The organism is Mucilaginibacter panaciglaebae (assembly GCF_039539265.1).
Lineage (GTDB): Bacteria > Bacteroidota > Bacteroidia > Sphingobacteriales > Sphingobacteriaceae > Mucilaginibacter > Mucilaginibacter panaciglaebae.
In genome coordinates, this window is sequence record NZ_BAABCV010000006.1 from 171,106 (window position 1) to 228,776 (window position 57,671).

General features: G+C 42.6%; 58 protein-coding genes and 4 tRNA genes (2 of these 62 only partly in view). 40 read left to right on the forward strand and 22 right to left on the reverse strand.

Features of this window, described 5'->3' with window-relative positions:
- Window positions 1-406: the final stretch of a DUF6259 domain-containing protein gene (locus ABD772_RS09985; protein WP_345103449.1), read on the forward strand. 1,733 nt of this gene lie to the left of the window's left edge; only the last 406 of its 2,139 coding nucleotides appear in the window; its start codon lies beyond the left edge, outside the window; its stop codon occupies window positions 404-406.
- 153 nt (window positions 407-559) lie between these two features.
- Here the strand turns inward: ABD772_RS09985 and ABD772_RS09990 are convergent, their stop codons facing one another.
- Window positions 560-928 (reverse strand): response regulator, encoded by a 369-nt coding sequence (locus ABD772_RS09990; protein WP_345103451.1) that lies wholly within the window; start codon window positions 926-928, stop codon window positions 560-562.
- A gap of 248 nt (window positions 929-1,176) precedes the next feature.
- A complete protein-coding gene (locus ABD772_RS09995) occupies window positions 1,177-1,758 on the reverse strand; it encodes a thymidine kinase (RefSeq protein WP_345103453.1) in 582 nt (193 codons plus the stop codon).
- A 73-nt stretch (window positions 1,759-1,831) separates the two neighbouring features.
- Here ABD772_RS09995 and ABD772_RS10000 point away from each other — a divergent pair, with 73 nt between their 5' ends.
- Window positions 1,832-2,932, forward strand: coding sequence for a hypothetical protein (locus ABD772_RS10000; RefSeq protein ID WP_345103455.1), 1,101 nt, complete (start codon window positions 1,832-1,834; stop codon window positions 2,930-2,932).
- A gap of 100 nt (window positions 2,933-3,032) precedes the next feature.
- On the opposite strand, the gene rodA is transcribed toward ABD772_RS10000, so the two are convergent.
- The 9 genes from rodA to ABD772_RS10045 form a co-directional block, all read right to left on the reverse strand.
- Window positions 3,033-4,310, reverse strand: coding sequence for a rod shape-determining protein RodA (gene rodA / locus ABD772_RS10005; RefSeq protein WP_345103457.1), 1,278 nt, complete (start codon window positions 4,308-4,310; stop codon window positions 3,033-3,035).
- Complete coding sequence (gene mrdA / locus ABD772_RS10010) at window positions 4,300-6,300, reverse strand: penicillin-binding protein 2 (RefSeq protein WP_345103459.1); 2,001 nt, start codon at window positions 6,298-6,300, stop codon at window positions 4,300-4,302. Before mrdA ends, rodA begins: the two co-directional genes overlap by 11 nt.
- Window positions 6,297-6,815: a rod shape-determining protein MreD gene (locus tag ABD772_RS10015; RefSeq protein ID WP_345103461.1), complete on the reverse strand. Its 519-nt coding sequence runs from the start codon at window positions 6,813-6,815 to the stop codon at window positions 6,297-6,299. The genes mrdA and ABD772_RS10015 overlap by 4 nt, the downstream gene beginning before the upstream one ends.
- The gene (mreC, locus tag ABD772_RS10020; protein ID WP_345103463.1) at window positions 6,808-7,644 is read right to left on the reverse strand and encodes a rod shape-determining protein MreC; all 837 of its coding nucleotides are present in this window, start codon (window positions 7,642-7,644) and stop codon (window positions 6,808-6,810) included. Before mreC ends, ABD772_RS10015 begins: the two co-directional genes overlap by 8 nt.
- Window positions 7,645-7,727: 83 nt before the next feature.
- Window positions 7,728-8,750, reverse strand: coding sequence for a rod shape-determining protein (locus tag ABD772_RS10025; RefSeq protein ID WP_345103465.1), 1,023 nt, complete (start codon window positions 8,748-8,750; stop codon window positions 7,728-7,730).
- Window positions 8,751-8,961: 211 nt separating this feature from the next.
- Window positions 8,962-10,488 (reverse strand): bifunctional phosphoribosylaminoimidazolecarboxamide formyltransferase/IMP cyclohydrolase, encoded by a 1,527-nt coding sequence (purH, locus tag ABD772_RS10030; protein WP_345103467.1) that lies wholly within the window; start codon window positions 10,486-10,488, stop codon window positions 8,962-8,964.
- A gap of 509 nt (window positions 10,489-10,997) precedes the next feature.
- The gene (locus ABD772_RS10035; protein WP_345103469.1) at window positions 10,998-12,221 is read right to left on the reverse strand and encodes an MFS transporter; all 1,224 of its coding nucleotides are present in this window, start codon (window positions 12,219-12,221) and stop codon (window positions 10,998-11,000) included.
- 93 nt (window positions 12,222-12,314) lie between these two features.
- Window positions 12,315-12,893, reverse strand: coding sequence for a phosphoribosylglycinamide formyltransferase (purN, locus tag ABD772_RS10040; protein WP_345103471.1), 579 nt, complete (start codon window positions 12,891-12,893; stop codon window positions 12,315-12,317).
- Between the two features lie 53 nt (window positions 12,894-12,946).
- Window positions 12,947-13,444 (reverse strand): DUF5004 domain-containing protein, encoded by a 498-nt coding sequence (locus tag ABD772_RS10045; RefSeq protein WP_345103473.1) that lies wholly within the window; start codon window positions 13,442-13,444, stop codon window positions 12,947-12,949.
- A gap of 87 nt (window positions 13,445-13,531) precedes the next feature.
- On the opposite strand from ABD772_RS10045, the gene yiaK reads away from it, so the two are divergent.
- Window positions 13,532-14,521 (forward strand): 3-dehydro-L-gulonate 2-dehydrogenase, encoded by a 990-nt coding sequence (gene yiaK, locus ABD772_RS10050; RefSeq protein ID WP_345103475.1) that lies wholly within the window; start codon window positions 13,532-13,534, stop codon window positions 14,519-14,521.
- Window positions 14,522-14,541: 20 nt separating this feature from the next.
- Here yiaK and ABD772_RS10055 read toward each other — a convergent pair whose 3' ends face one another.
- From ABD772_RS10055 to panB, 3 genes are all read right to left on the reverse strand, one after another.
- Window positions 14,542-14,946 carry a VOC family protein gene (locus ABD772_RS10055; protein ID WP_345103477.1) on the reverse strand — a complete coding sequence of 135 codons (405 nt, stop codon included), beginning with the start codon at window positions 14,944-14,946 and terminating at the stop codon, window positions 14,542-14,544.
- 127 nt (window positions 14,947-15,073) lie between these two features.
- A complete protein-coding gene (locus ABD772_RS10060) occupies window positions 15,074-15,796 on the reverse strand; it encodes an RluA family pseudouridine synthase (RefSeq protein ID WP_345103479.1) in 723 nt (240 codons plus the stop codon).
- An 85-nt stretch (window positions 15,797-15,881) separates the two neighbouring features.
- Window positions 15,882-16,697, reverse strand: a complete 816-nt coding sequence (panB, locus tag ABD772_RS10065; protein WP_345103481.1) for a 3-methyl-2-oxobutanoate hydroxymethyltransferase — start codon at window positions 16,695-16,697, stop codon at window positions 15,882-15,884.
- 426 nt (window positions 16,698-17,123) lie between these two features.
- On the opposite strand from panB, the gene carA reads away from it, so the two are divergent.
- The 7 genes from carA (at window position 17,124) to eno (ending at window position 24,367) form a co-directional block, all read left to right on the forward strand.
- Window positions 17,124-18,224, forward strand: coding sequence for a glutamine-hydrolyzing carbamoyl-phosphate synthase small subunit (carA, locus tag ABD772_RS10070; protein WP_345103483.1), 1,101 nt, complete (start codon window positions 17,124-17,126; stop codon window positions 18,222-18,224).
- A 148-nt stretch (window positions 18,225-18,372) separates the two neighbouring features.
- Window positions 18,373-18,945 (forward strand): hypothetical protein, encoded by a 573-nt coding sequence (locus ABD772_RS10075; protein ID WP_345103485.1) that lies wholly within the window; start codon window positions 18,373-18,375, stop codon window positions 18,943-18,945.
- Between the two features lie 527 nt (window positions 18,946-19,472).
- Window positions 19,473-20,237, forward strand: a complete 765-nt coding sequence (locus ABD772_RS10080; RefSeq protein ID WP_345103487.1) for an ABC transporter ATP-binding protein — start codon at window positions 19,473-19,475, stop codon at window positions 20,235-20,237.
- Between the two features lie 72 nt (window positions 20,238-20,309).
- Window positions 20,310-21,407: an ABC transporter permease gene (locus tag ABD772_RS10085; RefSeq protein ID WP_345103489.1), complete on the forward strand. Its 1,098-nt coding sequence runs from the start codon at window positions 20,310-20,312 to the stop codon at window positions 21,405-21,407.
- A gap of 134 nt (window positions 21,408-21,541) precedes the next feature.
- Entirely contained in the window at window positions 21,542-22,267 is a 726-nt protein-coding gene (locus tag ABD772_RS10090; protein WP_345103492.1) for a DUF2490 domain-containing protein, read from the forward strand.
- Window positions 22,268-22,351: 84 nt separating this feature from the next.
- Window positions 22,352-22,921 carry a PAS domain S-box protein gene (locus ABD772_RS10095; protein WP_345103495.1) on the forward strand — a complete coding sequence of 190 codons (570 nt, stop codon included), beginning with the start codon at window positions 22,352-22,354 and terminating at the stop codon, window positions 22,919-22,921.
- Window positions 22,922-23,068: 147 nt separating this feature from the next.
- Entirely contained in the window at window positions 23,069-24,367 is a 1,299-nt protein-coding gene (eno, locus tag ABD772_RS10100; RefSeq protein WP_345103498.1) for a phosphopyruvate hydratase, read from the forward strand.
- A gap of 177 nt (window positions 24,368-24,544) precedes the next feature.
- Here eno and ABD772_RS10105 read toward each other — a convergent pair whose 3' ends face one another.
- Complete coding sequence (locus ABD772_RS10105; protein ID WP_345103500.1) at window positions 24,545-25,318, reverse strand: DNA-formamidopyrimidine glycosylase family protein; 774 nt, start codon at window positions 25,316-25,318, stop codon at window positions 24,545-24,547.
- 148 nt (window positions 25,319-25,466) lie between these two features.
- On the opposite strand from ABD772_RS10105, the gene ABD772_RS10110 reads away from it, so the two are divergent.
- The 9 genes from ABD772_RS10110 to ABD772_RS10150 all read left to right on the forward strand — a co-directional run bounded on the left by ABD772_RS10110 (window position 25,467) and on the right by ABD772_RS10150 (window position 34,560).
- A complete protein-coding gene (locus ABD772_RS10110; protein WP_345103502.1) occupies window positions 25,467-26,807 on the forward strand; it encodes a DEAD/DEAH box helicase in 1,341 nt (446 codons plus the stop codon).
- A 178-nt stretch (window positions 26,808-26,985) separates the two neighbouring features.
- Window positions 26,986-27,279 (forward strand): FtsB family cell division protein, encoded by a 294-nt coding sequence (locus ABD772_RS10115; protein WP_345103505.1) that lies wholly within the window; start codon window positions 26,986-26,988, stop codon window positions 27,277-27,279.
- Between the two features lie 109 nt (window positions 27,280-27,388).
- Window positions 27,389-28,099 (forward strand): ATP-binding cassette domain-containing protein, encoded by a 711-nt coding sequence (locus ABD772_RS10120; protein ID WP_345103508.1) that lies wholly within the window; start codon window positions 27,389-27,391, stop codon window positions 28,097-28,099.
- 77 nt (window positions 28,100-28,176) lie between these two features.
- Window positions 28,177-28,695: an outer membrane beta-barrel protein gene (locus ABD772_RS10125; RefSeq protein WP_345103511.1), complete on the forward strand. Its 519-nt coding sequence runs from the start codon at window positions 28,177-28,179 to the stop codon at window positions 28,693-28,695.
- Window positions 28,696-28,799: 104 nt separating this feature from the next.
- Window positions 28,800-31,196: a gliding motility-associated ABC transporter substrate-binding protein GldG gene (gene gldG, locus ABD772_RS10130; protein WP_345103514.1), complete on the forward strand. Its 2,397-nt coding sequence runs from the start codon at window positions 28,800-28,802 to the stop codon at window positions 31,194-31,196.
- Window positions 31,197-31,233: 37 nt separating this feature from the next.
- Window positions 31,234-32,358, forward strand: coding sequence for a DNA polymerase III subunit beta (gene dnaN, locus ABD772_RS10135; protein ID WP_345103517.1), 1,125 nt, complete (start codon window positions 31,234-31,236; stop codon window positions 32,356-32,358).
- A 119-nt stretch (window positions 32,359-32,477) separates the two neighbouring features.
- The gene (locus tag ABD772_RS10140) at window positions 32,478-33,143 is read left to right on the forward strand and encodes a DUF4397 domain-containing protein (RefSeq protein WP_345103520.1); all 666 of its coding nucleotides are present in this window, start codon (window positions 32,478-32,480) and stop codon (window positions 33,141-33,143) included.
- A 60-nt stretch (window positions 33,144-33,203) separates the two neighbouring features.
- On the forward strand, window positions 33,204-33,869 hold the full coding sequence (locus ABD772_RS10145) for a DUF4397 domain-containing protein (protein ID WP_345103523.1): 666 nt from the start codon (window positions 33,204-33,206) through the stop codon (window positions 33,867-33,869).
- A 43-nt stretch (window positions 33,870-33,912) separates the two neighbouring features.
- Window positions 33,913-34,560, forward strand: a complete 648-nt coding sequence (locus ABD772_RS10150) for a DedA family protein (protein WP_345103729.1) — start codon at window positions 33,913-33,915, stop codon at window positions 34,558-34,560.
- A gap of 69 nt (window positions 34,561-34,629) precedes the next feature.
- Here ABD772_RS10150 and ABD772_RS10155 read toward each other — a convergent pair whose 3' ends face one another.
- Window positions 34,630-35,604, reverse strand: a complete 975-nt coding sequence (locus tag ABD772_RS10155; protein WP_345103526.1) for a zinc dependent phospholipase C family protein — start codon at window positions 35,602-35,604, stop codon at window positions 34,630-34,632.
- A complete protein-coding gene (locus ABD772_RS10160; RefSeq protein WP_345103529.1) occupies window positions 35,604-35,927 on the reverse strand; it encodes a phosphoribosylpyrophosphate synthetase in 324 nt (107 codons plus the stop codon). The genes ABD772_RS10155 and ABD772_RS10160 overlap by 1 nt, the downstream gene beginning before the upstream one ends.
- 233 nt (window positions 35,928-36,160) lie before the next feature.
- Between ABD772_RS10160 and rpsT the strand changes: the two genes are divergently transcribed.
- The 8 genes from rpsT (at window position 36,161) to ABD772_RS10200 (ending at window position 43,445) form a co-directional block, all read left to right on the forward strand.
- A complete protein-coding gene (gene rpsT, locus ABD772_RS10165; protein ID WP_345103532.1) occupies window positions 36,161-36,415 on the forward strand; it encodes a 30S ribosomal protein S20 in 255 nt (84 codons plus the stop codon).
- 151 nt (window positions 36,416-36,566) lie between these two features.
- Window positions 36,567-37,262: a RadC family protein gene (gene radC / locus ABD772_RS10170; protein WP_345103535.1), complete on the forward strand. Its 696-nt coding sequence runs from the start codon at window positions 36,567-36,569 to the stop codon at window positions 37,260-37,262.
- Window positions 37,263-37,495: 233 nt separating this feature from the next.
- Window positions 37,496-37,738 carry a hypothetical protein gene (locus ABD772_RS10175; protein ID WP_345103538.1) on the forward strand — a complete coding sequence of 81 codons (243 nt, stop codon included), beginning with the start codon at window positions 37,496-37,498 and terminating at the stop codon, window positions 37,736-37,738.
- Window positions 37,739-37,861: 123 nt separating this feature from the next.
- Window positions 37,862-40,261 (forward strand): phenylalanine--tRNA ligase subunit beta, encoded by a 2,400-nt coding sequence (gene pheT, locus ABD772_RS10180; protein WP_345103541.1) that lies wholly within the window; start codon window positions 37,862-37,864, stop codon window positions 40,259-40,261.
- Between the two features lie 82 nt (window positions 40,262-40,343).
- Window positions 40,344-40,631, forward strand: a complete 288-nt coding sequence (locus ABD772_RS10185) for a hypothetical protein (protein ID WP_345103544.1) — start codon at window positions 40,344-40,346, stop codon at window positions 40,629-40,631.
- A gap of 22 nt (window positions 40,632-40,653) precedes the next feature.
- A complete protein-coding gene (locus ABD772_RS10190; RefSeq protein ID WP_214071493.1) occupies window positions 40,654-40,947 on the forward strand; it encodes a cell division protein ZapA in 294 nt (97 codons plus the stop codon).
- Window positions 40,948-41,265: 318 nt separating this feature from the next.
- Window positions 41,266-42,828, forward strand: a complete 1,563-nt coding sequence (gene rny / locus ABD772_RS10195; protein ID WP_345103549.1) for a ribonuclease Y — start codon at window positions 41,266-41,268, stop codon at window positions 42,826-42,828.
- Window positions 42,829-42,938: 110 nt separating this feature from the next.
- Window positions 42,939-43,445, forward strand: coding sequence for an Mpo1 family 2-hydroxy fatty acid dioxygenase (locus ABD772_RS10200; RefSeq protein ID WP_345103553.1), 507 nt, complete (start codon window positions 42,939-42,941; stop codon window positions 43,443-43,445).
- Between the two features lie 174 nt (window positions 43,446-43,619).
- On the opposite strand, the gene ABD772_RS10205 is transcribed toward ABD772_RS10200, so the two are convergent.
- A complete protein-coding gene (locus tag ABD772_RS10205) occupies window positions 43,620-45,374 on the reverse strand; it encodes a bifunctional lysophospholipid acyltransferase family protein/GNAT family N-acetyltransferase (RefSeq protein WP_345103556.1) in 1,755 nt (584 codons plus the stop codon).
- 70 nt (window positions 45,375-45,444) lie between these two features.
- On the opposite strand from ABD772_RS10205, the gene ABD772_RS10210 reads away from it, so the two are divergent.
- The 4 genes from ABD772_RS10210 (at window position 45,445) to ABD772_RS10225 (ending at window position 48,918) form a co-directional block, all read left to right on the forward strand.
- Window positions 45,445-46,314 (forward strand): helix-hairpin-helix domain-containing protein, encoded by an 870-nt coding sequence (locus ABD772_RS10210; protein WP_345103559.1) that lies wholly within the window; start codon window positions 45,445-45,447, stop codon window positions 46,312-46,314.
- The gene (locus tag ABD772_RS10215) at window positions 46,311-46,838 is read left to right on the forward strand and encodes an adenine phosphoribosyltransferase (RefSeq protein ID WP_345103562.1); all 528 of its coding nucleotides are present in this window, start codon (window positions 46,311-46,313) and stop codon (window positions 46,836-46,838) included. The genes ABD772_RS10210 and ABD772_RS10215 overlap by 4 nt, the downstream gene beginning before the upstream one ends.
- A gap of 12 nt (window positions 46,839-46,850) precedes the next feature.
- Window positions 46,851-48,113, forward strand: coding sequence for a glycoside hydrolase family 99 protein (locus ABD772_RS10220; protein WP_345103565.1), 1,263 nt, complete (start codon window positions 46,851-46,853; stop codon window positions 48,111-48,113).
- A 355-nt stretch (window positions 48,114-48,468) separates the two neighbouring features.
- Window positions 48,469-48,918: a hypothetical protein gene (locus ABD772_RS10225; protein WP_345103567.1), complete on the forward strand. Its 450-nt coding sequence runs from the start codon at window positions 48,469-48,471 to the stop codon at window positions 48,916-48,918.
- 694 nt (window positions 48,919-49,612) lie between these two features.
- Here the strand turns inward: ABD772_RS10225 and ABD772_RS10230 are convergent.
- Entirely contained in the window at window positions 49,613-50,827 is a 1,215-nt protein-coding gene (locus ABD772_RS10230) for a glycoside hydrolase family 76 protein (RefSeq protein ID WP_345103570.1), read from the reverse strand.
- Between the two features lie 354 nt (window positions 50,828-51,181).
- On the opposite strand from ABD772_RS10230, the gene ABD772_RS10235 reads away from it, so the two are divergent.
- Window positions 51,182-52,354: an acyl-CoA dehydrogenase gene (locus ABD772_RS10235; protein WP_425562825.1), complete on the forward strand. Its 1,173-nt coding sequence runs from the start codon at window positions 51,182-51,184 to the stop codon at window positions 52,352-52,354.
- On the opposite strand, the gene ABD772_RS10240 is transcribed toward ABD772_RS10235, so the two are convergent.
- The 3 genes from ABD772_RS10240 to ABD772_RS10250 are packed head-to-tail and all read right to left on the reverse strand — an operon-like array spanning window position 52,332 to window position 54,089.
- Complete coding sequence (locus ABD772_RS10240) at window positions 52,332-52,985, reverse strand: alpha-ketoglutarate-dependent dioxygenase AlkB family protein (protein ID WP_345103572.1); 654 nt, start codon at window positions 52,983-52,985, stop codon at window positions 52,332-52,334. The genes ABD772_RS10235 and ABD772_RS10240 overlap by 23 nt on opposite strands.
- Window positions 52,975-53,241 (reverse strand): Ada metal-binding domain-containing protein, encoded by a 267-nt coding sequence (locus ABD772_RS10245; protein WP_345103575.1) that lies wholly within the window; start codon window positions 53,239-53,241, stop codon window positions 52,975-52,977. The genes ABD772_RS10240 and ABD772_RS10245 overlap by 11 nt, the downstream gene beginning before the upstream one ends.
- A complete protein-coding gene (locus ABD772_RS10250; protein ID WP_345103578.1) occupies window positions 53,238-54,089 on the reverse strand; it encodes a bifunctional helix-turn-helix domain-containing protein/methylated-DNA--[protein]-cysteine S-methyltransferase in 852 nt (283 codons plus the stop codon). Before ABD772_RS10250 ends, ABD772_RS10245 begins: the two co-directional genes overlap by 4 nt.
- A 447-nt stretch (window positions 54,090-54,536) precedes the next feature.
- On the opposite strand from ABD772_RS10250, the gene rpsU reads away from it, so the two are divergent.
- The 8 genes from rpsU to tuf all read left to right on the forward strand — a co-directional run.
- Window positions 54,537-54,731 carry a 30S ribosomal protein S21 gene (gene rpsU / locus ABD772_RS10255; RefSeq protein WP_345103581.1) on the forward strand — a complete coding sequence of 65 codons (195 nt, stop codon included), beginning with the start codon at window positions 54,537-54,539 and terminating at the stop codon, window positions 54,729-54,731.
- Between the two features lie 85 nt (window positions 54,732-54,816).
- Entirely contained in the window at window positions 54,817-55,707 is an 891-nt protein-coding gene (locus ABD772_RS10260; protein ID WP_345103735.1) for a tyrosine-type recombinase/integrase, read from the forward strand.
- 12 nt (window positions 55,708-55,719) lie between these two features.
- Window positions 55,720-56,067 carry a ribosome hibernation-promoting factor, HPF/YfiA family gene (hpf, locus tag ABD772_RS10265; protein ID WP_345103584.1) on the forward strand — a complete coding sequence of 116 codons (348 nt, stop codon included), beginning with the start codon at window positions 55,720-55,722 and terminating at the stop codon, window positions 56,065-56,067.
- Between the two features lie 251 nt (window positions 56,068-56,318).
- Window positions 56,319-56,391 (forward strand) — tRNA-Thr (locus tag ABD772_RS10270).
- A gap of 68 nt (window positions 56,392-56,459) precedes the next feature.
- Window positions 56,460-56,540 (forward strand) — tRNA-Tyr (locus ABD772_RS10275).
- Window positions 56,541-56,635: 95 nt separating this feature from the next.
- Window positions 56,636-56,708, forward strand: a tRNA-Gly gene (locus ABD772_RS10280).
- Window positions 56,709-56,802: 94 nt separating this feature from the next.
- Window positions 56,803-56,874, forward strand: a tRNA-Thr gene (locus ABD772_RS10285).
- Between the two features lie 61 nt (window positions 56,875-56,935).
- Window positions 56,936-57,671, forward strand: the 5' portion of a protein-coding gene (tuf, locus tag ABD772_RS10290) for an elongation factor Tu (protein ID WP_345103587.1). It continues 452 nt past the right edge of the window; the window shows 736 of its 1,188 coding nt (coding positions 1-736); its start codon is at window positions 56,936-56,938; the stop codon falls past the right edge of the window.

The following is a 57,671-nucleotide window of genomic DNA, read 5'->3' on the forward strand; positions in this document are numbered from 1 at the left end:
CCGTGAGATGCTCAATCTGATCCTGATGGACAGATACATTATCAGTTATGAGCCTTATAACTTTAAGGGCCATATTACTGATTTTAAAATGACGCTTGATTACGGTAAAAAGATAGACGCCCTGCGTAAACGCTACAGAGCTTATTTATGGGACGGCGACTTCCACGATACCCTGGGCGCTTCAGTAGTTGCTAATGGCGACTGTAAGTATTCGGTATTCACTACTTCAACAGGCAAAAGAGCTGTTGTGCTGGTAAACCCGGTGCGCAAAGCGGTTAACTGCAAAGTCAATATTCCTAACCAAGGTAAACTGGTCATGGCATCGCCGGAGAATCAAGATGCCAGGGCAACGGATGGCAGCGTTGAAGTACCGCCAAGATCGGCAGTAGTAGTTATGGAGCAGTAAATACTGGTTTTGCTGCTGAGTATAGCTAAGAGGCCTATACAAAAAACACGCTTGTCATATCGAACGTCAGTGAGATATCTATATAGATGTTAAATCAGTTATGATTTGCAGGCATATAGATCTCTCCTTGCGTCGCGATGACAAGATAGATATTTACTTCAGGTGCTTTTTGACAATGTTGGTCAGATCTGACAAATCGAAAGGTTTTTTAAGGTATGCGTCCGCTAAGCCCGCGGCGGCTATCTCTTTGATATTACTCACTGCCGAGATGATAACAACGGGTATATGGCTTGTTGTTGGATCGCTTTTTAGCTGTCGGCTTAGTTGTTCGCCATTGGCGTCGCTTTTCCACTCGGTAAGCCAGTTGTCCAGTAATATTATATCAGGCTTGATATCATGAATTGATTTCAGAATTTTGGAGTCCTCTGAGGATATGACTTCATAGTTCTCTTCTTCTAAAACGTAGACAATAGATTCTCTAATATCTTTATCATCCTCAATTACTAGTATCTTTTTTGCCATTGTTGTAATAGGTTGTGTATACTATAACAATCAATCATAGCCATTTTGTTTTACGAGGTAATAAATTTCATGGTATCTATGATAGAAACAGGCTAGAAATATTTCAATTACTTGTTTCGTCAGCTCATCAGAGCAGCATGTTATACTGTCTCATGATACGGTTCATAACACCTGATAGTGTGATACTAAGTAGCCCACAGCTTATAAAATTGCTTTAAATATATCGTGCTAAGTTGTAGCTCAAGATATCAGAATGTCTTACTATTGTAACAAACCCGGCAGCGGGGTTCATAGCTATCCTTCTCGCCCAAAAGTACTTTTTCCTTACTTGGCACCAGGCGATATGAGTATAATGCAGGCGTACCGCAACGGACGCATACTGCATGTACTTTTGTTACTGATTCTGCAATAGCCATAAGTGTAGGCATCGGGCCAAAGGGACGGCCTTTAAAATCCATATCTAAGCCGGCTATAATTACACGTATGCCCTTATTAGCAAGGGTGGTGCAAACATCGGGTAATTTATTGTCAAAAAACTGCGCCTCATCAATTCCGACAACCTGGGCATGGCCTGCCAGCAATAATATTTCTGATGATTTATTTACCGGTGTAGATTTGGCAGCTGTCGAGTTGTGCGATATAACATCGTTTTCGTCATACCTCACATCCATTCTTGGTTTAAAAACTATTACACTCAACTTTGCATAACGGGCGCGGTTAATTCTTCTTATCAACTCTTCTGTTTTTCCAGAAAACATCGACCCGCAAATAACCTCGATACCGCCACCGTTTTCACTCTTGCGCTTAAAAATCTCCTCGGTGAGCTGCATGGTAAACTTTTTGTAAAGTCCTAATATCAGAATTTAATGCTTAATTTTGATAAGCATTTTGTAAAGTATTGTAATGAAGCAACTGGAAGTATTTAATAAAATAGGCGGCATCCTGAAGGAGCTTAATGAGCAATATCAATATATTAAAGCTGACCCTGAAAACATTAACGACCTGGAAATGGAGCTGTTCGTCGCCAACGCGCATTTTCTGACAGACCATGCTGAGATTTTAAATAAGCTCAATCAACGTACTAAAGCTGAGAAAGCCGAAGAAACCCGCGCAGACAAGGTGGGCACAAAAGCAGACAGCAAATTACTGCCGGCGCCCGACCTGATTGGGACACCCGAACGGCAATTTGATTTGCCGGTAAGAAATATTGAGCCGCCAATGCCTGTGGAATCGCCCAAACCAGAACTGATAAATTTCACGGAACCTGAAAGATCTGCAGAACCGGCCCAAACCAGTGAAGAGGAGAAACTGGTTGAAAGTGCTAAACCTGCTGTTAACTCAGAAAAATTCTTTGAGCCGTTGGTGCAACAACCAAAACTAAAACGTTCTGAGGCGGTAGAATCTGAGCAAGCGCCGGCGCAGATTGATCTATCGTCAGACGTTCCTAAGGATAGTTATTCATTTATGATGGAACCGCCTGAAGTGATTCGCCATGAACTGGAAATTGATCCGGATGATATTTTTGATGACAATGACGAAGAAACAGCCGCTTTACCTGTTGAGGAAGAAGTTACTCCAGAACCTGTTAAAGTCAAAATTTCAAAGCCTGATTTAAAAGGAGAACCGAAACCTGAGATTAAGGTCGAGCCGGAAGCAGTTGAAAAGAAAGAAGAGATTGCTAAGGCAAAAGACGAGGTTTTAACAATTAACGAGCGTATGTCGACACAACGAAGCGGCGCATCTCATTATACAGAACCAGCCGCGCAACCGGTAACTAACTTAAAAGCAGCCATTACTTTAAATGATAAATTGATCTTTATCAAAGACCTGTTCAATGGTTATAGTTTGGCATACAGCGAAGCAATCGAAATACTGAACCGTTTCAATACTTTTGAGGAGGCCAATCGTTTCCTGACAAAAAATTATACCGTAAAAAACAAGTGGGATAGCAAGCCCGAAACGGCGGAGAAGTTTTATTCGCTGTTGAAAAGAAGGTATGCTTAACCCGGCCAGCGCCCCGAAGGGGAGTGTATTAGAATAGCGGTATTTAATTTATCCCCACCGGGTTACTATAGCTCTCTTCATGGCGAGGGCTAGGCGGGTATTACGCATAGATCATACCCATCCTGTTTGAATCCAGTTTGATCAGGATAAACAGCATGACAGTAAAGCTCAATAAAGAGGATCCTCCATAGCTAATCAATGGCAGAGGGATACCTATTGAGGGCACAATGCCAATCGTCATGCCGATATTGATCACTACGTGGAAGAAGATTATTGAAGCCACGCCATAAGCATAGATACGTGAGAATGGCGATCGCTGTCGCTCAGCTATATAAATAATGCGCAGCACTAACAACAGGTACAAACTCAGCACCGCTACCGACCCCGCAAACCCAAATTCTTCGCCCACTGTACAGAAAATAAAGTCGGTGCTCTGTTCGGGTACAAATGAGTATTTGGTTTGTGTACCATGCATGTAGCCTTTGCCCCACAACTTCCCTGACCCAATTGCAATCTTTGACTGATTGACATTGTATCCTTTTCCGCGCGGATCTTTGGTTATCCCTAATACAATGTCTATACGTACCTTTTGGTGTGGTTTTAAAACTTTGGTATATAGAAACTGTACACTTAACACGAAGGCAATCAGTATGCTGGCGCCGGCAGCCATGGTTAACACCAACTTGCGGTTGCGTCTGAAAATTAGCACAATGGCTACGGTAAGAATAATGATACTACCTATGATAACAGGCAGATTGCCAACCTTTATAGTAATAACAAACAGTGCAATAAACAAACCTTCCAATATCAGGAAATAGGGGGACAAGCCCTCCCGATACAATACAAACAGCAATGAACTAAATACAAGGGTCGAGCCTGCATCAGGCTGAAGCAGGATAAGTACCATTGGCAAAAGAATGATAGCTGCTGCAACGGCAAATGATTTGAGTTCGGTTATTTTAACATTAGTGCCGCTTAAGTATCGCGCCAGCAATAGGCAGGTGGCAAATTTAGCAAATTCTGAAGGTTGTAGTCTGAAACCGCCCGGCAGGGATATCCAGGCCTGGTTACCACCTACGTTACGACCAATGACCAGCACGACAATTAGGAGCAACGTTGTAACTACATACATAGCCGGGGCCAACGCAGAGAGAAACCGGCTTTCCAATAGCAAAATGAACACCCCCATCACCACACCTATGAGTACAAATACAAATTGCTTGCCATAGTTGGTATCAAGATCTACAAGTGATGGGTTCTTAGGATCGTAGACAGCAGAGTGAATACAGAGTACACCAATGCTACATAGCACCAGATACATAATAACGGTTAGCCAGTCGACATTGAAAAAGAAACTGCGTTGTTGGTTACTCATCATCTTTACGTTTTATGGCTGACAAATAATTTGAAACCGCAGGTTTTTTGTTTTTGTATGCTGCCGATTGAATAGCGGCGGCTTTTTTCAATGAATCGACCCTTGCTTTTTTAATGCTATCCAATTGCGCGCGTCTTTTTTGTTGACTAATGTATCTCGACATATCGGGCAACAGATTAGCGTTCATATATCTTTCCGGATCTATACCTGACGGCCTTCGCGTGATAGAGTCGCGTAAATATTTTTCTACGATGAAACTGGCAATCGGCGCGGCCCAACTGGAACCCTGGCCTGCGTTCTCTACCACTACCGCTATAGCTATCTTAGGGTTTTCGCGTGGCGCAAAAGCTACGAATACCGAGTGGTCTTCACCATGACTGTTTTGCGCTGTTCCGGTCTTTCCGCACATAATTATACCCGGTATTTTTGAGCCTGCTGCCGTACCATGGTCAACCACGGCTTGCATGCCATCAATAACGGGTTCGAAGTACTGTGGGTCAATACCTACATAATTTTTTATGGTATATTCTTTTTTAATGATCTCTCTATTGCCGATGGATTTAATAAGGTGCGGCTTGTAATAGAAGCCATGATTGGCAATGGTGGCTTCTATGTTGGCCAATTGTAAAGGGGTAGCTGATAATTCACCCTGACCGATACCTAATGAAATAACCGTACTTGAACGCCAGCCGCCGCGATGGTACATCTTGTCATAACGCGATGCCTTGGGTAATAGCCCGGTACCTTCGCTTGGCAAATCGAGACCAAGCCTTCCACCCAAGCCAAACTTAGCCACATTATTTCGCCACAAAGTAAAGGTAGTATCAGTTTGTTTTGGGCCGTTACGATTAATCAGTTTTTCAAACACCATATCAAAGTAGCCGTTGCACGATTCGGCCACAGCACTGCTCAAGGTAACTAATCCATGCCGCTCGCCATGAAAACAAGCTATTCTACGATTGCCTGCTGTATAATATCCGGGGCAATAGTAAGTAGTTTGTGGTGTGATCATCCCCTCCTGCATTGCAATTAGTGCGCTCAGGGGTTTAAATGATGACCCTGGCGGGTAATTTGCTTGTATAGGCCGTACTAAAAACGGTTTATACGGATTGTCGTTTAGTCTGTTATAATTGGTGCTGCGATTATGCCCCACTACTAACAGATTAGGATCGTAGCCCGGGCTGCTCACAAATGCTAATATCTCGCCGGATGATGGTTCGATAGCCACAATACTGCCAACTTTATTCTTCATCAGTTTTTCACCAAGTTTCTGTAATCTGATATCTAAGGATGAAGTTAGCTTTTCGCCGGCGACGGCAAGGGTGTCATACTCACCATTGGCGTAAGAGCCTTTCTGCACACCTTTCGAGTCGACCATCATATTTTTTACGCCGCGCTGGCCGCGCAAAACTGTTTCATAAGCTTTCTCTACGCCAGAAATACCAATATAGTCGCCTAAACGATAATAACCGCCAGATTTAGCAATAACGTTATCGTTAACCTCGCCTATATATCCCAGAAACTGCGCGGCTACGGAATCCGGATAATTGCGGATAGGGTGAGGGCCGACCCTAAAGCCCGGAAATTCAGACAGGCGCTCCTGGAAAGAAGCATACAACTGTGGCGATAGTTGTTTCTCAAAAGGCGACTGCAGGTTAGGCGAATATTTTATGGCTTTAGCCAAACGCTTATTAAACTCCGTCCGGTCAATGCCCAGTAGTTTGCAAAACTCCAGCGTATCAAAAGATTTGATCTCTTTTGGAGTAACAAAGACATCGTATACTAATTCATTCGTGACCAGGATTTTTCCGTTACGATCAAGTATTGGTCCTCGGGCAGGGTATTGGATGTATTGGCGAATGACGTTCTTACTGGCAGAAAGCGCGTACCTGTCGTCAATGATCTGGATATAAAAGAGGCGGCCAAGAAGTATTAAAATAAGGGTAATAAATATGCCGCCAATAATGTATCTCCGCTCAAAATATTGATTCATTTACGCTCTTTACTTTTATAAAACAACAGACCCGAAACCAGCACCAAAAATACAGTAAATACTGAGCTTAGTACGGCCCGGCCCAGCGTATATTGTATCTCTGAGAATCTAAACACTTCAAGTATAAACAAGAAGAAGTGATGAAACAAAGTAAGGATAAGCGCATAGGTAAAAAACCATCTGAAACCCATGATACTTAAAGTAGGTTCAGGCTCATTATCAAAACCTTCCTTTTGTACGGTAATGCTGATAAATAAGATACGCACAAAAGCAAGCAGTACACAAGCAGTGGTATGTAATCCCGGGGTATCGTAAAAGGCATCAATGGTTAAACCCAATATAAACGACAGGGCAAATAACAATATATTAGGTGTTTCGAAAGGTAACAGCAGAATGAAAAGTATATACAGGTAAGGTGTAGACAAATCATACAGGCTTACATTTTTTAATAAAAACACCTGTATAAAAACCAGGGCGATAAAGCGAAGTATATTAACAATAATAGTTCTACTCATCTTTTTTCTCCTGGGCCTCCAGTCCCAATTGCTCAGCAGCGAGCTTGTTGTTTACTACGTAAACATATTGCAATTTGCTGAAGTCCACCGAAATAGTTACATCCATATTCAGGAAGGAGCCTTTGGCGTTTTTTGAATGCAGGTTTGATATTTTACCTATAGGTATGCCCGTAGGCCATAATGACAGGTCGGAGGTTACTACCAATTCGCCCAATTTTGGCGATGCACTATTGGATACATCATATAATAACCCTGTACGCGGATTCAAGTCATCACCCCATACAAATGATCCCAGGTCTTTGGTGCCTGCGAGGGCAGCACTAATAATGGTTTCTTTATGCAACAGAGATTGGACTACCGAGAAATGATCGCCCACAAAAACAACTTTGCCTACCACACCCTGCGGACAGATAACGCCCATCCCTTTGCTTACACCTGCAAGGCTGCCTTTGTTTATAGTGAGATAATTGTTGCGACGATTAATAGAATTATTAATAACAGCAGCATCGATATATTCATACTGTTGTTTGTAAACGGTATCAACCACCTTATGCTTAGCCGCTGAATCAACATAAAAAGATGTTTTAAGCTGATTGCGTAGGCGGGCATTCTCTAGTGCCAGGCTGTCGTTCACGCTCTGCAGCGATAAATAACTTTTTAGCTTACCAACCTGTTCATACAAATTACCGGTAACCTGGTTGGTACTGTTAATGAAAGTTGCTTTTTGGAAAGAATTGTATTTGATGTAAATAATCAGCGCACTAACCTCAAATATAATGAACAGAAAAAACGCGTTGTACTTGGTGATGAAGATTAGCAAATTGCGCATTGCTGTCGAAGATTAAAGATTGAAGATTAGTTATTAAAGATTAAAATGATTATCGCCAATCTTTAATAACCAATCTTTAAAATCTATTGCATTAAAAACTTAAAATTACCAATATTCTTAAGCGCAGTGCCGGTTCCGCGTACTACGGCGCGAAGCGGATCTTCAGCAACGTGTACTGGTAGTTTGGTTTTGGCAGATATACGTCTGTCTAAGCCGCGCAATAATGCACCACCACCGGTTAAATAGATGCCGGTTTGGTAAATATCTGCCGAAAGCTCGGGCGGAGTGATCTCCAGCGCTTTTAATATCGCCTCTTCAATTTTTGAAATAGATTTATCCAGGCAGTGCGCAATCTCCGTGTATGATACCATGATCTGTTTAGGTACACCGGTCATCAGGTCGCGGCCCTGTACGGCAAAATCAGTTGGCGGGTCGCTCAGTTCCGGCAATGCAGCGCCCACTTCAATTTTAATTTTCTCGGCAGTACGGTCGCCAATCATGATGTTATGTTGGCGGCGGATATATTGAACAATATCAGAGTCAAAATTGTCGCCTGCAACGCGTATTGACTGATCGCAAACTATACCCGACAGGGCAATAACGGCAATCTCGGTAGTACCACCACCAATATCAATGATCATATTACCCATCGGTTCTTCAACGTCGATGCCAATACCTACGGCAGCAGCCATAGGCTCGTGGATCAGGTAAACCTCTTTAGCGCCCGCTATCTCGGCCGAGTCACGCACAGCACGTTTCTCAACCTCTGTAATACCCGACGGGATACAGATAACCATACGTAATGACGGAAAAAACCAGCCTTTACCCTGGTTTATCATTTTGATCATGCCGCGTATCATGTGCTCGGCAGCGTTAAAATCGGCAATTACACCGTCCTTAAGCGGGCGTACCGTGCGGATATTATCATGGGTTTTACCTTCCATTTGCATGGCCTGGCGCCCAATTGCTATCACTTTATTGGTAGTGCGGTCAAAAGCTACTATCGACGGTTCGTCAACAACAACTTTGTCATTATGTATGATGAGGGTATTTGCGGTACCTAAATCTATCGCTATTTCTTGTGTGAAAAAATTAAATAAGCCCATTTTTTGTTCGCTTCAAATAATTTGCAAAGTTGTTAAATATAGTTGATTAAGTTGCATTAGTTGATTAAGTGAGTGGTTTATTTTGAAATATTTAAAAAATTATCAATTTAACAATTACACCCCTTTAACGAGTATTAGGTAGAAAATAGTTTATTTTTGTTGATATTTTATAACCGCCCAGTTAATCAACTACTTACTAACCAATGAAAAATTAGTGTTTAAAGTGGCGCACACCGGTGGTTACCATCGAAATGTTTTTTTCATTACACATTTCAATAGATAGCTTATCGTTGATAGATCCACCTGGTTGTAGTACGGCCGATATTCCGGCCTCTGCAGCCAGCTCGACACAATCCGGGAAGGGGAAAAAAGCGTCCGAAGCCATCACCGCACCGTTCAGATCAAAGCCAAAACTTTCAGCTTTTATCACTGCTTGTTTTAAGGCATCAACTCTTGAAGTTTGACCTACACCACTTGACAGCAATTGGTTATTTTTAACAAATACAATGGTGTTTGATTTGGTATGCTTAACCACTTTATTGGCAAAGTAAAGGTCTTTCAACTCCTGTTCTGTTGGTTGGCGATTAGTAACAGGGCTCATTTGGTCAGGCCCTTCTACGGTATTATCTTTATCTTGTTCAATAACGCCGTTCAGTAATGTTTTGAATTGCTTAGTTGGTAATTCAACCGGCTGGCGGAACAGGATGATACGGTTCTTTTTCTCTTGAAGGACTTGCAATGCCTCATCAGTAAATGCGGGAGCTATTAATACCTCATAAAATATTTTGCTGATCTCGGTAGCAGTTTCTGCGTTGATTTCTGCATTAGCGATAATTACGCCGCCAAAGGCAGAAACAGGGTCGCATGCTAAAGCGTCAATCCAGGCTTCTTTGATGAACGAACGGGTAGCCACACCACAAGCATTGGTGTGCTTCAAAATGGCTATTGTAGGTTCGGTAAACTCGTCAATCAGGGCAACGGCTGCGTCAACGTCCACCAGGTTATTGTATGATAATTCTTTACCATGCAGCTTGGTGAACATCGCGTCCAGATTGCCATAGAACACACCTTTTTGGTGCGGGTTTTCACCATAACGCAGCGTCTGGCTGGTATGTATGCTCTGCTTGAATACTGGTAGCGGGTTTTCCTGGTTGAAGTACTGGAAGATAGCAGTATCGTAGTTTGAGGTAATATTAAATGCTTTTTGAGCAAAGCGCTGACGTTGGTCAATAGTCGTGGTGCCGTTTTGCGAACTCAATATTTCATACAACTCGGTATAATCATCTTTCGAAGCAAGGATAACCACATCTTTAAAGTTCTTGGCCGCCGCACGGATAAGTGATATACCGCCGATGTCAATTTTCTCAATCACATCATCATGGCCTGCGCCAGATTCAACGGTTTCTTCAAATGGATAAAGGTCGACGATTACCAGGTCAATCTCAGGGATTTCATATTGTGTTAGTTGCTCTTTGTCGCTGTCATTGCTTCTGCGAGCCAAAATACCGCCAAATACTTTTGGGTGTAAAGTTTTAACGCGGCCGCCTAAAATTGATGGGTAAGAGGTAAGGTCCTCAACAGCAATCACATCAACGCCAAGGCTGCGGATAAATGTCTCTGTGCCGCCGGTGCTGTAAATGTTGGCACCAAGACGATTTAACTCATGAATAATAGGTTCCAGATTATCTTTATAGTAAACTGAAATAAGGGCATTTTTAATGGCAACGGGTTGACTCATTTGAAGGTATTTTTTTGAGCCGCAAAGCTAAGGATTAGTGTTGAGAGATTGGCGATTAACGGTTAGTTTTTTTGAAAAAAATACAGGTGGGTACAAATGGTTAAATTGGTTACCGCGGTGGGCGAAGTTTGTTATATTAGCAAAGATCACTGCCCAAAAAATGTCAGCCAATCCCGATCAGATAAGAGCCGCCTGGAAAATATCAGCACTTGTGGAAGCATGAGGACGAACTTTGAGCAAATTTAAATTATCTGTTAACATGAAACTAAGCGTACGGATGTATGGTTGGCTATGGTAGCAGAGAAAGTGGCTCGATCCGGTGAACCATGGATCAGCCATTTCGATTTTGACTCGCTTGAAAACCAGTTGAAACAAATCAGGTTCAGTGAGGTGATATTCTTATCGCCGGACGAGGCCAACAAGCGATATTTTACGGGCACTAAATTAAGCCTCCCGCCGCCACAGCGGTGTAGTTTGATAAGATCAGTTGTATAAACCTAACCTCTGAACTAGAGCTCTGTAAAATCCAGATCCTTACCGTAAGTTTCATCTAATAACCAGGCCGCTGCAATGCCGATAGCGAAAATGATCAAACCTGTTACCCAGCCTCCGGTTAGGTAGTCGCCGAAAAACATGCGCAGAAACTTAAACAATAAAATCATCAAAGGCAACGTACCGCGCACCATATTCGGAATGCTGATACCCGCCGAAGCTCGAAGGTTGGTACCAAATTGCTCCACGCTACTGGTGATGTAGACAACATTCAGCCCGGCTCCGTAGCCTAATCCTGCACAAATAAAATAGAACCAGCCAGCGCTGCCGCCATGTTGAAAAAAGTAAAGAATGGTGAACAGGACGGCGATTGAATAGAAAATAAACAGTGTCTTCTTGCGGCTTTGCAGGCGCTGGCTTAACCAGCCGACGCTAAAATCGCCGGCGGCGATGGCCATGTACAGAAACATAATAGCAGTACCAGGATCAACTCCGCTAATACCCATCGACTTAGCAAATTGATCAGAAAAAGTTACCAGAATTCCGATGATATACCACACCGGCAGACCTATCAAAATACATTGCATATATTTTGCAAAACGGCGCCGATCATTAAAAAACATCATGAAGTTGCCTTTGCTGATATTAGTCTCTTGCACATGTTTAAATATATTGCTCTCTTGTACCTGTATGCGCATCAGCAACAAAACAATACCTAATATACCGCCAATGTAGTAACACATCCGCCAGTCGACCATTTTGCTGATCATTGATGCGGCAACCACACCAAACAAGCCAAAACCCGCAATGAAACCTGCTGCAGTGCTGCGCTTTTCTTTAGGCAGCAGCTCGCTCACCAGCGTAATACCAGCGCCTAACTCGCCCGCCAGACCAATGCCGGCAATAAATCTTAGAAGAATGTATTGATTAATATCGGTCACCATCCCGTTAAGGATATTGGCGATGGAGTAAAGTAATATCGACCCAAATAAAACTTTTAAACGCCCTTTTCTGTCACCCAATATGCCGAAGATAATCCCGCCGATAACCATGCCGACCATCTGTATACTGATCAACAGTTCGCCTTGTGAAACAATATCGGTTGCGTTTAGTCCAAGTGATGCCAAACTAGGTTTACGGATAATGGCAAAAAGCAGTAAATCATAAGTATCCACAAAAAAGCCAAGTGCGCTGACAATAACAGCAAGCTGGAAAATACTGGTTGAGTGTTTATTAGACATGAAGATTGAGGAACAAAGATTAAAGATTGGTTTTGATTTGGTTGCGATAAAAATACACCTAATCTTTAATCTTCAATATCTAATCTTTAAAAATCAACTTTTCATTTTCTTTAACAAGTTCTCGATTACCTTGGGGAAATGCTGATGTTCGAGTTGCTGGCCTTTAAATTTGATCATCTCGAGGCTGTCGCCAGGTTCAATCTTGAATTTAGATTGGTGGATAATCTCGCCCTCGTCAAATAACTCGTTAGCGAAATGTATGGTAATGCCCGATTCTTCTTCGCCAGCCTCTAATACAGCTTTGTGGACATGATCGCCATACATGCCTTTGCCGCCAAATTTGGGTAACAGGGCGGGGTGCAGGTTGATAATTTTATTGGGAAATGCCGCTAATAACGTTTTAGGAACCAGCCAAAGGAAGCCTGCCAGTACAATCAGATCTACCTGCAGGTTTTTAAGCATCCTGATAATGTCATCAGTTTCATAAAGCTCATGGCGGGTAAATATATGCGACGGGATTTCAAAGTTATCAGCGCGTTGTAATACATAAGCCTGCGGGTTGTTGGTTAATATCAATACAACCTCGGCTTCCGGGCTGCGTTTAAAATGCTCCATAATTTTTTGAGCATTTGATCCTGATCCTGAAGCAAAAATGGCTATTCGTTTTTTCAAAATGGCAGTAATATTAGTTGTTAGTCCAAATATAAACTTTTACGTATTATTTACTATTTGGCTGTATCTTTTTGTCGTACAAAACCATATCGTACAACACGCCGGAGTGCCGAATTGTTGTAATTAATAAAGTCGCCGGTTAAAAGTACCATGGAATAGTTACCGAGGGTACTAATTGAACAGTAAGCAAATGGCTTAGAACTGCCCGCCGCTGTAGTGTCCTGGCATACAATATCTGTTTGCAGGAACAGGCGGTTGCCAACTAACTGCCAGTGCCCCCTGGCAACCGGTTGGTCCTTGCAATCAAAATTGGTGTAGGTGCAGGTTTTGTCTGGATAAAAAGTAAATCGTTGATCGCAGCCGATATTAAAAGTGGTATCCAGCTTTGTAGTATCGCCGCGCTGAATAGTTAGCCTTGCCGACGATAGTTGCCAGCTACCTTTAATCAGCAAGTCAGGTATGTCAGAATCTAAGGTCTTTTTGCATGAATTGATAACCAAGCTCAACAGTATAAGTGCCGGTATTAGTATATATGAATGCTTTTTTTTCATCTACAGAATGCTACAAAAGTAAAAATTATAACTGTTTAATGACGGTATTATTTTATGAGCCGGGGTTTAAGGCCCTATATTTGCCGCATGCGCATACCTTTTGAACAACTAAAAGCTGAGTTTAAGCGGGTACTTATAAACCTGGATTTCCCGGAACCTCAAGCCGACCTCTGCGCCAGAATATTTGCTGAAAACAGTCGGGATGGCGTTTATACCCATGGCCTTAACCGTTTCCCCAAATTTGTAAAACATATTAAGCAAGGCGTTATCAAGCCCGATGCAGAACCATGTTTGATTAATGCTTTTGGCGCTCTTGAGCAATGGGATGGCAATTTAGGTCCGGGTATTCTGAATGCGCTTTTTTGTATGGACCGTGCTATCAAATTGGCCGGTGCAAATGGGATAGGCTGCGTTGCTGTTAGAAATACTAACCACTGGATGCGTGGTGGCACTTACGGTTGGCAAGCTGCCAATGCGGGATTTATTGGCATCAACTTTACCAATACCACTGCCAATGTAGCCCCGTGGGGCGGCACAACGCCAACTTTAGGCAATAATCCTTTAGTGATATCGGTGCCGCGCAAAGAAGGACACGTGGTGCTGGATATGGCCGTTTCGCAGTTTTCCATAGGGAAGTTACATCAGTATGAGAGCTATGACGAGCAGTTACCTGTGCCTGGTGGATACGATAAAGACGGAAATTTAAGTACAGACCCCACAGCTATCCTGGCATCTAAAAGAGTATTACCTGTTGGTTTTTGGAAAGGGTCGGGCTTGTCGTTGGTGCTTGATCTGCTGGCATCGGTTTTGAGTCAGGGTAAATCAACTAAAAAAATTACTGACCAGGGTATCGAGTCGTGCGTGTCGCAGATATTTATTGCTATAAAACCACAAAGCACCCGACAGACGGGTGAATTAATTGAAGAGATACTAAACTTCACCAAAAGCAGCCAGCAAGCCGACCCTGATGTACCGGTATCTTATCCCGGCGAAAGCACCTTAAAAACCCGTGTTAAAAACACGGCTGAAGGCGTGTTGGTTGATGAAAAGATCTGGGCGGAAGTGCAGACGTTATAAATAATGGGGTAAACTGTAGTTTATCCCGCAACGTTATCCTGATCCGAATCATCTTTTGGTTCCCAAAGCTCAATAATGTTTCCTTCCGGGTCGAGCACATGGACAAATTTGCCGTAGTCATATTCCGCAATTTCATCAACGATAGTGACGTTGTTCTTTTTCAATTCATCTACTAATACGACGATATTTTCCACCGTATAATTAATCATAAATGGTTTGGCCGACGGATCGAAATATTTGGTATCCTGCGGAAATGTGCACCAGGCTGTGGTCCCTTTTTTTGAGGGGTCATCGGCCTGACGCCACTCAAACATTGCTCCATATTCACTGGTAGCTAAGCCCAGGTTTTTGGCATACCATTCGTTCATATCTTGCGGATTGTCGCATTTAAAAAATATACCCCCAAGGCCGGTTACTTTTTTCATATTTCAAAAGTTTATATAATTAAGTTATACAAAAGATAGGCATAAAAATAAGTATACGATTTAGGCCCATCGTAGTAATTGGTGTGATCTAAAATAACAATAAATAAATGCGCGAAGAAATTTGATATTATCCCATCATTCCTTCAAACTTTTCCCAAAAGCCGTCTTTAGGTACGGGGGCGGTAATCAGTATAGGTTCTTTTTTTATGGGATGTATAAATTGAAGGCGGCGCGCATGCAGGCAGATGCTTTTGCGCAGGCTGCCACGAGGATAGCCATATTTATTATCGCCTACTATTGGCGTGCCCAGCGTGGAAAGCTGCACACGGATTTGGTGCGGACGGCCGGTTATGGGGTCTACCTCAATTAAATAGTAGCCTTCCAGTTCGCTAACCAGTTTATAGTGCAGTTCAGAGCGCTGGCTGTTGGCTACCTCGTGGTCGAACGCTTTGGTAACGTTTTTCTGTGGATTTTTGATCAGGTAATGTACCAAAGTGCCGGCGATAGGATCGGGGCGTTTGCGCGTTACCGCATAATACGTTTTATGCATTTCGCGGGCTTTAAACATTTTGTTAATGCGCTCTAAAGCCTTGCTGGTTTTAGCAAACAATATTACGCCGCTAACCGGCCGATCCAAACGATGCACCACGCCCAAAAAAGCACCATTAGGTTTGTTGTATTTTTTGGCGATGTATTTTTTAACCTTTTCGTCCAATGGCTCGTCGCCGGTATCGTCAACTTGTACAATATCGCCGGCGCGTTTATTTATCGCAATAAGGTGGTTGTCCTCATAAAGAACATCCTTATCGGTAATTTCATGATCTTCGTAACGAAATTCAGGTCGGGCCATTGTGAGTCGATAGTCTATAGTTTATAGTTCATAGCCATAGGTTTGTATAGGTTCTATGATTTATGAACTATGAACTAATAACCAATTAATATTGTTCTTTTTCGTTGGGAAATTCCTTTGCTTTTACGTCGCTCACATAGTTCTGTATGGCTGTGTTCATGGTGTCGTACAGGTTAGCATATTGGCGCAGAAAGCGAGGCTTAAAGCCCTTGTTAATGCCCAGCATATCGTGTATTACCAGCACCTGGCCATCGCAATATTGACCGGCGCCGATGCCTATGGTTGGTATGTCCAGGCTTTCAGAAACTTCTTTGGCCAGTTGTGCCGGAATCTTTTCCAACACCACGCCAAAGCAACCTAATTCCTGTAATTTCATAGCATCCTCACGTAACTTGGCGGCTTCAGCATCCTCTTTAGCCCTGACGGTGTAGGTGCCAAATTTATAAATGGATTGCGGCGTCAAACCCAGATGGCCCATCACCGGTATCCCCGCGGTAAGGATACGGCTTACCGATTCGGCAATTTCGATACCGCCCTCAATCTTCACCCCGTGAGCGCCTGACTCTTTCATAATGCGGATAGCCGAGTTCAAAGCCTCTTTTGAGTTGCCCTGATAGGTACCAAAAGGTAAGTCGACGATAACCAAAGCACGTTTTGCTGCACGTACAACTGCAGATGCATGATAAATCATTTGGTCTAAAGTAATAGGCAGTGTGGTTTCGTGTCCTGCCATTACGTTCGAGGCCGAGTCGCCCACCAATATGATGTCCACACCGGCAGCGTCAACAATAGATGCCATGGAAAAGTCGTAAGATGTTAACATGGCAATTTTCTCGCCGCGGTTCTTCATCTCCTGTACGGTATGGGTGGTTATTCTCTTTACTTCTTTATGAACAGACATCGTTATGCTGATTTAAGATTAAGCAAAGGTAGGATTATTTCGGATTTGGCAGATAGCCAATGTATGATGAGTGATCCACGTGTGAATGTGTATCACTTTGGATCAGTTGGATCACCTGAAAAATGTAATTTGCTGAAAATGAGCTATGTACGTATTTTTCATCTTTAAAGTGGATCAATTTGGATCAACTTTTCTAACTTATAAGTCATTTTTGGATCAGCAAGTCAAAAAATCCGAATCTCACTTGGGAAACGACGCAGCCTTCATGAACACCAAAAAATAAAAAACCCGTGAAAAATCCGAAATAAAACAGTACTTTTGCATCGTGAATCAAGAGGTATTTTACTTCGTTTCTACGATCCAGTTTAACGGCGCATCGCACCAGACAAGCCGCAATTTTCACCATTCAATTTATTTAGTAATCAGATGACTTATTTCACCAAATTACCTGCGGTATTATTATTAGAAGACGGAACTGTTTTTCATGGCAAAGCTGCCGGAAAGATAGGCACCACAGCCGGCGAAATATGTTTTAATACAGGCATGACCGGCTACCAGGAAATTTTTACTGACCCCTCTTACTTTGGTCAGATAATGGTTGCTACCAACGCGCATATTGGTAACTACGGTATCGCCGACAAAGAAGTTGAATCGGGTAATATCCAGATTGCCGGTTTGGTTTGTAAAAACTATAACATCCCTTACAGCCGTAAACAGGCAGACGAGTCTATCCAGGATTATTTCCAGCAGCAAAATATAGTTGGCATATCTGATGTAGATACCCGCCAGCTGGTGCGCCACATCCGCGACAAGGGAGCGATGAATGCTATCATTTCATCAGAGATCACAGATATCGACGAATTGAAAGCTAAATTAGCCGAAGTGCCGTCAATGGACGGTCTTGAACTGTCATCAAAAGTATCAACCACCGAAACGTATACTTTCGGCGAAGAGAATGCTCCATATCGTGTTGCGGTGCTTGACCTGGGCGTAAAGAAAAACATCCTGCGCAATTTTGATGACCGCGGTGTTTATGCTAAAGTTTACCCGGCTAAAACCACCTTTGCCGAAATAGAAAAAGATTTTGCGCCAACCGGCTACTTTATCTCAAACGGCCCCGGCGACCCGGCTGCAATGCCCTATGCTGTTGAAACCGTAAAAGAAATTTTAGCTGCAGATAAGCCGATGTTCGGTATTTGTTTAGGCCACCAGTTACTGGCTTTGGCTAATGATATTCCAACCCGTAAAATGTTTAACGGACACCGCGGCCTGAATCACCCGGTAAAAAATATCATCATTAACCATTGCGAGGTTACTTCGCAAAACCACGGTTTTGGTGTAGTGCCCGAGGCGGTAAGGGCATCAGACAAAGTAGAGATCACCCACGTTAACCTGAATGACGACTCGATTGAAGGTATCCGTGTAAAAGGCAAAAAAGCATTCTCAGTACAATATCACCCTGAGTCATCTCCCGGCCCGCATGATAGCCGCTATTTGTTTGATGATTTTATTAATTTGATGAAGTAAATAAGCGATAAAAGATAAATGAAAGAGACGCTCAAGTGGGCGTCTCTTTTTATTTTCGAAATATGTCAGCATAGACGGGAGGCATCGCGTCTCTATGGTATTATTCTTTTCATAATCTTTCTTACTTTTAGTAACCTGATTCCTTGTTATGAAACGTTGGCTTTTTCTGTTGATTTTTATTCTTATTTACTCTGCATCTTTTGCGCAAACACATGCTGAAAAGAAGTTTATCAGGATGGTTATTGGCGAAGAAAATATCCTTTATAACGACAAGATAAATTTTTATTGGATCAAAGAAATTAAAGAAGCGTTAAACAAAGACACGCTTTATGATTGGAAACATGGATTGCGTTATGAAAAACACGTTTTACCAGATAGTTTAACGTTTGTTTTAACAGCGTCAGAAAGATCATTTATAAATCAAGAGTTAGACAAAATGAATACTTTGGCGTGGAAAGATAACTTATTAAAGCACTCCATCTTGATAACTAAACAAAAGTTACAACAGTACAGAGATTTGCACGGTGGGCAGTCTTATTATGAATCGCAAGAGTACAAAAAATTTCATAAATCTTACACATTTACTAAACCCATTTTTATAAGAAATAATACCGTCTGTTTTTTTTATTTAGCCGAAACTTATGGCGGCAATTTGATGATTTATATCAAAGACGGTAAAAAGTGGAAGCTTAAATATATCCCTTATTTTTGGACAAGTTAATGCTGGCAATCCCTTTGCATGTCCCGATGTAGAGACGCGATGCTTCGCGTCTTTTACCATTAAAGATGCCAAAGTGCTTAAATCTGAAGCGAATTGAAGAAGAGTAAGAAATAAAAAGGTGTCATGCTGAGGCTCGCGAAACATGCTGAAAAGGCCCACGCTCATCCTTCGGTGCTTCATGGTGGCAGCCCCCTTTTGAATGATTAGGTTCCTTATAATCCCCTGTTCATCCATCGGTCAACTCCATTCACCGACAATTTGCCGAAGCTTACCTAATAACCGTGTGCGGTTTTCGATATACGTGCAACATTTGTACCGTAAATCGCAACACAATGACACACTTATTCACCATACCAACATTAGTCGTCGCCAGTAAATTTTTGGCGCATGTAGTTTCAGCTATACATTTAATTGGGCATCTGGTAAAATAATTAACATCTACCTATGTTATTTCTGCCTATTGTAATAATCGTATCGCTGCGTTGAAAAATTGTTGATATTCCGCTTTTCTATGCCAACTTTGCGACATGGTAAAACAATCCATAATTACAGTTAAAGATCTGGTTAAAAACTATGGCGATTTTAACGCCGTAAAAGGCATCAGCTTTGAGGTTTATGAGAGCGAGATTTTTGGCTTGCTTGGTCCGAACGGCGCAGGTAAAACTACCACGTTAGAGATCATTGAAACGCTACGCGAAAAAACATCAGGCGAGATCATCGTTGACGGGTTTAATATTGACACTGATGCCGCCAGCATCAAAAAGCGCATAGGCGTTCAACTGCAAGCTGCAGGCTACTATCCCAACCTTAATCTTTCCGAACTGATAGAACTGTTTTCGGGGCTGTATGGTATTGACCGCAGCCCGCTGGAAATGCTGGAAAAGGTGGCACTGACCGATAAAGCAAAAGCCAAATACAAAGACCTATCCGGCGGACAAAAGCAACGATTTTCTATTGCCACTACCTTGATTAATAATCCTCGTATTGTATTCCTGGACGAGCCAACAACCGGCCTTGACCCGCAAGCGCGCCGCAACCTTTGGGACCTGATCCGCGAGATACGCGACCAGGGAACCACTGTAGTGCTAACCACCCACTACATGGACGAAGCCGAGGTATTGTGCGACCGTGTAGCTTTTGTGGACGGCGGTAATATAATAGGCGTCGATACACCTGATGCTTTTATTGACAAACTGGTAGCATCAGGATTTGAACGGCCAAAACAAGTAAAGCTGGCTAACCTTGAAGATGTATTTATTAATATGACCGGCAAGGAGTGGAGAGCTGAGTAAGCACCCCAACCACTCGAAGAGGGAGTATTAATGAGGCTGAAAAGCCTAATGAACAAATGAACTAGTAAACCAATGAACCAAAAATACAGTAATTTAAAAGCAACCCTGGCTATAGCCAAGGCAAGTTTCCGTTCCATAGTGCGCAGCCCATCATCGGTGGTGTTTACATTACTTTTTCCATTGATATTTATTTTGGTATTTGGTTTTATAAGCGGCGGCGGAGTGATTTCTGTTGATGTCGGTGTGGCTAAAACCAATGATACGATAAACCCGGTTTATCAGGCATTAAAAAAGGTAAGCGTGGTACGGCTGATACATAACCAGACACCGCAGGAAATGGAAGCGAATCTGAAAAAAGGTAGTATCGACGCTATACTGAACATTCAGAAAAATGCTCAACCACCTTACTTTACTGTGAATGTACAGTCAAGCAAAGCGTCGGGCGAAAAGATGGCTATCCTTAAATCGGCCCTGAATAATATCTTTTTTGAGATCAACTCACGTATACCCAACGCACCGCCGCCTGTGGCCGAACTTAAAGAAACCACAGTGGTAGGCCGCGAGTATAAAACCATCGACTTTATTTTGCCCGGCCAACTGGGTTTCGCATTGCTAAGTACCGGCGTATTCGGCACTGCGTTTGTATTTTTATCGCTCCGGATAACGCTGGTGATAAAACGTTTTTTTGCGACGCCGGTAAAACGTTACAGCATTGTGATAGGAGAGGCCATTGCCCGTATATCATTCGCGCTGATTGGTGCTTTGTTTATCATTACTATCGGTCGCTTTGCATTTGGTTTTACGCTGGTTCACGGCTTTGTCACCGTGCTTGATATGCTTTTGCTCTCGCTCATTGGGGTGGTTGTTTTTATGGGTTTTGGATTTGTGGTGTCAGGTATCGCCAAAAATGAAAGTACGGTACCACCTATTGCCAACATGATTACACTGCCGCAGTTCTTACTCTCAGGTACGTTTTTTTCGATTAATGTTTTCCCGGCCTGGTTGCAGCCCATTAGCAGGGCGCTGCCTTTAACCTATCTGAATGATGCCTTGCGCAAAGTAGCGTTTGAGGGTGCAAGCCTGATGGATGTATCGCATCAGATATTGATAATGCTGATTTGGGGCGTAGTGGTGTACATAGCCGCCACCAAAGCGTTTAAATGGGAATAGCTGTAAACTGAGGCAATAATAATTATAGGCGTTGCCACCTCTGTTAACATTTTCTTAACATTAGATAACTAATTCTTAATATTAACATAATATTAAGAAAATATCTTTGCGCTTATAATTTACATTAAATTAACATGATAAAATATAAGCTAAGCGCTGCAGCACTCTTTTTTCTTTTCGTTATATCTTTGACAGCAAAAGCCCAAAATAATAAGACCGGAACCTTTGGTATAGCTACCGTAGTTTTACCCGGGGATAGTTTACACCATTGGGGCGGATATGCTGAATTGCAGGGTCGTGGAGATAAAGTGTTTAACCAATACTTTTATTATGAAACCAAAACCGGTATCAGTTATGATATAACAAAGGACTTTGTCGCCTTGTTAGGTACCGGTCGTTACTCAACAGGCGATAACCTGGAACATCTGACAAAAGGTACAGAGTTCAGGCTGTGGGAGCAGATGACTATCAACCAGTTTTTATACCGCATAAAAATAGAACATCGTTATCGTATAGAACAACGCTGGGTAAATGGCTACTACCGTAACCGTTTCAGGTATCGCCTGAATATGTTTATCCCTTTAAATAATACCCGGATCGATCCAAAAACCTGGTTTATTTCAGTTTTCGAGGAAGTATTTATGAACAATAAAGTACCTAATTTTGAAAGAAACCGTATATCGGCCGCATTAGGCTACCAGTTTGATAAAAGCATAAACGTTCAGGCTGGCTGGCTAAATCAATACAATTATACACCGGCTTACGCTGCAGCTAAAAACAATATAGCGCTTATGTTTATGTACCGCATCAACCGTAAAAATGCCGTGCAGCGCGAGCATATGCCAAGCACCGCTGATTAACGGCAGCCCGATATTTTCACGTTACCTTTATTGTATTTTGGTATATAATGGTTAAATTGCTAGGCGTTAATCATTGAAAAATATATGAAATCCGGTGCATTTAAAATTGCAGCCATTTACGTTGTCACCGGTGTTTTATGGATTACCCTGAGCGACAAAATATTAGATTGGGCTAAGGGGGGCATTGACATTTCGGTGATCTTGTTTGTTGGCAGTATCAAAGGGCTGTTTTATGTACTTATCACTGGCGTCATTCTTTATAAACTCATTGTTAATTACAATTCCAGGCTGGACGAAAGCGAAAGGCAATACCGCAGCTACTTCGAAGCCAATCCCTCGCCTATGTGGATTTATAATAAACGCACCTTAAACTACACCGCTGCCAACAATGCCGCTATATCCAACTACGGCTACACACTTGAGGAATTTAAAAACATGACCATTCTTGATATCCGCCCTAAAAGTGATATTGGCAAAGTGCATGCAACTGTAAAGCAACTTACAGAAGGTTATAACGATTCAGGTATCTGGACGCACCAAAAAAAGGACGGCACTTTAATTCGTGTACATGTTACCTCACATATTATTACTTCGCTTAAAGAGCCGCATATCATGATCATGGCTACCGAGGTTAAGCCGTCAGCCATCGGTTAAATCACCAGTTCTCTTATTACTATATTAATTTTATGTTAATATTAAACAATTTTGCTGCTTATTTATTTGAAATTGTATCTTTGAAAAACCAAATGTTTTTGGTGTACTATCTACACTAAGATCTTAAATGAATAAATAAGTAAGAAAATGAGTTTAATAATTGACGTTCACGCCCGCCAGATCCTTGACTCGCGCGGAAACCCTACTATTGAGGTAGATGTATTAACCGAAAATGGCTTTCTAGGCCGTGCCGCTGTACCATCAGGTGCTTCAACTGGTGCGCACGAGGCTGTCGAGCTGCGTGACAACGATAAGGCAGTGTACTTAGGTAAAGGCGTTTTGAAAGCCGTTGCCAACGTGAATGACGTTATCGCTAAAGAATTACAAGGTGTTGACGTTTTTGACCAAAACAGCATCGACAAAATTATGATCGATCTGGATGGTACACCAAATAAAGCAAAGTTAGGCGCTAACGCGATATTGGGTGTTTCGCTGGCTGCTGCCAAAGCTGCCGCTCAGGAAAGCCGCCAGCCTTTATACCGTTATATTGGTGGTGTAAATGCTAACACGTTACCAATCCCGATGATGAACATCGTTAACGGCGGTTCGCACTCTGACGCGCCTATCGCGTTTCAGGAGTTTATGATCATGCCGGTTGGCGCTCCTTCTTTCTCTGAGGCTTTGCGTTGGGGTGCTGAGGTGTTCCATAATCTGAAAAAGATTTTACATGACCGCGACCTGTCAACTGCTGTAGGCGACGAAGGCGGTTTTGCTCCGAAATTTGAAGGTACTGAAGATGGCGTTGAAACCATTCTGAAAGCTATTGAAAAAGCAGGTTACAAACCGGGCGAAGACATTTGCCTGGCGTTTGACTGCGCTGCTTCTGAGTTTTACAAAGATGGTAAATACGATTATACTAAATTTGAAGGTAGCAAAGGCGCTATCCGCACCAGCGAAGAACAAGCTGATTACCTGGCTCAATTAGCACAAAAATACCCGATCATTTCTATCGAGGACGGTATGGCAGAAGATGATTGGAATGGCTGGAAGATCCTGACTGAAAAAATTGGTGACAAAGTACAGTTAGTGGGCGATGATTTGTTTGTAACCAACGTTGTACGTTTACAACAAGGTATTGACAACGATACCGCTAACTCAATCCTGGTAAAAGTTAATCAGATTGGTTCATTGACTGAAACCATCAACGCGGTTAGCCTGGCACAAACCAGCGGCTATACCTCAGTAATGAGCCACCGTTCTGGCGAGACCGAGGACGCAACTATTGCCGACTTAGCTGTCGCTTTAAATTGTGGTCAGATCAAAACCGGTTCGGCCTCACGTTCAGACAGGATCGCGAAATACAACCAATTGTTGCGTATAGAGGAAGAATTAGGCGAGAACGCTAAGTTCATCGGTAAGAATTTTAAATACGCTTACAAGAAATAAGCATTCGTATTAAGACGCGAAGCATCGCGTCTCTACGTCAAAAAGGCCTTTCCAAATCGGAAGGGTCTTTTTATTTTGCCTGTCTTGCCGAATTATTTCGGCATCCCACATGCTAAGCGAATTGTTTTGCTTTCGCCGCATTAACATCCTTAAACAAATTCTGGATGACGCGGGATATCACTCAAACAACTCCTGCTCATCTGTATAATACGTCTTGCGCCCGTCTATCGGTTTTTGGTGTATGATAGCGCCGGCAGCGGTCTGTTTTTGTTTGGGTAGATGTACTTTCAGGAAATCCCTGACCTCTCCGCTGATGATGTCTGGTTTGGCTTTGATGATCTGCTTTTCTGCATCCGCTAATACCCCTTTGACAGATTTTGCCAGGTACTTGATCTTATTTTCAGGTATTTTGTTAGATGTTGAGAATGGCGACAGTTTAGCGTCAAATAAAATCTCATCAGCATAAGCATTGCCAATTCCGCGCAATACTTTCTGGTCCATGAGCACGGTTTTAACGGCTTTTTTGGTCTTGCCGAGCTGCTGTTTCAGATAGGTTTCATTTACATCAAGCGCATCAGGTACATCATTTTCCGCAGGGTCGAGCGTTGGCGTGGCGGCCGACTGGAAATCTGTTAGCGTTAACCCTTTGCCACCCTCAAAAGTCAATTCAATGATGCTGTACTTGTTTTTGTTATCGCGCTCAAAGGTGTGCAGCTGTCCGTGCAGCATCAGATGCAGGGCCAGCACATGTTTGTTTTTAAATTCAAAGTGCAGTTCTTTACCAACCCGTTTTACGCCCTTTAATTCGCTACCTTCCAAGGCATCTTTAAGCTTAGTAACCGGTACGTTTAATTTTTTATGATTGGGTACCTCCAAGTTATCCAAAGTTTTTCCCTTGAACCGTTTATTCAGGTTGCGGCTGAAGACCTGCAGATCGGGTAGTTCGGGCATGGTGGTGTTTAAATATTGAAATAACCACCAGGGCTAATATTGGTTTCGGGCGAAGCCAAAATAAAACCGTATCTTTGCCAAAATAAAAAATCTCTGACGATTCTTTTCAGACAAAGCTTCTGCGATCGCGTTGGCAAACAATAAGATAATGACATTTAACGATTTAAATTTAATAGAGCCCATCCTCAAGGCTTTAAAAACTGAAGGATATACTACACCTACACCCATACAAGAGCAGGCTATACCTATTGTACTGCAACGCCGCGACCTTTTAGGTTGTGCGCAAACCGGTACCGGTAAAACTGCAGCTTTCTCTATACCAATTTTACAACTGCTTTACCAGGACAGATTACAGCACAAGGAGCAAAAAACTATTAAAGCGCTCATATTAACGCCAACCCGGGAACTGGCCATACAGATCAACGAAAGCCTGGCGGCCTACGGCCGTCACACCGGTTTAAAACACCTGGTGATCTTTGGTGGTGTGTCACAAAATCCACAGGTAGATGCTTTGCGTCGTGGGGTGGATATTTTGGTAGCTACCCCGGGCCGTTTGCTGGATTTAATGAACCAGCGTTTCGTCCATCTGGAGCATATTAAGATGCTGGTATTGGATGAAGCCGACCGTATGCTGGATATGGGTTTTGTAAACGATGTAAAAAAGGTCATCGCCAAAGTGCCGGTTAAAAGGCAAACGCTGTTTTTTTCGGCTACAATGCCTAAAGAAATTCAGCACCTGGCCGATACTATCCTGACCAATCCGGAAAAAATAGAAGTTACTCCGGTATCGTCAACTGCTGATACCATTCAGCAGGAATTGTACTACGTACAAAAGTCAGACAAACGCGATTTGCTGGCGCACATTCTTAAAGATAAGGACATCAAAACTGCGTTGGTATTTACGCGTACCAAGCATGGCGCCGATAAAGTGGTCAAAGATCTGCACAGGCTAAAGATCACTGCCGAGGCTATACACGGCAATAAATCACAAAATGCCAGGCAGCGTGCATTAACTAACTTTAAAAACCGGGATACGAGAGTTCTTATCGCTACGGATATTGCGGCGCGTGGTATCGATATCGATGAGTTAACCCACGTAATAAATTACGAAATACCAAACATCCCCGAAACCTATGTACACCGCATTGGGCGTACGGGCAGGGCGGGGGCCAATGGTATAGCTTATTCCTTTTGCGATGCCGAGGAGCTGGAATATATCAGGGACATTCATAAATTGATTGGCAAACAGATACCGGTAAATGAAGAGCATCCCTATGTGATGAATCCGCAAACTGTACGCCCCACTGATGAGGCCGATAAACCTAAAGGTAAAGGCGGCGGTCAAAAACGGGGTCGTGGTTTTGGACGAGCCGATAAACGCCCGTCAGATAACAGCCGTCATAGCGGCGGCGGGCGTTCAGCCGAAAGCAATATGAGCGGTGGCAGACCAGGTGGCAATGGCGGTAAATCAAACGGTAACAGAAGGTAAAAAAATTGCCCTTCGCAGAGACGCGATGCATCGCGTCTCTCATCCATCCAATAAATAATTGCATTGTATACGCGATGCATCGCGTATCTACGTGGATTTTATTGTTAATAAGTTAATAAGCATATTTGCAGCAGTTAATCTTTTTAAATAATTTTAATGAAATTATCGCTCCCCGGTCATGAAACGATTGATAGATCTGTTTAAAAACAAATTTTTCCTGGTTACAGTAGCTTTTGCAGTCTGGATGATTTTTTTTGATAAGAATGACCTGTTGTCGCAATATCAATATCATCAGGAGGTTAATAAACTGAAAGAAGAGCGCGATTTCTTTAAAGACGAAAGCGAAAAAGTTGCCAAGGACCTCGACGAGCTTAACTCCGACCCGGAAAAGCTTGAAAAATTTGCCCGCGAAAAATACCTCATGCACAAAGACAATGAGGATGTTTTTGTGGTTGTAAAAGAGAAAAAGTAACCCCACCCAAGCCCTCCCCGGCGGGGAGGGTTTTACTTATTAAATTTATCAAAAAAAAGTCTCCCTTTCCAGAGGATATTTAGAAGGGGCTTTTTACTACATTTGAAGCATGAGCATTCATGTTGAAGGTCTAACAAAAATTTATGGTGAGCAAAAGGCTGTTGACGATATCAGTTTTGCGGCTAAGCCGGGCGTACTGGGCTTTTTAGGCCCCAACGGTGCGGGTAAATCAACTACGATGAAAATACTGACCGGCTTTATCCCGCAAACCGGGGGCAGAGCAGAGGTATGTGGATTTGATGTGACTACCCAGCCGCTCGAGGTTAAACGTAACATAGGCTACCTGCCCGAAAGTAATGCCCTGTATGCTGATATGTACGTAAAAGAGTCGCTTGGCTTTGTGGCCGATATGCATAAGCTTCACGAGCCGGAAAAACGTATTGCAGAGGTTATCGAAATGACCGGCCTTGGTCCGGAGCAACACAAAAAGATCGGTCAGTTATCAAAAGGGTATCGCCAGCGCGTCGGCCTGGCACAAGCTATATTGCATGATCCTAAGGTGCTTATTTTAGACGAGCCTACTTCGGGTCTTGACCCTAACCAGTTGATCAGCATCCGCCAGTTAATTATCGATCTGGGTAAAACGAAAACCGTGGTGCTATCTACTCATATCATGCAGGAGGTCGAGGCTGTTTGCGATCATGTCATCATCATAAACAAAGGAAAAATTGTTGCTGATGATACGCTGCAAAGTCTCAAGCACAGCAACAACGCAACATCGTTAGAAAGTATTTTTGTTAAGCTTACCAATAATCAGTAGGCACCTTTAAAATCAAGGACCCGGTTGCTTATTAATGTTGATTTTATATTTTTGATATCAATTATAACTCTTAAACAATGAGAAAGATATTTTTAACCTTGGCACTACTGGGCGGTGTGCTCATAAATGCTTCTGCGCAAAAAACCGACCCCGGTAAGTTTAGCTTGGGTTTAGAGGCTGGTATTCCGGTGGGCTCGGCCCGTAATATTTCAACCTTTACCATTGGGGGGTCATTAAAATATGGGTTTGCTGTTGCAAGCAACACCTCGCTAACTGTTTCGGGCGGATATACTTACTTTCCTTATCGAGGCGATGTTACCTCGGCAGTTTTAGGTTACGCTAAAACAAACTCGGGCGAGGGCTATATACCTTTAAAAGCTGGTGTCAAATATTTTCTTTGCGATTTATTTTATGCCGAAGCTCAGTTAGGTACTACCATTTCAACCGCCTCGGGCGGTGGTACATGGTTGGCTTATGCTCCTGGCATTGGCTACCGGTTTGATACCCATGCCGACTTAGGCTTCCGTTATGAGGGCTGGGCGCAAAGCGGCCACACCAAAAGCCAGATAGCGGCGCGTTTAGCTTACAGTTTCTAAAAGAGATTTTAAAAGCTCCTGAGAAATCAGGAGCTTTGGTTTTTTTGTCTTGCCGATGTGGCGATAGCAAATATTGTTGTAATTTCGGCATTCAAGTTTTTAAGGTGTATAGCATACTCAAAAAAGAAATTACAACTTACCTCAGTTCGCTGGTGGCCTATGTTACCATTGGTGTTTTTTTGCTGGTACTGGGGCTCTTCCTGTGGGTTTTTCCCGACTCATCAGTTCTGGATTATGGCTACGCCGGATTAGATAGCCTGTTTAGCACGGCACCTTACCTGTTTATGTTCCTGATACCTGGAATAACCATGCGGTTGCTCGCCGAGGAGCGCAAGGAGGGGACATTTGAATTATTGATCACCCGCCCGCTTACCGAGCTGCAAATTGTATTAGGGAAATATTTCGCGGCGGTTATCATTGTTTTGTTTGCATTAGCGCCTACCCTGGTTTATTATTACTCGGTTTATGTGTTAGGCATACCCCAGGGCAATATCGATAGCGGCGCAGTTATTGGCTCATACATTGGCTTGTTTTTATTGGGCGCGTCGTTTGCGGCCATTGGCTTGTTTGCGTCAGCCATTACCAAAAATCAGATCATCGCATTCACCATATCAGTATTTATCTGTTTCTTTTTTTACAGTGGATTTGATTCATTGAGTGGATTACTGTCGCTGCAATCAACCGGTATACAAAGCCTTGGCATTGGTGATCATTATCAATCTATAAGCCGGGGCGTTTTAGATACACGCGATCTGGGCTACTTTATAGTTCTTGGGGCATCATTTATCTGGCTAACGGTGGTTGTGCTGTTAAAGCAGCAGCAAAAAAGTGCGGGTAAAAGAAGCCTTATTGGCATCGCAATTATTGTAATTATCGGCATATTAAGCAATGTGGGTTTTACCCGTTTTGATTTTACTAAGGAAGGCCGCTACACCATATCAACCATGAGTCGCGGTATTTTAGATAGTCTGAAGGGGCCGGTAAAAGTTACCGTTTATTTACAGGGCGATTTAACCGGCGGTATGAAGCGCCTGCAGCGCGCTACTAATGATATGCTGAGCGATCTGCAAGCTTATAGCCACCATAATTTGCAGTTTGAGTTTGTCGACCCGCTGAAAGGCCTGTCAAACGAGCAGCAAAATCAAACTATTCAGGATTTGCAGTCCCGCGGCATTGAGCCAACTGCGCTATCTGTAAAAACCGATGACGGTGTAACCCAGAAAACCATATTCCCGGCAGCAATAGTGGCGGCTAATGGCCGGGATATTCCGGTTAAGTTGCTGTATCAGCAAAATCAGATGGGGCTTTCAGCCGATGAAGTGCTCAATAACTCTATCCAAAATCTGGAATACGCTTTTATATCGGCTATTAAAAAAGCTACGAAAGGGGGCCGGCCGCAAATAGGCTTTACCACCGGCCATGATGAGCTGACCGATGTACAACTGAATGACGCTATGCGCTCTTTGTCTGACGGTTTTGAAGTTGGCCGCGTTGATCTTAAAAGCATCCCTTTTGACAGTTTGCTCAAAATACGCCTCATCGTAGTACCCAAACCCAACAAAGCATTTACCGAAGCCGAAAAATTCAAGCTGGATCAATACCTGATGCGCGGCGGAAGAATTGTCTGGACAATTGACCAGGTAAGCGCCGAACTGGATAGCCTGCGCGGCCACGGCGGGGAACAACTGGCTTTCCCGAAACAGTTGAATCTGGATGATCAGTTATTTACTTATGGGGTGCGTATTAATTATGATTTGATTGCGGATATAAACTCTGCACAAATTCCTATCAGCACAGGCAATATAGGCGGGCAGGCACAAATTCAAATGGTGCCCTGGCTGTTTTACCCGATATTTATGCCGATGTCCAAACACCCTGTCATCAAAAATCTGGATGGCATTTACAGCGAGTTTGTAAACACCATTGATGTATTGGATATCCGTAATGTTAAGAAGACGGTACTATTGACATCATCGCCCTACAATAAAAATCTGAAAGCGCCTCACATGCTATCATTGCAGGCTATTGAGCAGGAACCCGACCCGAAAGCGTTTCAAAGTACACCAAAGGTTACCGGGGTTTTATTAGAGGGACAGTTTATGTCTGACTTTCAAAACCGCCCGCAACCCCAAGGTTTGGGCGAGGCTATTCAGCAAAAGTCAGAAAGTGTATCTACGAAGCAGATTGTTATCAGCGACGGCGATATATTTAAAAACCAGGTGGCCGCAGATGGCTCGCCATATCCCTTGGGATACGACCACTATACGCGCCAGAATTTTGGCAATAAAAACCTGTTGCTGAATATTGCCGATTACATGACCGACGATTCGGGCCTGATTACTTTGCGTAACAAGGAGATCAAATTACGCTTGTTGAACCGTGCCCGCATTCGCAACGAAAAATTATACTGGCAAGTAATAAATACAATTGTGCCTTTGCTTTTGGTGTTAATATTTGCTATTTTTCAACATTATATTCGCAAGCGAAAGTATGCCCATTAAATTTTATACTTTTGACTAATTAACTTTAAATTTATATATGAGATTCATAGTTTCCACATCAACATTGTTGAAGCAATTGCAGGCCGTGAGCGGTGCGCTAAGCAGCAGCACAGTATTGCCTATATTGGAGAACTTTTTGTTTGAGATCAAGGATGGAAACTTAACCATTTCTGCCACCGACCTGCAAACCAGCATGACCACATCACTGCAGGTTGAGGCAAAAGAAAATGGCCGTATTGCAATTCCATCGCGCATTTTATTAGATACTTTAAAATCATTGCCAGAGCAACCGATAGCTTTTTCTGTTGATGACGCAACCTTTGCTATTGAGATAAATGCCGGCGATGGTAAATATAAATTAAGCGGCGAGAACGGTGAAGACTTTCCGAAGATTCCGGTTGTTGAAAATGCATCGTCAGTAAACCTGCCTGCTTCAGTTTTGGCCGAGGCTATTAACAAAACTATTTTCGCGGTAAGTAACGATGAACTGCGCCCGGCAATGACAGGTGTTTATTGCCAGCTGTCGAGCCAGTACTTAACTTTTGTGGCTACCGACGCGCACAAATTGGTACGCTACCGTCGTCTGGATGCAAAAGCAGAATCAACCACATCATTCATCCTGCCAAAGAAAGCCTTGACATTATTAAAGTCGGCTTTACCAAGCGATGATGTAAATGTATCTGTTGAATACAACAGCACCAGCGCCTTCTTTAAATTTAATAACATTAACCTGGTATGCCGCCTTATTGACGAGCGTTACCCGGATTACGAAGCGGTTATCCCACTGAACAACCCCAATAAATTAAGTATTGATCGCTTAGCTTTCTTAGGCTCACTAAACCGTGTAGCCATTTATGCTAATAAAACCACTCACCAGGTACGCTTAAAGATCAATGGCAGCGAGTTACATATTTCATCAGAGGATATTGACTTTGCCAACGAGGCTCATGAGCGTTTAGGTTGCCAGTATGAAGGCGAGGATATGGAAATTGGCTTTAATGCCCGTTTCCTGATCGAGATGCTGAAAAACCTGAGCGGCGAGGAAGTATTATTAGAAATGTCAACACCAAATCGCGCCGGTTTATTGTTACCTCAGGGTGGCGATGAAAATGAAGACGTATTGATGCTGGTGATGCCGGTTATGCTTAATAGCTACGCTTGATCCGCAGAAACAATAAAGAATTTTGAATCAGATCATAGTCCGGGCATTAAAACCGGACTTTTTTATTGAACCGGATAACAAAAGCTGCAATAAGGCAGTTATATAGCATCAGGTAATTTATGAATAGCAAAATAATATTGTTAATACTATTTGTGGCGATAGCTGGCGTCTTTGCCTGTAAAAAAGATGGCGAAAAGGTAGGTTCTGTCACCCAAAACGAGATAACGCTGATTAATGCCAGTAGCGATACCCTGAACGTTTATGAAAATGGCGCGCGCATTAACAACGGCTCAACCTTGTTACCATCGGGCCAATACCGTAACCTGGAGATTATAGCAGGCAATCAACATTACCAGTTTAAAAAAGCCGGTAATCCAAACGCTCTTTTTGATATTGGGCTCAATTTTGACTTTTCGTCATCGTACACGTTGTTTGTAGCGGGCCAGTCGGCAGATAAGGTATTTGTGCTGAAAGATACAGTCAACAGGGATACCCTCCGCTCCGCTTATGTCAGGTACATTAATGCTTCACCCGATGCAGGTAATATTGATTTTACCATTGGCAGCCTTCCAACGCTAAAAAGTCTTTCATTTAAATCGGCCACGTCATTTCTGAGCGTCCCGGCAGGTAAAGTTTTCTATTCGATGGTAAAGGACGGTACAGATACCATAGCGGCGGGCACCCTGACTTTCAATTCAGGTGTAGCTTATAATTTATTTACAAAAGGATTGGTTAATGGCAAGGGTACCAATGCACTTGGTGCGCGGGTGTTAATAGCACAGTAAAGGAATATGGGCAATACAAATAGATTTATGGTTTTTGTGTTTTTATGCTGCGCGGGCATCATGACCATATCTTTTATTACATCGTGCGGGAAAAATAAAGGAGTGGTTTCGCCTGCTACCTCAAATATTCAGTTTCAGGTAGTTAACTTAAGTCCAGACCTTCAACCAGTATACCTTTATGTTGGTTTGATCAGGAACAGCAATACCTATTATTCGTATCCAAGTCCATCGGGATATTTTTCGCTGAACAATATAAATCCGCCTATACAGATCAGATCGACAAACCCATTAATAACTTCAACTAATATCGTGTCGATAGATAACGTTATCATGCACCCTTATTTCAAATATACGCTGTTCGTGACCGGTTTACGGGCTGACAGCAGTGTGACCTCAATATTTACTATTGACACCACCGCTAATCCGGCTGCGGGCCGTGGCAAGATCAGATTCGTTAATGCATCGCCACATTCAACCTCGTTTGATGTCAGCGCAAATGGCACTTTAGCGTTTCAAGATCAGAAGTATAAGAATGTTAGTCCGTTTATAGAAGTACCGCCGGGTAACTATGATTTTAAGGTGATGCCCGCAGGACAAAGCACCGTAATATCTACTTTTCCTAAAGTAACCATTATGGATGGCAAGATATATACCTTATACTGCCGGGGTGTGGCGGGCGGTGCCGACTCGGTGGCATTTGGCACCGGCATTATCATCAACCGCTAACGTTACCGGATATATTTATAATTTTGCGCCAAAATCAATTACATTGGAACTGATCAAATCTCTTATAGACTTTATATTACATATAGACAGGCACCTGGTGCAAATTACCAGTCAATATCAAGGCTGGACCTATCTGATACTATTTGCAATAATTTTTTCTGAAACCGGTTTTGTGGTAACGCCGTTCCTGCCCGGCGACTCGCTGCTGTTTGCTGCAGGCGCGCTGATTGCAGGTGGTAAATCAGGCCTGGATATTTATTTGTTGACGCTGATATTAATTGTGGCTGCTTTTGCCGGCAATACATTGAATTACACGTTGGGTAATTTTTTTGGGCCGAAAGTATTTAAAGAAAACAATAAAATACTCAAGCTGGATTATTACCGGCAAACCAAAGCTTTTTTTGATAAGCATGGCGGCAAAGCCGTGATTTTTAGTCGCTTTATGCCTATTATACGTACCATTGCGCCGTTTGTGGCCGGGGTAGGGGGCATGCCTTTTCTCCGCTACAGTTTGTATAACATTGTTGGTGGCGTTTCGTGGATTATCCTGTTTTTATTTGCGGGATATTTGTTGGGCAATGTGCCATTCTTTAAAGCGCATTTTTCGATGATAGGAATCGCCATCATTCTCATATCGGTTATTCCACCGATTATTGCGGCTGTCCGTGGCACAAAAAAGAAAACCGCGTAGAAAACTGGTGCGTCGCGTATCTTCTTGTGTTGTTTGCAGACATACCATGCATCGCGTCTTTGCTTGTATTTATTCGTCTTCCTTTTGTATTTCAAACGGCGCTATTTTACCAGATCGATAAACCATTTCCTCGTGCTGAATGGTGCGTAGCTGAGATTGCGTCAAGCGATGTTTGATCAACTTATCCAAATCGGGCTGCCCGGCATCTACCCAGGCCGAATACCAATAACTGCCTATTGATAAAACGGACGAGCGCATGCGCCTTTGCACCATGCCATGCAGCATACGCTGGTAATTGCTGCTATATTGGACAGAGTAGTCTTTAACGGCTTTTTTGCCGTGCATAACCATGGCATATTTTTTTGAAGCCGGATATGTTTTGCTTAAAGTTCTTTCCATTCGTAAAACAGAGTCAATTTCGGCAAATGAGGTGCGGCAGATATTAAATGCTTCTCTCAGTGGATTTTCAATATAACGGGCTTTGCCTGCATAACAATTATAATTAGCGGCAAAAAGTTCAGGGATACGGCTTTCCCATAAAGCGTGTATGCCTGTTTGGCTGCTCAACTGCCCATTGTAATTTTGGGTAAGATGAAGGGGAACGTGGGCATCGGCTACGTAATGCCCCAGGTTTGACGACGCAATGAGGATGCCTGTTGTATCATGGCCTTTAAATGCATTAACCAGTTTGTAATAGTTGTACTGAATGGCCCAGGGCACGGTGCCATATTTGTTAAGGGTATCTTCTGAATATTTTACAACCGCATCATTCCACCGTTCGGGAATAAAGCGGAACGGATTTTTACCATAATGATCGGCATCCAGAAAATGTCGCGGAGCTTCAAACGAGTCTACATAACGGCGCTTATCGGCACTAATAGCGTGTTCTGTGATGAGATCGATATTGGCTCTATAAAAACCGGACATAGCGTGCGGTAACGTAAATACAGCCAGCCGGTTAATGCGGTAGTGCGCAAAAAATCCCCAGGAAGAGCAGAGCGTGATCAGTAATAATCCGATAACTATCCTGGCGGACGATGTCATTATTGCTGTCTCTGTTGATATTTATAATGTAAATGTTTGATAGTTTCCTCGGCTTGCTCGTCATCGGCAGTAACGCCATAGCCGGTAACTAATACTCCCTTTAGTCCAGATTTCGAGGTCAGCGCATAAACGGTGGCTTCATCTGCCGGGTCAGAGGGGCCTTCATAGCGGTATAAATCCACAATCTCAAATTCTGCTGCGGGGTATTCCTTGCCATCGGCCTTAAAATGATCTTTTTCTAAGTTAAGTTCAAGTGTAAAGCCCTGGCTTTTGAGTTGTTCAATAGCCTCGCTGATGGTGGCATAGTGGAATTTTTGTTTCATAAGATGTTTGGATGTATTATGGTAAATTTAGAAAATTACTTGTAAAAGCGGCGCTAATTTTGTGATTACGGACGAAGCGTGGTAGTCGCGGACTTTGTTTCCTTGCGAGCGCTTTATCGTTTTCCCTCGCTTCCTGAAATCAACCTAAAAAATATTTTAAAAAGACATTTGACAATATAATAAAAGTCCCTATATTTGCAGTCCTTAAATAACGAATAGAATAACAAGCTAAAATGGCAAATCATAAATCATCAATAAAAAGGATCAGAGCTAACGCTGCGAAGCGCTTACGTAACCGTTATCAAGCTAAAACTACCAGAAACGCTATCAAGAAATTGAGAACAACTACCAGCAAAGCTGATGCTGCTGCTCTTTTATCTAAAGTGATCTCTATGCTTGATCGTTTAGCTAAGAAAAATGTTATCCACAAAAACAAAGCTTCAAACAATAAATCGAAGCTGACCAAATACGTTAACTCTTTAAGCTAAATACAGCTTAATAAAGATATTTTGAAAGGCGATAGGTGTAAACCTATCGCCTTTTTTTTATAATATCGAATAGTGAATGCTGAATATCGAAGCACTTCAGCATTCATTATTCGGTGTTCGATATTCCTCAAAAATTTCCTAAATTCCCTTCGTGAACTATGACAACAAGATCAGTATCAAAGCCTGGGCTGAAGAAGACAGGCCACGCGAGAAGCTGAGCACGCAGGGCCGCCGTGCGTTGACGGATGCCGAGCTGATTGCCATACTGATTGGCTCGGGCAGCCGTACGGAGTCTGCTGTCGAGTTGAGCAAGCGTATTTTACACCACTACGGCAATGATCTGAATAACCTGGGCAAGGCCTCGATAACTGAGTTATCAAAATTTAAAGGCATCGGCGAAGCTAAAGCTATTTCTATTATTGCCGCTTTGGAGGTTGGCCGCCGCCGCAATGATACCGAAAGCAAAGTGCCCGAATCAATTAATGGTGCTAAAGATGCTTATAAAATTCTGCGCCCTTTCATGATGGACCTGAATCATGAGGAATTTTGGTTATTATTATTGAACCAGGGCGGCAAGATCATCAGCAAAGAACTCATCAGCAAGGGCGGACTTACCGGCACTGTAGCAGATCCGAAGATCATTTTCAGCATTGCCTTGCAACATAGTGCGGTGTCCATTGTCATGGCGCATAATCATCCGTCAGGAAATTTAAAGCCAAGCCAGCTGGATATTGATCTGACTAAGAAAATAGCCAATGCGGGCAGGCTGTTGGACATAAACGTGCTTGATCATCTGATAGTGACTAACGATGGCTATTATAGCTTTGCGGACGAGGGAGTGATTTAGTCCCAATACTATCGGGATACGATTTAAGATTTACGAATTAAGATTGGATAGTTAGTATTCTGAAGCATAAACGCTATTGTCATTTGAGTTTACACAATCTGCTGCCTCGCTTTTACAAGATTCTTGCTATACTGAGGATGACAATGCAATCTTTGTGTTCAAATACTTTCGTCAAAATGCATAAACGCTAAACTTATATCAATCTCGATAGTTATCCTTAAAAAAACAAAGCTATGATAACTCCCGACGACGAATTATTACCAGATGATTCAGAAACAGCAGATGACGAGCAGTTAAGTCAGCAAGATATTCATTCAAACGGGTTTGATGACGATGATCTGATCAGCGACGATACCGAAGATGAGTCTGATGCCCTGGCACGGGCCTATGAGGCGTCAGAAGCATCTTATGAGCTGGATTTGGATGAGGACGACAACTTGGATGAGAACGACGATGACGATTTAGATGAAGATTAATTTATAGTAATACTTTTCATTTCGAGCGTATTAGTATTTACTTATTGCAGCTCGATCTCTTTCAGGTTATACCTTTCGCCTTTCGCCTTAAATTGTATCTTTGCCGATTATCGCATCATCGCAATGAAGATATCTTATAATTGGCTCAAAGAATTTATAAATACAGATAAAACTCCTCAGGAGATCTCGACTATTTTAACCGGTACCGGTTTAGAGGTAGAGAGTGTGGAAAAAGTACAGGCTATCCCCGGTGGACTGGAAGGTTTGGTAATTGGTTTTATAAAAGAAACCACCCAACATCCGAACGCCGACCGCCTCAAGGTTACTAAAGTAGACATTGGCGGTGCTGAAGATCTGCAAATTGTTTGCGGCGCCGCAAACGTAGCTGCCGGTCAGAAGGTAGTTGTAGCCGTTGTAGGCACTACAGTTCATCCGGTTACCGGAGAGCCTTTCCTGATTAAAGAATCAAAAATACGCGGCGAGGTATCAATGGGGATGATCTGCGCAGAGGATGAAATAGGCTTAGGAACTGATCATGCCGGTATTATGGTTTTGGCCGAAGATGCTAAAGTTGGCAGCCCGGCTAAAGACTATTTCAATATCGCTGACGACTACATGTATGAGATAGGGTTAACCCCTAACCGTGCCGACGCGATGTCGCACCTGGGTACTGCAAGAGATATTGCTGCTTACCTGAAGACTGCGATCACCAAACCTGATATTGCGGCGTTTAAAATTGATACTGCCAGCCGCCCCATTGAGATAGTGGTTGAGAATGCCGCTGCTGCTCCGCGTTATGCCGGTTTGACTATATCGGGTTTGGAAGTAAAAGAATCGCCGCAATGGTTAAAAGAGCGTTTGGCGGTTATCGGCGTGCGTTCTATCAATAATGTAGTAGACGCCACCAACTTTGTGCTGCATGACCTGGGCCAGCCCCTGCATGCTTTTGATGCTGACGCAATTAGAGGTAACAAGGTAGTGGTAAAGAATTGCGCTGAGGGCACCATTTTCAAAACTTTAGATGATGTAGAGCGGAAGTTATCTGCTGATGACCTGATGATCTGCGATGCCGAAGGGCCAATGTGTATTGCCGGTGTGTTCGGTGGTGCTGGGTCGGGCGTTAAGGCCACTACCACAAGCATATTCCTGGAGAGCGCTTATTTTAATGCAGTATCCGTTCGTAAAACGGCGAAAAGGCATAGTTTAAAAACGGATGCGTCATTCCGCTTTGAACGCGGCATCGATCCGGATATGGTAGTGTTTGCTTTGAAACGGGCCGCCTTGCTGATCAAAGAAGTTGCCGGCGGAACGATATCTTCAGAGATCATTGATCTGTATCCAAACCCCGTTGCGCCGTTTGACATTGACTTGAGCTACGCTACAGTTCATCGTTTAATAGGTCAGGTTATTCCACACGAAGAGATCAAAAGCATTATTACCGCACTGGATATTCAAATTGTTAGTGAATCCGCCGACAGGTTAATATTGAAAGTCCCGCCTTATCGTGTTGATGTTACCCGCGATGTAGATGTTATAGAGGACATTTTGCGTATTTACGGTTATAATAATATTTATATCCCAACCCAGGTACGTGCCTCGCTGAGTGCATCGCCACGCCCTGAAAAGGACACGGTACAAAACTTATTGAGCGATTTGCTGACTGCCAATGGTTTTAATGAGATCATGTCAAACTCGCTGACCAAATCGGCTTATTCAGATAAGCTGGACTCGGCTGTTAAAATATTGAACCCGCTAAGCTCTGATCTGGATGTAATGCGCCAGACGATGCTGTTCTCAGGTCTGGAAGCAATTGCTTACAATGCTAACCGTCAGAACAGCAATATCAAGTTCTACGAATTTGGCAAGGTTTACAGCATTAAAGACGATAAGTACAACGAGAGCCAGCGCTTTGCCATTTTTATGAGTGGTGCAACGTCTGCGGCTCAATGGAACCAAAAAGCCGCGTCGGTTACGTTTTATAATTTGAAAGCAATAGTTGATGGCATTCTGCAAAAGCTAAACATCACTGATGTGACGCCCGAAGATTGCACTTGTAAAAAGATGGCTTACGGTATAAACTACGTAAAAAACAACAAAGTACTGGTAAAATTTGGTGCTGTTGCTAAAGATGCGCTGAAAAAGGTGGATGTTGAACAGGAAGTGTTTTATGCCGACTTTAGTTTTGACCAGATCATGCAGCTGGTTAAAAAGAACAAGATCGTTTACCAGGAAATATCTAAATTCCCTGCAGTAAGGCGAGATCTGTCTATGCTGATTGACAAGAATGTAACCTTTAATCAGTTGAAACAAATAGCACAACGCACTGAACGTAAACTATTAAAAGAAGTAACCGTATTTGATGTTTATCAGGGCGACAAACTACCGGAAGGCAAAAAATCATATGCATTAAGTTTTACCTTGCAAGACGTAGAAAAAACCTTGACCGATAAAGCTATCGACGCAATAATGCAGAAACTAATTTATAACTTAGAGAAAGAGGTTGGTGCGGAGATCCGCAAGTAATTGCTGAATTATTGGGTTATTGAATTACTGAGAAGAAACGTAACATTCAATAATCCACTAATTCAATAACTCAATAATTAAAATGTCGACAGCAAGTCAACTAAACAATATTATCGAAAAAACTCAGCGACTGATAGAGTTATGCGCTGCTTTGCAGGAGGAAAACGATTTGCTGAAACTGGAGAACGATACTTTAACTTCTGCCTTAAACGCCAGCAAGGCCAAGACCAAAGAACTTGACGAAAAAATGCGTGCAGTTAAGCTGGCGAAGTCGTTTTCTGAAACAAATGAAAAAAGTGTTGACATTAAACAAAAAATTAACGAATTTGTGCAGGAAATAGATAAGTGCATTGTATTGCTGAAAAAGTAATACAGAAAGTGAACAAGCTCAAATGGGAGAAATCTCAATAAAAATAAATATTGCTGACAGAGTTTACCCGTTAAAGGTAAACATGGAGGAAGAGGAAATAATACGTAGGGCGGCCAAGCTGATAAACGATCGCATAAAGGAATATCAGGAAAATTATGCGGTTAGAGATAAGCAGGATTTGCTGGCAATGAGTGTATTGCATTACGCTACATCATCATTAAAAGCAGAGAAAAAGGTTACTGTAGAAGACTCGGAAGTGGCCGATAAGGTTTATCAGTTAGACCATTTATTATCCGAATTTTTTTCAAAGTCGTAATAACGTTCTTTAAAATATAAAGCTAAAGGTGAAAGCATAAAGCTTAAAGCAGCCAACATATAGGCGTTTTTAACTTTGGTCTTTTAGCTTTAACTTAAACAGAGCCAATTAAGATTTAACCGCGGTTGAATTTTATGTTTCACTATTAAAAACTTAACACTTCAATATCTACGGATCACGGAAGGGCATGCGTTACTCAATAAAGTTTAACGGTAACCCATGATCCTCAAAATATCTGTATCGAAGTTTTTAAAATACATGTTACGTAAAATTTAGACGCGGTTTTTTTATTATATACTAAATTATAACCTTTAACTAATGAATATTTTATACATCATAATCGGGCTGCTTATAGGCATTCCGACGGGTATCGTAATAGGACGTTTCCTGTTGCGTAAGCTCTTTAAAGACCAGGAAGCAGCAGCTCAAAATAAAGTAAAGAAGATTTTAAGAGATGCTGAGAATGACGCCGAGATACTAAGAAAAAATAAATTGCTTGAAGCTAAAGAGCGGTTTTTACAGATGAAAGCCGAACATGAGCAAGAAGTCAATGCCAGAAATAACGAGATCAACCAACGCGAAAACGGCATTAAGCAAAAAGAGCAATCATACAATTCTAAACTCGAAAATCTGTCGCGTAAAGAAGGCGAGCTTGATAAAATAAAGCAAAACTTAGAACGCCAAACCGAAATTGTTGTAAAGAAACAAGAAGAAGTTGACGCGCTTAAAAATCAGCATGTAACTCAACTTGAAAGCATTGCCGGTTTATCTGCCGAGGATGCTAAGAACCAATTGGTTGAAAACCTGCGTGAGGACGCCCGTGCTAAGGCTATGGCCCAGATCAAAGATATTGTTGACGAGGCTAAGTTAACGGCTACTAAAGAAGCAAAAAAGATAGTTATTCAAACTATCCAGCGTACTGCAACCGAGGCTGCTATTGAGAATACGGTGTCAATCTTCAATATTGAGAACGACGAGATCAAAGGCCGGATTATTGGTCGCGAGGGACGTAATATCCGCGCGCTGGAAGCCGCTACCGGAATTGAGATCATTGTTGACGATACGCCTGAGGCCATCATCCTTTCGGGCTTCGATCCGGTTCGCCGGGAGATAGCCCGTTTAGCTATGCACCGCCTGGTTACAGATGGTCGTATTCACCCGGCACGTATTGAAGAGGTGGTTGCCAAAACAAAAAAACAGATTGAGGAAGAGATTGTGGAGATTGGCGAACGTACCGTGATCGATTTAGGTATCACTGGTCTGCACCCTGAACTGATTCGTATGGTTGGCCGTATGCGTTACCGGTCATCTTACGGACAAAATCTGCTACAGCACTCGCGCGAGGTGGCTAACTTCTGCGCTACCATGGCTGCCGAATTAGGTTTGAACGTAAAACTGGCTAAACGCGCTGGCTTGTTACATGATATTGGTAAAGTGCCTGATGATAATCCTGAATTGCCACACGCTATTTTGGGTATGCAACTGGCAGAAAAATATAAAGAACATCCTGAAGTTTGTAATGCAATAGGCGCTCACCACGACGAGGTGGAGATGACGTCCATGCTGTCGCCGATTATCCAGGTATGTGACGCTATTTCAGGCGCCCGCCCGGGTGCCCGCCGCGAGGTGGTTGAAAGCTATATCAAACGCTTGAAAGAGCTGGAAGAACTGGCGCTGTCCTATCCGGGTGTTGAGAAAACTTTTGCTATCCAGGCCGGTCGTGAGCTGCGCGTTGTAGTAGAAAGCGAAAGAGTAAGCGACGCAGAATCAGAAATTCTGGCGGCCGAAATCTCTAACCGTATTCAGACAGAAATGACCTATCCGGGCCAGATCAAAGTAACTGTTATCCGCGAGACACGTTCGGTCGCGTTCGCTAAGTAATACTAAACTAACACTATATCATTGCGAGGAACGAAGCAATCGCACGCTGCAAAGTTTGCGATTGCCACGCTCCGCCCGCAATGATATTTTTATATTGCATCAGTCGTAATATGAAACAACCAAAAATAGAAAAGCGCCCTATCGACCTTATCATCGATCAATACGATAGCTTTCATCAAAAGCCAGCTAACCGCGTGATCAATTACATTTGCATCCCACTCATTGTGTTCAGTATTGTTGGATTTGTGTGGTCATTGCCTTTTCCGCAGTTAAAATTTTTGGGTAGTTATATCAGCTATTTAAACTGGGGCTCTTTCTTAATCGCCTTTTCAGTTTATTATTATATGCGTTTATCGCCGCTGATGTCTTATGTTTTGCTTTTGATCTTATTCGCGCTGGTATACCTTGTTATACAGATGCGGGCAGCAGAAAGCTCAGGCGGATTTGTACTGCCACAAGTATGTGTGTTCATATTTATCATGGCTAACATCGCGCAGTTTATCGGCTATCGCATTGAGGGTAAAAAGCCAACTTTTAGTGATGAGTTTAAGTTTATATTAACCGGGCCGATCTGGTTATTGAGTTTGGTATTGAAGAAGGTGGGAGTGAAGTATTAACACACCCCTCCGGGGTTCTCCGAAGCAGAGAAGATGATAGGTATAAAGAGAAAGCTGCACATTTGTGCAGCTTTCTCTTTTATAAAGACTATCACTCTGAGCGACAGCAGGAATGACAATCTTTTTTTAATAAACATTTAAGTACTTTCCCTTTGGCGAGGCCGGGGAGAGGTACTACAAATTCTTCCCCACCTTATCTAAAGTATCCTGCGGCACATTTTCCAGATCAAGCACCAGGAAACCATCCAGCGAATCGGAAAATTTAGGATCAATATTAAAGCTGATTATTTTGGCGTTTAAGCCGATATATTGACGCAGCAGCACAGGTACTTTCATATTGTGGGTCTCGATCTGCGAGATCAACTGGTCAAGCGACTTGAAGCTGTCCTCGCCGCTCATCAATACATCCGAGTCGATACTTGAAAAATCAACCTTAAATTTTTTACGCGGCTTAACATACTGTGCCAGGTCGTGGTCAAAGTGATTGCGATTGATATAATCAACAATAAGCGACTTAGAAAATTTGGAGAACGAATTGCTGATACTCACCGGCCCAATCAAATATTGATAACGCGGATTATCCATCAGGTATTTCAATATGCCTTTCCACAGTAAAAACAGCGGCAGCGGCTTTTGCTGATATTCTTTGCGAACCCAGGATCGGCCCAACTCCAGGCTCTTGCGCAATATTGGGGTAAACTGATCTTTTATCTTAAATAGCTCGGCAATGTAGAAACCTTCTTTGCCCAGGCTATAAAATATCTCATCGCCCAAACCGATGCGGTATGCGCCCACTATCATTTTGGCTTCGATATCCCAGATAAAAAGATGGTGATAGTAAATGTCGTATTCATCAAGGTCTGTAGCTTTGTTGGTGCCCTCGCCAATTTCGCGGAAAGTAACTTCGCGCAGCCGGCCAATTTCGCGTATGATATTAGGAATAGCTGAGGTAGGCACAATAAATACCTCATAATTCTTTTCAACCCAAACAGTATAATTTTCGCGTAAGCCATTGACCTCTTTTTCAAGTACAGCCGGGTTAATTCCTTTAACTATCTCCTGTTGTTTTTTTTTTATTTTGAAGAGATTGCGCGGGTGAAATATCTTTTTTTCCTCTTCGAGGCCAGACCCCAAAGCATAAGTGCGTGCGCGCAAATAACTAAGCGCCTTAGTTGCATTATTGTTATCCGGTATATCCTCTACTTTAATAGGTTTGCCAATACGTAGCTTAATGGTCTGTCCCTGTTTGTTGAACAATTCAGACGGTAGCTTGGCTGTACGTAAGGTAGGGTGAATCAGACTAAGCAGATTGAAAAGCAAGCCATTGTTACCATGAAAATATATAGGCACTACAGGTACTTTGGCTTTGGTAATGATCTTACCCACCACCGGATGCCACATGCGGTCGGTGACTTCTTGTTTATCCAGTTTAAAAGCGGATACCTCGCCTGCAGGGAAAATGCCGATGGGCGTCCCCTCTTCTAATAGTTGTAAAGTATTTTTCAGCCCGCTGATACTGGATGAATGCTCGATATTTTCGAAAGGATTTACCGCAATGAAGTACTCGCTCAGATTAGGGATTTTCTTAAGGATAAAGTTAGCCATCAGCTTGGCGTCGGGCCTTGCCATTAATAGCATCTTTAATAATACCAAACCCTCAATTCCACCATAAGGGTGGTTAGCTATAGCGATGAAGCTGCCCGTTGCCGGTATGTTTTTCAGCTCATTCTCATCATATTCAATCTCTACGCCGCAACCCTTTAAAATGGCATCAATAAACTCAATGCCTTGTTTGGGCTGCGCCTGGGCAAACAGATCATTTACCTGGTTTATTTTCATCAACTCCATCAGGAAAGAAGCCAGCCCGGGTAGTTTGAGCCTGTCCAGCTTGGTAGCTTTGGCAAATTCTTCGGTAGTTATGATTTTCATTCGGTAGGCAGATTTATAGCAACAAATATCTTCTAAAATTATTACTTTAATTGCGTATTTATATTAACCAATGAAATCGCGCCTGAAAAATTACCTTTCCATCACAAAAAAAGAGTGGAACGGAATGGTGATCTTACTGTTCGTCATTGCGGCGGTGCTGGCGGCACCTTACGGGTACCGCTATTTTCAAAAAGATGAAGCGATTGATTTTAGAGATTTTAATAAAGATGTCGCATTACTTAAACGAGCTAACGGCGGAAGAGATATAGAGAGCGGCGGGCCGCTTTCTGATACTAAAATAGCTAAACCTGTACTGTATGTTTTCAATCCGAACAATTTGCCTGCCCAACAGTGGAAGCAACTTGGGTTTAGCGACAAGCAGATCGCAATTATAAAGAATTACGAAACCAGGGGCGGGCATTTTAACAGCAAGGAAGATGTAAAGAAGATGTATAGCATTACTGCTGCCGATTATCAACGCATAGAGCCATATATCAAGATCCCGGATGAAGGTTATATCAGCAATAAGTTAGCCGCAGGCGAAACTATTGAACTTAATAGTGCCGATTCGGCTAAGCTGACACGCATCCACGGTATCGGCCCTGCATTCGCGCAGCGTATCATAGAGTATAGAAAAAGATTAGGTGGTTTCCTAAATAAGGAGCAACTGCGGGAAGTTTATGGAATAGATGCCGAAAAATATCATGACATCCAAAACCAAGTCACCATCAATCCGCTGATTATCACTAAAATCAACATTAATCGTGTCGATTTTGAAGGGTTGCGTAAATTCCCCTACCTCACAAACAAGCAAACCAATGCCGTAATACAATATCGCGCACAACATGGTAATTATCATTCAATAAACGATATGAAGCAAATAGCGATATTGGATGAAGTAATTTTGCGTAAAATTGAGCCTTATTTAAGTTTTAAATGATAGACCAGCAAATAAAAGCCGCCGTGCGTGATATACCCGATTTTCCGAAGCCGGGCATTGTATTTAAAGATATTACTACTATTTTAAAAGATCCGAAACTGTGCGAAAACATAATCAATGCTTTTGTCGACCAATTGCAAGGCATACGCATTGACGCCATTGCCGGAGTTGAAAGCCGCGGCTTTTTATTTGGACTGACATTGGCTACACGGCTGGGGGTACCATTCATTCCCGTACGTAAAGCAGGTAAATTGCCGTACACCATCCGTCAAAAAAAGTATGACCTGGAATACGGCACGGCCACTATCGAAATGCATACCGATGCTTTTGAACCCGGTCAGCATATCTTATTACATGACGACCTGCTGGCTACCGGCGGCACAGTAACCGCAGCCAGCGAATTGATACAGGACATGGGCGGCGTAGTAGCCGGTTTTAGTTTTGTAGTGGGATTGGGATTTTTGAAAGGAAAAGAACGTATAGCACCCATCAGCAATAAAATAATAATATTGGCCGAATACTAAATAAACCATGATATGAAAGCAGCTACGGTAATTGCCGCCTTTGTGTTGATGTCACTGAGCAGCATCGCGCAAAAATACATACCCACTACTACCACCTTAAATGGTAAAGTAATGTTTGGTTACCAGGGCTGGCACGCCACGCCTGATGATGGCTCTGAAAATAAGGTGTGGCGGCATTATTTCGGCGGCAACTCGCCCGACGCTAAGAACGCTGATTTTGATGTGTGGCCCGACATGCGCGAATACCCTGACGACGTAACCGAAGCCACCAACATGCATTATCCTGATGGTAGGCCGGCTAAATTGTACTCGGCTTATAAATATGGCGCGGTTGATGTACATTTTAAATGGATGATGGAGCATGAACTTGATGGTGTGTTTGAACAACGTTTTATCAGCGATATCCGCTCGCGCGGCGGACGCAGGCACTTTAACCAGGTGGTGCGCAACGTGCAAAAGGCCAGCGAGAAATACAAGCGTGTTTATTGTATTATGTACGATATATCAGGTGCCGGGCCAAACTGGAAGAAAGACCTGATAAAAGACTGGATGTTCCTGGTCGACTCGTTGCATGTTACTGCAGGTAAATCATATTTGCATCATAATGGCAAACCGTTGTTATCTATCTGGGGGCTGGGCTTTGATCATACAACGCCCTTCGCATCGGTAGCGCAGGCAGATTCACTGCTGGATTGGTTCCATAAAAATGCGCCGGCTAAATATCGGGCCACCATTATGGGTGGTATCAACGATACCTGGACAACCAATGTGAACGAGTGGAGAGCTATTTATAACAAAATGGACATTATCAGCCCCTGGGCGGTGGGCCGTTTCGGAGATAACAACGGTGCCGACCGTTTTCGCGACCGTTCAGTAATACCTGATAAGGCTTATTGCGACGCGCATAACATTGCTTACATGCCTGTCATTTTTCCTGGTTTTTCCTGGTATAATTTAAGGCATGGTAAGAGTAAGTTTAACCAGATACCACGTAACGGCGGCGAATTTTACTGGCACCAAAGTTATAATGTGCTCAACGCCGGTGTAAATATGGTTTATATAGCAATGTATGACGAAATAGATGAAGGTACTGCTATGTACAAAGCCGCACCGACTGCGGCAGAGCGCCCGGCAGATGAGAAGTTCCTTTCATTAGATCAGGATGGATTGGCGTTGCCGTCTGATTGGTACCTGCAATTGGCGCAGGCAACAAGTAAGATTTTGAGGGGAAAGGCGAATAATGCGTCCACGTTACCTACCGATTTAAAAAGGTAAGTGCACGCCGTGTAGAGACGCGATGCTTCGCGTCTCCTAACCGAATTGCATTACGTCGGAACGCAGGTGACACATTGACACAATAGAGAGACGCGATAGGAGACGCGAAGCATCGCGTCTCCACGACGATGACCACGACAACGACGACGACACAATGATGGCATCAATATTATATGACAGACCTTTACCGAAACAAACACAGAATACCATCCGCCCGGTTGCAAACCTGGGATTATGGCGATAATGGGCTGTATTTCATTACGATTTGTACGGCAGACCGGGATGTTTTTTCGGGAATATCGACGTAGAGACGCAATGCATTGCGTCTGTGCAAAACGAATGTAACGATCAGATAATGCAATTAAACGATCTCGGAAAATGTGTAGAGAATGAATGGTTAAAAACGCCTGCATTAAGACCAGATATGAATTTAGAACTGCAAGAATATGTAGTGATGCCAAACCATTTTCACGGTATTATTTATATAGACGAAAATTCTTATAATCACCAAGATCGTAGAGACGCGATGCACTGCGTCTTAGACAATCATAATAGCAAAGACTTAATGCACCGCATTTTCGACGCGAAAAATCAATTCGGATCACAATCAAAAAATCTGGCATCTATTATTCGTGGTTTTAAATCGGCTGTTACCATGTATGCAAGAAAACATGATATCCCATTTAATTGGCAAACGCGTTTTCACGATCATATTATCAGTTCGAATAAAGAATATCAATGCATAGCAGAATATATCACAGAAAATCCGGTTAAATGGCAGGAAGATAAATTTTATAATAGATGATATCTGTTATGCGTTGCCCAATGTCCGCCGTCGTAAGACGCGAAGCATCGCGTCTCTACAATAGGTCATAAAACAAACAGGTACGGGTCGTAAACCCGAACCTGTTTGTTTTATATATGATTAAACGAGCAAGATGTCGTAAGACGCGAAGCATCGCGTCTCTACAATAGGTCATATAACAAAAAGGTACGGGTCGTAAACCCGAACCTGTTTGTTTTATATATGATTAAACGAGCAAGATGTCGTAAGACGCGAAGCATCGCGTCTCTATAATAGGTCATAAAACAAACAGGTACGGGTCGTAAACCCGAACCTGTTTGTTTTATATATGATTAAACGAGCTAGATGTCGTAAGACGCGAAGCATCGCGTCTCTACAATAGGTCATAAAACAAACAGGTACGGGTCGTAAACCCGAACCTGTTTGTTTTATATATGATTAAACGAGCAAGATGTCGTAAGACGCGAAGCATCGCGTCTCTACAATAGGTCATAAAACAAACAGGTACGGGTCGTAAACCCGAACCTGTTTGTTTTATATATGATTAAACGAGCAAGATGTCGTAAGACGCGAAGCATCGCGTCTCTACAATAGGTCATATAACAAAAAGGTTCGGATCATAAACCCGAACCTTTTTGTTATAATATATGATTAAACGAGCAAGATGTAGAGACGCGATGCTTCGCGTCTTTGTCTAGTGATACAGATAAGCGTTATTCATCATAGAAACGCCGCAAGTAGTTTGAAATGCATTCAATATCTGGGTGTCAGAAGTACGGGTACCCCAGGTATTCCACATCAAGCCTGACGAGTTGCGGATAGACCAGGCCTGGCCGGCATTCAGATCCAACCAGGCACCATATGTGCTGACGGTGCCGGTGTGCTGTACAAACTGACAGGCCCAGCGGGCAAATATGCTTTTCATGCCCTGGGTATCGGCATTCCCGTTTTCATCATTCAGGATACCACCCGCTGTAATGCATAAATGGGCCTTGGCATAATCCATGGCTTTTTTACCCATACCCAGGTAATCAACAGATGGATAGTAAGTGCGTAATAAATCGCATGCGCCAATGAAAGTGCCCTGGGTATAGCTCAATGCGCCTTCGGTTATTGTTCCATTAGGAATAATGGCTCCTTTTACTTCGCCGGTACTCGAGTCATAAAGTTTACTTACCATCCAATCCATAATTTGCTTGGCCTTGGTTTTGTAGGTTGCGTCGCCGGTGGCTTGGTATATCAGCATGGCGCAGATAACAGCCGGGGCATTTACACATGTGTTCTTGGTGTTGTTGTTAGTATTCCACCAAAGGCCACCGCCTAATACAGTAGTGTCCCAGGCGCGGTTCCACATCATATTAAAATTGTTTTTGGCCATGTCAAGCTGGCCGCCGTCGTTGGTAAGGTGGTAAGCCCGTATACACATCAATGAACCCCAAACTACGTCATCGTTATAGATGTTACTTGTCCATAGGGTTCCGTAGCCATCGCGAACGCCATTGTACAGGTATTGAATCTTATTCAGAAAATCGGTACTTGGGTTAGCTACGTAGGCGTCTATCAGCATTTCTATAGCTTCTTGCTGAGTCCAGAAATCCATGCGGCCGGTATGGCCATCGTCTTTGTAGTAATACGATTTGTATGATGGGCCATAGGTTCCATACTGGTGATAGAAGTGATTGTTGTAAACCTGCATGGCCAACAAAGCTTCGCTTTTAGCGGGGAAGGTCACCATAGCTACATTTGTTGGATTTGCGGTAATGGTGTCGGGGCTGCCGGTTTTAAGCGACTCTTTTTTACAGCTGGCAATAGTGAGGCTCAACCCCAGTGCCGCTATAACCAACAGTTTAATGCCTGATCTTGGTAAAATGTAAGATTTCGGAAGGTTACAGTTTAGTTGTCTTTTCATAATTCTTAATTAAGTTTTTATAAAGGTTTGCTTACTCGTTCAATTAAATGTGAGGGGGAAGAGAAGTTTATAATCAGGTATTTGGTGCGTTGGAAAGGTTTAAGTATCAGGTTTATAATAAGTATACGCTATTTAATAGTTAATGTTTTAATTAATAGTATCTGTTATGGATTTTTATTAATTCATGTTTATTTTTCCTATAAAAATATTTAGCCGTAATAATGGAGCAATAAATAGGTTTAAACTCACTAAACCTATAATCTGTACCGGATACTGAAATCGTCCCTTTTTACAGTAGGCTGAAGTAAAACTATAGCGTTACAATCAACGTTATTTTAATGAAAATCTATGATTATGGACGCTTTATTAACAGATGTATCCAGTGGATATAATTTTTCATCTGATGACAACCAGGCAATGGTAGCGCAAATGGCACGCGATTTTGCCGAAAAAAATATACGACCGCATGTAATGGAGTGGGATGAGTCGCAAACCTTTCCTGTTGAACTGTTTAAGCAACTGGGTGAGTTGGGCATGATGGGTGTTTTGGTGCCCGAAGAATATGGCGGCTCCGGCTTCGGTTATTTTGAATATGTGACTGTGATATCTGAGATAGCTAAAGTATGCGGGTCGATAGGGCTTTCAGTTGCAGCGCACAACTCACTTTGCACCGGCCATATTCTGGCTTTCGGTAACGAGGAGCAAAAGAAAAGATGGCTGCCCAAACTGGCTACCGCCGAGTGGATAGGTGCCTGGGGGCTAACAGAGGCCAATACCGGTTCAGATGCGTTACACATGAGTACAACTGCGGTACCGGATGGTGATTATTACGTAGTTAACGGGTCAAAGAACTGGATAACTCATGGTAAATCGGGTAACATTGCGGTAGTAATGGTACGCACCGGCGAGAAGGGCGATTCGCATGGAATTTCGGCCCTGGTGATTGAAAAAGGAACACCAGGCTTTACCCATGGTAAAAAAGAAAACAAGCTGGGTATGCGTGCTTCTGAAACCACTGAATTAGTGTTTGACAATTGCCGTGTACCTAAAGAGAACCTGTTAGGAATAGAAGGACAAGGCTTTACACAGGCAATGTCGGTTTTGGATAGCGGTCGTATTTCCATAGCTGCTTTATCGTTGGGAATTGCCAAAGGCGCTTTTCAAGCAGCATTGACTTATTCGAAAGAACGTAAACAATTTGGCCAGCCAATTTCAAATTTCCAGGGCATATCATTCAAACTGGCCGATATGGCCACAGAGATTGAAGCTGCCGAGCTGCTCATTATGCAAGCTGCCGATTTGAAGAACCGCCACTTGCCGGTAACCAAGCAATCAGCCATGGCTAAATATTATGCGTCCGAAGTCGCGGTACGCACAGCTACCGAGGCAGTTCAAATATTTGGCGGCTACGGCTACACCAAAGATTTTCCGGTAGAGAAATTCTATCGCGATGCCAAGCTGTGCACCATAGGCGAGGGGACTTCAGAAATTCAAAAGATCGTTATCAGCCGGGAGATATTACGATAAGCAAAAGGTGCCGATCATTCGACACTTTTTGCTTTAAATCATTGTCCTGAAAGTAAGATTTACTCGTGGGGTTTTTGATTTTTGTTGATTTAGGCAGGCTATGCAACCAATGCGTTTGAGTAGTGCCTTTCATTACCAGTAAGCTGCCATGTTCTAATATTAAAGCCACCGGTTGCTTGGTAACCCTATGTTTGAGCGTGAATTTTCGCTCGGCGCCAAAACTTAATGAAGCAATGGAGGCGTCTTTACCTAAAGATTTTTCATCATCGCTATGCCAGGCCATGCCTTCGTTGCCGTCATGATACAGATTGAGCAGGCATGAGTTGAATTTTTCGCCGGTTAGTTTTTCAACCAGCGCTTTCAGCTCCAATAATTCTTTGGTCCATGGTAAAGCTTGTTTAGTAGTGTTGCTATAAGTATAACTATATCCGTCGTCGCCATACCAGGCCACTTTTCTTTTAGTAATGATATGGCGGCCGAAGATAATTGCTTCGTCGTTTTTCCATTGGACGGTACTGAGCAAGTTGTCAAGGTAATGGTCGGCTTTGTCGGCAGACATTACTTTGCCATAATAATTTACGATGCCATCATAAGGCAGGAGGTTAGTTATATTCGGTGGATTAATTTCCATATTGTTGTTTCCAAAGTTTATATTCATGAGGCATGCAGTGTCCGCAAGGACGGTAACCTGCGGTCAGGGCTTCTTGCTCATCAGTAAAGAATACTCTATTTGCAGGTTTCATGCGTTTACCCGCACCACAATATATTTTACCATAGATCTTTAATTTCCGGTTGCCGACCAACGTTATTTGGCCAGTTACCAGCAGTAATTGTAAAGCTCTGAACCGGGAAAAAGTTGTAAGACCTAAATCCAGGTGATTGATCATGACGCCTTAGCTGTTTGAGCGGCCTCCCAGCCCAGCATTGCATTCTTACGTTGACTACCCCAGTGATATTGCCCTGTTTCGCCGCTCGATCTGATAACGCGGTGACAGGGAATCAAAAAAGCTACCGGGTTGCCACCCACTGCCGAGCCCACCGCACGACAGGCGTTCGGGTTCTTTAGGTCATTCGCCAGGCTACCGTAAGTGGTCAACCCGCCAATGGGGACCTTCAACAACGTTTCCCAAACTTTAAGTTGAAAAGGTGTGCCTTTTAAATGCAGCTTGATATTGTTTAGTTTGCTCCAGTCCTGTGTGAAAATGAAAAGGGCATTTTGTTGAAAGGTATCTAAAAATTGAGTGTACATGGCGTTAGGAAATTTGTTTTTTAGTTCGATCAGCGCTTCGTCATTAGTGCCGTCTACAAAAGCCATGTAGCAAATACCTTTACCGGTCGAGGCGACTATAATGCTCCCAAACGGACTTTCGGCATAGCTGTAGTTAATGTTGAGCTGCTCTCCCCCGTTTTTGTATTCGCCGGGTGTCATGCCTTCAACCTTAATGAATAAATCGTGCAGGCGACCTGTACCTGACAAGCCCGTTTCAAAAGCTGTGTCAAATAAAGAGGCCTGTTTGTCTTTTAAAATAGATTTTGCGTGCTCGACACTTAGATATTGCAAAAACTGCTTTGGAGTTACCCCAGCCCAATCCTTAAACATCCGCTGAAAGTGGAAGGGACTAAGGTTTACCTGCTCAGCGGCTTCTTCAAGGGTTGGCTGCCGTTTATAGTTGATCCTCAAAAATTCAATGGCTTCGGCAATTCTTTTATAGTCAATCTCGTTTTGTGTTTCCATGCTAATAATCATTTACCCTACAAAATTACTGCCGCGCGAAACGTCTTAAAACCCGATTCTTGCGGAATTATGTAGTATCGTCCAACGTAATTGAAAATCAGAAATTCGTAAATCAGGTAATTGCTGGTGATCATATTGTTTATGAAGACAGGGTCAGTTTTCATGATATATTAGGTAAAGGTATTGAATATAATAAACCGGGATCTTTTATAAGATGAGGAAAGACAGCCCTGCACGTAATTAATATTACTGGTAAAGAACCGAGTATCAGGGCATCAAGCGGACGATGGTTCATGGATATTTGGAGCCGGATATCGTTTTGGATAAGCTGACAGTTTTTGACAAGTAATCAAGTGTCTGAATCTTATCACATTAATTCTTTAAAACCTATTTGTAAATCAAAAGATTGTGTGTACATTTGCCCTCCCGAAAGGAGGTATATTGGATATGATCATAATCAACGTTAAAGAAGGCGAATCTTTAGATAAGGCATTAAAACGCTTCAAAAAGAAATTTGAAAAGACAGGTGTGTTGCGCGAGCTTCGTAGCCGTCAGGCATTTGAGAAAAAATCTGTGGCCCGTCGTCATGAGATTAAGCATGCCATTTACAAACAAAACATGAACCTTGATACAACTGTTTAGTTCTTTGTAAAAGAATTTCAGTTTTTCTTGTAAACATATATAAACTATTTGTACATTCATTTTGCAGGATGTGCAAGTAGTTTTTATGTTTTTAGACCGGTTTATACAATATATTAAATTCGAAAAAAGGTACTCACCTCATACTGTATCAGCCTACCGGTCAGACCTGGATCAGTTCATGAATTTTATCCAGGATCCGGGTCAGCCAATAACACATCCGCAAGAAGTTACCCATCACCAGATACGCAATTGGATGGTCGAGCTCATGAACGAAGGGTTTACCTCAACCACCATAAACCGTAAAGTTGCGACACTGCGCAAATACTTTAAGTTTCTGGTTCAGGAAGGGGTTATTGCCATTAATCCGACATCAAAAATAATCACTCCAAAAATAGCTAAGCATTTACCTGTTGTAGTTGAGGATGCGCGTCTTACTCAAATGCTGGATAACGGCGAGGTTTTTAGTGATGATTTTAGAGGAACCCGCGATAAACTTATAATTGAGATGCTTTTTGGCACCGGCATGCGTCTGTCTGAATTGTTAGGCGTAAAAGATGCCGATATTAATTTATATGAAGGTACAGTGAAGGTTTTAGGTAAGCGTAACAAAGAGCGCATCATTCCTATTAACCAGGAATTATTAAACTTATTGCTGAAATACAATGAGTTAAAGAAAAGTGAAAATTTTAGTAACAATTCGTTAGCGTTGATCGTTACAGATAAAGGGGCAAATGCATATCCAAAACTAATTTATTTGACCGTGCATAAATATCTATCTCATATATCAACCCAAAATAAAAAAAGTCCCCATGTGCTGAGGCATACCTTTGCCACCAGCCTCTTAAATGCGGGAGCAGACCTAAATGCGATAAAAGAGTTATTGGGGCATGCTAACCTGAGCGCCACTCAGATCTATACGCATAACTCTGTTGAACGATTAAAATCTATATATAAACTAGCCCATCCAAAGGCATAAAAAGGAGGAACCATGAAAATTACAGTGCAATCAATTCATTTTACTGCAGACAAGGGATTATTGGAGTTCATTCAGAAAAAAGCAGACAAGCTGGAGACCTTTTATGATAATATTATAAATGGCGAGGTTTATTTAAAATTGGAAAATGTAGAAGACGAGGCTAATAAAATCACAGAGATCAAACTGCAGTTACCCGGCAATCAAATTTTTGCGAAGGAGCAATGTAAAACTTTCGAGGAGGCAACAGACCTTGCCATTGAAAGCCTGCGCAAACAAATTGCCAAACATAAAACAAAGAAAGAGATTGCTGCTCAGCAGGTTAAAAAGGTTGTACTGACTTCGGCAGAAGAAGAATTTTAAGATTTAAAAACCCATAATATTTTTAAAAAATCGACAGTCGGAAGGGCTGTCGATTTTTTTTGATAAAAAATTTTGCAAGGCGTTATTTATTTGTAAATTTGCAATCCCTTTCGGAGAGGTATGTATCACACTTCTTCAACGAAACGGACGGTTCTTTAAAATAAAAAATTATCAAGCCTAATAATTAGCCGGATGTTTTTACGGTTAATTGCTAAACGATCTTAAGATTGCATAGCAGACAGGCAAAATAAGCCTCCTTAGCTCAGCTGGTAGAGCAACTGACTTGTAATCAGTAGGTCATTGGTTCGATCCCGATAGGAGGCTCAGTTAAATGTTGATTTAGCGAATTATTGATTGACTCAATAATTCAACAATTTAATAGTTAACAAGTTGGGGGGATACCAGAGCGGTCAAATGGGACGGACTGTAAATCCGTTGCTTCGGCTACGAAGGTTCGAATCCTTCTCCCCCCACTAATTTTGAATGAGTGAATTAGCGAATTATTGATTGAGTGAATAACTTAAAAATCAATAATTCAATAACTCGCTCATTCACTAATTAAAAAAAAGCGGAAGTAGCTCAGTTGGTAGAGCGATAGCCTTCCAAGCTATAGGTCGCGAGTTCGAACCTCGTCTTCCGCTCTTGGAAAGCTCATTGGTTCATTAGTTAATAGTTCATTAGTGGTACCAATCTCACCAATGATAAATTGAACTACTGAACAAATGAACTAAATAAGCCGACGTAGCTCAGGGGTAGAGCACTTCCTTGGTAAGGAAGAGGTCATGGGTTCAAATCCCATTGTTGGCTCAACGTTTAAAACGTATTATTAACGAAGTATATAAATTAACCTACAAATAAAGATTAAATCATGGCAAAAGAAAAGTTTGACCGCAGTAAGCCGCACTTAAACATCGGTACAATCGGTCACGTTGACCACGGTAAAACAACCCTTACCGCAGCTATCACAAAAGTATTAAGTGATGCAGGTTTATCAGAAGCGCGTTCATTTGAATCAATTGACTCAGCTCCTGAAGAAAAGGAACGTGGTATTACTATCAATACAGCGCACGTTGAGTATTCAACTGCTAACCGTCACTATGCTCACGTTGACTGTCCAGGTCACGCTGACTATGTGAAAAACATGGTTACCGGTGCTGCTCAAATGGACGGTGCTATCATCGTTGTTGCTGCAACTGACGGTCCGATGCCACAAACTCGCGAGCACATCCTGTTAGCTCGTCAGGTAGGTGTACCTGCTCTTGTAGTTTTCATGAACAAAGTTGACATGGTTGACGATCCTGAGTTGTTAGAACTTGTTGAAATGGAAATTCGTGAGTTGTTGTCATTCTATGACTTCCCAGGTGATGATATTCCGGTAATTCAAGGTTCTGCTTTGGGTGGCTTGAACGCAGATCCAAAATGGGTTACAAAAATTATGGAATTGATGGACGCTGTTGATAACTATATTCCAATTCCTCCGCGTTTGACAGAACTTCCATTCTTGATGCCGGTTGAGGACGTATTCTCAATTACTGGTCGTGGTACTGTTGCTACAGGTCGTATCGAGCGTGGCGTAATCAACTCTGGTGAGCCTGTTGATATCT

What these genes read in the sequence shown, in the direction of transcription:
- ABD772_RS10055 (WP_345103477.1), bottom strand. Translation starts at nt 14,946, where the DNA reads ATGAAAAAAGTAACCGGCCTTGGGGGTATATTTTTTAAATGCGACAAT.
- ABD772_RS10060 (WP_345103479.1), bottom strand. Translation starts at nt 15,796, where the DNA reads ATGGCCCGACCTGAATTTCGTTACGAAGATCATGAAATTACCGATAAG.
- rpsT (WP_345103532.1), top strand. Translation starts at nt 36,161, where the DNA reads ATGGCAAATCATAAATCATCAATAAAAAGGATCAGAGCTAACGCTGCG.
- ABD772_RS10090 (WP_345103492.1), top strand. Translation starts at nt 21,542, where the DNA reads ATGATAAAATATAAGCTAAGCGCTGCAGCACTCTTTTTTCTTTTCGTT.
- ABD772_RS10225 (WP_345103567.1), top strand. Translation starts at nt 48,469, where the DNA reads ATGCAATTAAACGATCTCGGAAAATGTGTAGAGAATGAATGGTTAAAA.
- ABD772_RS10095 (WP_345103495.1), top strand. Translation starts at nt 22,352, where the DNA reads ATGAAATCCGGTGCATTTAAAATTGCAGCCATTTACGTTGTCACCGGT.
- rpsU (WP_345103581.1), top strand. Translation starts at nt 54,537, where the DNA reads ATGATCATAATCAACGTTAAAGAAGGCGAATCTTTAGATAAGGCATTA.
- rny (WP_345103549.1), top strand. Translation starts at nt 41,266, where the DNA reads ATGAATATTTTATACATCATAATCGGGCTGCTTATAGGCATTCCGACG.
- ABD772_RS10240 (WP_345103572.1), bottom strand. Translation starts at nt 52,985, where the DNA reads ATGGAAATTAATCCACCGAATATAACTAACCTCCTGCCTTATGATGGC.
- purH (WP_345103467.1), bottom strand. Translation starts at nt 10,488, where the DNA reads ATGAGTCAACCCGTTGCCATTAAAAATGCCCTTATTTCAGTTTACTAT.
- ABD772_RS10145 (WP_345103523.1), top strand. Translation starts at nt 33,204, where the DNA reads ATGACCATATCTTTTATTACATCGTGCGGGAAAAATAAAGGAGTGGTT.
- ABD772_RS10175 (WP_345103538.1), top strand. Translation starts at nt 37,496, where the DNA reads ATGATAACTCCCGACGACGAATTATTACCAGATGATTCAGAAACAGCA.
- ABD772_RS09990 (WP_345103451.1), bottom strand. Translation starts at nt 928, where the DNA reads ATGGCAAAAAAGATACTAGTAATTGAGGATGATAAAGATATTAGAGAA.
- yiaK (WP_345103475.1), top strand. Translation starts at nt 13,532, where the DNA reads ATGCGCATACCTTTTGAACAACTAAAAGCTGAGTTTAAGCGGGTACTT.
- ABD772_RS10155 (WP_345103526.1), bottom strand. Translation starts at nt 35,604, where the DNA reads ATGACATCGTCCGCCAGGATAGTTATCGGATTATTACTGATCACGCTC.
- ABD772_RS10215 (WP_345103562.1), top strand. Translation starts at nt 46,311, where the DNA reads ATGATAGACCAGCAAATAAAAGCCGCCGTGCGTGATATACCCGATTTT.
- ABD772_RS10185 (WP_345103544.1), top strand. Translation starts at nt 40,344, where the DNA reads ATGTCGACAGCAAGTCAACTAAACAATATTATCGAAAAAACTCAGCGA.
- ABD772_RS10220 (WP_345103565.1), top strand. Translation starts at nt 46,851, where the DNA reads ATGAAAGCAGCTACGGTAATTGCCGCCTTTGTGTTGATGTCACTGAGC.
- ABD772_RS10110 (WP_345103502.1), top strand. Translation starts at nt 25,467, where the DNA reads ATGACATTTAACGATTTAAATTTAATAGAGCCCATCCTCAAGGCTTTA.
- ABD772_RS10120 (WP_345103508.1), top strand. Translation starts at nt 27,389, where the DNA reads ATGAGCATTCATGTTGAAGGTCTAACAAAAATTTATGGTGAGCAAAAG.
- pheT (WP_345103541.1), top strand. Translation starts at nt 37,862, where the DNA reads ATGAAGATATCTTATAATTGGCTCAAAGAATTTATAAATACAGATAAA.
- ABD772_RS10015 (WP_345103461.1), bottom strand. Translation starts at nt 6,815, where the DNA reads ATGAGTAGAACTATTATTGTTAATATACTTCGCTTTATCGCCCTGGTT.
- ABD772_RS09995 (WP_345103453.1), bottom strand. Translation starts at nt 1,758, where the DNA reads ATGCAGCTCACCGAGGAGATTTTTAAGCGCAAGAGTGAAAACGGTGGC.
- ABD772_RS10075 (WP_345103485.1), top strand. Translation starts at nt 18,373, where the DNA reads ATGAAACGTTGGCTTTTTCTGTTGATTTTTATTCTTATTTACTCTGCA.
- ABD772_RS10235 (WP_425562825.1), top strand. Translation starts at nt 51,182, where the DNA reads ATGGACGCTTTATTAACAGATGTATCCAGTGGATATAATTTTTCATCT.
- ABD772_RS10160 (WP_345103529.1), bottom strand. Translation starts at nt 35,927, where the DNA reads ATGAAACAAAAATTCCACTATGCCACCATCAGCGAGGCTATTGAACAA.
- mreC (WP_345103463.1), bottom strand. Translation starts at nt 7,644, where the DNA reads ATGCGCAATTTGCTAATCTTCATCACCAAGTACAACGCGTTTTTTCTG.
- ABD772_RS10210 (WP_345103559.1), top strand. Translation starts at nt 45,445, where the DNA reads ATGAAATCGCGCCTGAAAAATTACCTTTCCATCACAAAAAAAGAGTGG.
- ABD772_RS10205 (WP_345103556.1), bottom strand. Translation starts at nt 45,374, where the DNA reads ATGAAAATCATAACTACCGAAGAATTTGCCAAAGCTACCAAGCTGGAC.
- eno (WP_345103498.1), top strand. Translation starts at nt 23,069, where the DNA reads ATGAGTTTAATAATTGACGTTCACGCCCGCCAGATCCTTGACTCGCGC.
- ABD772_RS10245 (WP_345103575.1), bottom strand. Translation starts at nt 53,241, where the DNA reads ATGATCAATCACCTGGATTTAGGTCTTACAACTTTTTCCCGGTTCAGA.
- ABD772_RS10260 (WP_345103735.1), top strand. Translation starts at nt 54,817, where the DNA reads ATGTTTTTAGACCGGTTTATACAATATATTAAATTCGAAAAAAGGTAC.
- dnaN (WP_345103517.1), top strand. Translation starts at nt 31,234, where the DNA reads ATGAGATTCATAGTTTCCACATCAACATTGTTGAAGCAATTGCAGGCC.
- ABD772_RS10125 (WP_345103511.1), top strand. Translation starts at nt 28,177, where the DNA reads ATGAGAAAGATATTTTTAACCTTGGCACTACTGGGCGGTGTGCTCATA.
- panB (WP_345103481.1), bottom strand. Translation starts at nt 16,697, where the DNA reads ATGTCTGTTCATAAAGAAGTAAAGAGAATAACCACCCATACCGTACAG.
- ABD772_RS10000 (WP_345103455.1), top strand. Translation starts at nt 1,832, where the DNA reads ATGAAGCAACTGGAAGTATTTAATAAAATAGGCGGCATCCTGAAGGAG.
- ABD772_RS10035 (WP_345103469.1), bottom strand. Translation starts at nt 12,221, where the DNA reads ATGTCTAATAAACACTCAACCAGTATTTTCCAGCTTGCTGTTATTGTC.
- ABD772_RS10085 (WP_345103489.1), top strand. Translation starts at nt 20,310, where the DNA reads ATGAACCAAAAATACAGTAATTTAAAAGCAACCCTGGCTATAGCCAAG.
- ABD772_RS10250 (WP_345103578.1), bottom strand. Translation starts at nt 54,089, where the DNA reads ATGGAAACACAAAACGAGATTGACTATAAAAGAATTGCCGAAGCCATT.
- ABD772_RS10080 (WP_345103487.1), top strand. Translation starts at nt 19,473, where the DNA reads ATGGTAAAACAATCCATAATTACAGTTAAAGATCTGGTTAAAAACTAT.
- carA (WP_345103483.1), top strand. Translation starts at nt 17,124, where the DNA reads ATGACTTATTTCACCAAATTACCTGCGGTATTATTATTAGAAGACGGA.
- ABD772_RS10045 (WP_345103473.1), bottom strand. Translation starts at nt 13,444, where the DNA reads ATGAAAAAAAAGCATTCATATATACTAATACCGGCACTTATACTGTTG.
- ABD772_RS10140 (WP_345103520.1), top strand. Translation starts at nt 32,478, where the DNA reads ATGAATAGCAAAATAATATTGTTAATACTATTTGTGGCGATAGCTGGC.
- ABD772_RS10230 (WP_345103570.1), bottom strand. Translation starts at nt 50,827, where the DNA reads ATGAAAAGACAACTAAACTGTAACCTTCCGAAATCTTACATTTTACCA.
- hpf (WP_345103584.1), top strand. Translation starts at nt 55,720, where the DNA reads ATGAAAATTACAGTGCAATCAATTCATTTTACTGCAGACAAGGGATTA.
- ABD772_RS10115 (WP_345103505.1), top strand. Translation starts at nt 26,986, where the DNA reads ATGAAACGATTGATAGATCTGTTTAAAAACAAATTTTTCCTGGTTACA.
- ABD772_RS10200 (WP_345103553.1), top strand. Translation starts at nt 42,939, where the DNA reads ATGAAACAACCAAAAATAGAAAAGCGCCCTATCGACCTTATCATCGAT.
- ABD772_RS10190 (WP_214071493.1), top strand. Translation starts at nt 40,654, where the DNA reads ATGGGAGAAATCTCAATAAAAATAAATATTGCTGACAGAGTTTACCCG.
- rodA (WP_345103457.1), bottom strand. Translation starts at nt 4,310, where the DNA reads ATGATGAGTAACCAACAACGCAGTTTCTTTTTCAATGTCGACTGGCTA.
- ABD772_RS10105 (WP_345103500.1), bottom strand. Translation starts at nt 25,318, where the DNA reads ATGCCCGAACTACCCGATCTGCAGGTCTTCAGCCGCAACCTGAATAAA.
- mrdA (WP_345103459.1), bottom strand. Translation starts at nt 6,300, where the DNA reads ATGAATCAATATTTTGAGCGGAGATACATTATTGGCGGCATATTTATT.
- ABD772_RS10025 (WP_345103465.1), bottom strand. Translation starts at nt 8,750, where the DNA reads ATGGGCTTATTTAATTTTTTCACACAAGAAATAGCGATAGATTTAGGT.